Annotated in this window: 44 protein-coding genes and 1 tRNA gene (1 of these 45 running past the window's edge); 19 read left to right on the top strand and 26 right to left on the bottom strand. The window is 72.7% G+C overall.

Annotation, left to right across the window (positions count from 1 at the left end; genetic code table 11):
* From thrB to ACIRRS_RS31145, 6 genes are all read right to left on the bottom strand, one after another.
* Nucleotides 1-401, bottom strand: the start of a protein-coding gene (gene thrB, locus ACIRRS_RS31170; RefSeq protein ID WP_402977811.1) for a homoserine kinase. 538 nt of this gene lie to the left of the window's left edge; the window shows 401 of its 939 coding nt (coding positions 1-401); the start codon lies at nucleotides 399-401; its stop codon lies off the left edge, out of view.
* 364 nt (nucleotides 402-765) lie between these two features.
* A complete protein-coding gene (gene thrC / locus ACIRRS_RS31165) occupies nucleotides 766-1,863 on the bottom strand; it encodes a threonine synthase (RefSeq protein ID WP_402977808.1) in 1,098 nt (365 codons plus the stop codon).
* Between the two features lie 9 nt (nucleotides 1,864-1,872).
* Nucleotides 1,873-3,165 (bottom strand): homoserine dehydrogenase, encoded by a 1,293-nt coding sequence (locus tag ACIRRS_RS31160; protein ID WP_402977805.1) that lies wholly within the window; start codon nucleotides 3,163-3,165, stop codon nucleotides 1,873-1,875.
* Nucleotides 3,166-3,305: 140 nt separating this feature from the next.
* Complete coding sequence (gene lysA, locus ACIRRS_RS31155; RefSeq protein ID WP_402977803.1) at nucleotides 3,306-4,697, bottom strand: diaminopimelate decarboxylase; 1,392 nt, start codon at nucleotides 4,695-4,697, stop codon at nucleotides 3,306-3,308.
* Between the two features lie 92 nt (nucleotides 4,698-4,789).
* A complete protein-coding gene (gene argS, locus ACIRRS_RS31150) occupies nucleotides 4,790-6,451 on the bottom strand; it encodes an arginine--tRNA ligase (protein ID WP_402977800.1) in 1,662 nt (553 codons plus the stop codon).
* An 85-nt stretch (nucleotides 6,452-6,536) separates the two neighbouring features.
* Entirely contained in the window at nucleotides 6,537-6,956 is a 420-nt protein-coding gene (locus ACIRRS_RS31145; RefSeq protein WP_402977944.1) for a PleD family two-component system response regulator, read from the bottom strand.
* Between the two features lie 168 nt (nucleotides 6,957-7,124).
* Here ACIRRS_RS31145 and ACIRRS_RS31140 point away from each other — a divergent pair.
* Nucleotides 7,125-7,196 (top strand) — tRNA-Arg (locus ACIRRS_RS31140).
* Between the two features lie 122 nt (nucleotides 7,197-7,318).
* Here ACIRRS_RS31140 and ACIRRS_RS31135 read toward each other — a convergent pair.
* The 3 genes from ACIRRS_RS31135 to ACIRRS_RS31125 form a co-directional block, all read right to left on the bottom strand.
* Nucleotides 7,319-8,272 carry a trypsin-like serine peptidase gene (locus tag ACIRRS_RS31135; protein WP_402977798.1) on the bottom strand — a complete coding sequence of 318 codons (954 nt, stop codon included), beginning with the start codon at nucleotides 8,270-8,272 and terminating at the stop codon, nucleotides 7,319-7,321.
* Nucleotides 8,273-8,433: 161 nt separating this feature from the next.
* On the bottom strand, nucleotides 8,434-10,038 hold the full coding sequence (locus ACIRRS_RS31130) for an MFS transporter (protein WP_402977795.1): 1,605 nt from the start codon (nucleotides 10,036-10,038) through the stop codon (nucleotides 8,434-8,436).
* Nucleotides 10,039-10,220: 182 nt separating this feature from the next.
* Complete coding sequence (locus ACIRRS_RS31125) at nucleotides 10,221-11,933, bottom strand: DUF885 domain-containing protein (RefSeq protein WP_402977792.1); 1,713 nt, start codon at nucleotides 11,931-11,933, stop codon at nucleotides 10,221-10,223.
* Between the two features lie 153 nt (nucleotides 11,934-12,086).
* Between ACIRRS_RS31125 and ACIRRS_RS31120 the strand changes: the two genes are divergently transcribed.
* Nucleotides 12,087-12,860, top strand: a complete 774-nt coding sequence (locus ACIRRS_RS31120) for a TetR/AcrR family transcriptional regulator (RefSeq protein WP_402977789.1) — start codon at nucleotides 12,087-12,089, stop codon at nucleotides 12,858-12,860.
* Nucleotides 12,861-12,931: 71 nt separating this feature from the next.
* Here ACIRRS_RS31120 and ACIRRS_RS31115 read toward each other — a convergent pair whose 3' ends face one another.
* Nucleotides 12,932-13,783, bottom strand: a complete 852-nt coding sequence (locus ACIRRS_RS31115; RefSeq protein ID WP_402977787.1) for a fumarylacetoacetate hydrolase family protein — start codon at nucleotides 13,781-13,783, stop codon at nucleotides 12,932-12,934.
* Nucleotides 13,784-14,076: 293 nt separating this feature from the next.
* On the opposite strand from ACIRRS_RS31115, the gene ACIRRS_RS31110 reads away from it, so the two are divergent.
* The gene (locus ACIRRS_RS31110; RefSeq protein ID WP_402977784.1) at nucleotides 14,077-14,781 is read left to right on the top strand and encodes an MBL fold metallo-hydrolase; all 705 of its coding nucleotides are present in this window, start codon (nucleotides 14,077-14,079) and stop codon (nucleotides 14,779-14,781) included.
* Here ACIRRS_RS31110 and ACIRRS_RS31105 read toward each other — a convergent pair.
* From ACIRRS_RS31105 to ACIRRS_RS31080, 6 genes are all read right to left on the bottom strand, one after another.
* The gene (locus ACIRRS_RS31105; RefSeq protein WP_402977782.1) at nucleotides 14,731-15,942 is read right to left on the bottom strand and encodes a serine/threonine-protein kinase; all 1,212 of its coding nucleotides are present in this window, start codon (nucleotides 15,940-15,942) and stop codon (nucleotides 14,731-14,733) included. The two genes, ACIRRS_RS31110 and ACIRRS_RS31105, sit on opposite strands and share 51 nt — an antisense overlap.
* Nucleotides 15,943-16,038: 96 nt before the next feature.
* On the bottom strand, nucleotides 16,039-17,028 hold the full coding sequence (locus ACIRRS_RS31100) for an ABC transporter substrate-binding protein (RefSeq protein WP_402977779.1): 990 nt from the start codon (nucleotides 17,026-17,028) through the stop codon (nucleotides 16,039-16,041).
* Nucleotides 17,029-17,085: 57 nt separating this feature from the next.
* Nucleotides 17,086-17,838 (bottom strand): amino acid ABC transporter ATP-binding protein, encoded by a 753-nt coding sequence (locus tag ACIRRS_RS31095; RefSeq protein ID WP_402977941.1) that lies wholly within the window; start codon nucleotides 17,836-17,838, stop codon nucleotides 17,086-17,088.
* Nucleotides 17,839-17,873: 35 nt separating this feature from the next.
* Complete coding sequence (locus ACIRRS_RS31090; RefSeq protein ID WP_402977776.1) at nucleotides 17,874-18,917, bottom strand: amino acid ABC transporter permease; 1,044 nt, start codon at nucleotides 18,915-18,917, stop codon at nucleotides 17,874-17,876.
* 37 nt (nucleotides 18,918-18,954) lie between these two features.
* On the bottom strand, nucleotides 18,955-19,902 hold the full coding sequence (locus ACIRRS_RS31085) for an ABC transporter substrate-binding protein (RefSeq protein ID WP_402977773.1): 948 nt from the start codon (nucleotides 19,900-19,902) through the stop codon (nucleotides 18,955-18,957).
* Entirely contained in the window at nucleotides 19,899-20,459 is a 561-nt protein-coding gene (locus ACIRRS_RS31080; RefSeq protein ID WP_402977770.1) for a GNAT family N-acetyltransferase, read from the bottom strand. Before ACIRRS_RS31080 ends, ACIRRS_RS31085 begins: the two co-directional genes overlap by 4 nt.
* Nucleotides 20,460-21,114: 655 nt before the next feature.
* Here ACIRRS_RS31080 and ACIRRS_RS31075 point away from each other — a divergent pair.
* The gene (locus ACIRRS_RS31075; protein WP_402977767.1) at nucleotides 21,115-22,107 is read left to right on the top strand and encodes an amino acid ABC transporter permease; all 993 of its coding nucleotides are present in this window, start codon (nucleotides 21,115-21,117) and stop codon (nucleotides 22,105-22,107) included.
* The gene (locus ACIRRS_RS31070) at nucleotides 22,104-24,032 is read left to right on the top strand and encodes an FAD/NAD(P)-binding protein (protein WP_402977764.1); all 1,929 of its coding nucleotides are present in this window, start codon (nucleotides 22,104-22,106) and stop codon (nucleotides 24,030-24,032) included. The genes ACIRRS_RS31075 and ACIRRS_RS31070 overlap by 4 nt, the downstream gene beginning before the upstream one ends.
* 33 nt (nucleotides 24,033-24,065) lie before the next feature.
* Here the strand turns inward: ACIRRS_RS31070 and ACIRRS_RS31065 are convergent, their stop codons facing one another.
* Nucleotides 24,066-25,919 (bottom strand): protein kinase, encoded by a 1,854-nt coding sequence (locus ACIRRS_RS31065; protein ID WP_402977761.1) that lies wholly within the window; start codon nucleotides 25,917-25,919, stop codon nucleotides 24,066-24,068.
* Between the two features lie 147 nt (nucleotides 25,920-26,066).
* On the opposite strand from ACIRRS_RS31065, the gene ACIRRS_RS31060 reads away from it, so the two are divergent.
* Nucleotides 26,067-28,352, top strand: coding sequence for an FdhF/YdeP family oxidoreductase (locus ACIRRS_RS31060; RefSeq protein WP_402977758.1), 2,286 nt, complete (start codon nucleotides 26,067-26,069; stop codon nucleotides 28,350-28,352).
* A 76-nt stretch (nucleotides 28,353-28,428) separates the two neighbouring features.
* Here ACIRRS_RS31060 and ACIRRS_RS31055 read toward each other — a convergent pair whose 3' ends face one another.
* A complete protein-coding gene (locus ACIRRS_RS31055) occupies nucleotides 28,429-29,961 on the bottom strand; it encodes an NlpC/P60 family protein (protein ID WP_402977755.1) in 1,533 nt (510 codons plus the stop codon).
* A gap of 343 nt (nucleotides 29,962-30,304) precedes the next feature.
* Between ACIRRS_RS31055 and ACIRRS_RS31050 the strand changes: the two genes are divergently transcribed.
* Nucleotides 30,305-31,489 carry an anion permease gene (locus tag ACIRRS_RS31050; RefSeq protein ID WP_402977753.1) on the top strand — a complete coding sequence of 395 codons (1,185 nt, stop codon included), beginning with the start codon at nucleotides 30,305-30,307 and terminating at the stop codon, nucleotides 31,487-31,489.
* Between the two features lie 23 nt (nucleotides 31,490-31,512).
* Nucleotides 31,513-31,755: a hypothetical protein gene (locus ACIRRS_RS31045; RefSeq protein WP_402977750.1), complete on the top strand. Its 243-nt coding sequence runs from the start codon at nucleotides 31,513-31,515 to the stop codon at nucleotides 31,753-31,755.
* A 74-nt stretch (nucleotides 31,756-31,829) separates the two neighbouring features.
* Here ACIRRS_RS31045 and ACIRRS_RS31040 read toward each other — a convergent pair whose 3' ends face one another.
* Nucleotides 31,830-33,377, bottom strand: coding sequence for an MDR family MFS transporter (locus tag ACIRRS_RS31040; protein WP_402977747.1), 1,548 nt, complete (start codon nucleotides 33,375-33,377; stop codon nucleotides 31,830-31,832).
* 139 nt (nucleotides 33,378-33,516) lie between these two features.
* Complete coding sequence (locus tag ACIRRS_RS31035; protein WP_402977744.1) at nucleotides 33,517-33,966, bottom strand: MarR family winged helix-turn-helix transcriptional regulator; 450 nt, start codon at nucleotides 33,964-33,966, stop codon at nucleotides 33,517-33,519.
* Between the two features lie 136 nt (nucleotides 33,967-34,102).
* On the opposite strand from ACIRRS_RS31035, the gene ACIRRS_RS31030 reads away from it, so the two are divergent.
* Nucleotides 34,103-35,119, top strand: a complete 1,017-nt coding sequence (locus ACIRRS_RS31030; protein ID WP_402977741.1) for an ABC transporter permease — start codon at nucleotides 34,103-34,105, stop codon at nucleotides 35,117-35,119.
* Between the two features lie 101 nt (nucleotides 35,120-35,220).
* On the opposite strand, the gene ACIRRS_RS31025 is transcribed toward ACIRRS_RS31030, so the two are convergent.
* From ACIRRS_RS31025 to ACIRRS_RS31010, 4 genes are all read right to left on the bottom strand, one after another.
* The gene (locus ACIRRS_RS31025; RefSeq protein WP_402977738.1) at nucleotides 35,221-36,450 is read right to left on the bottom strand and encodes an ROK family protein; all 1,230 of its coding nucleotides are present in this window, start codon (nucleotides 36,448-36,450) and stop codon (nucleotides 35,221-35,223) included.
* Nucleotides 36,451-36,468: 18 nt separating this feature from the next.
* Nucleotides 36,469-36,999, bottom strand: a complete 531-nt coding sequence (locus tag ACIRRS_RS31020; RefSeq protein ID WP_402977736.1) for a GtrA family protein — start codon at nucleotides 36,997-36,999, stop codon at nucleotides 36,469-36,471.
* Nucleotides 37,000-37,066: 67 nt separating this feature from the next.
* Nucleotides 37,067-39,463: an endopeptidase La gene (gene lon, locus ACIRRS_RS31015; RefSeq protein ID WP_402977733.1), complete on the bottom strand. Its 2,397-nt coding sequence runs from the start codon at nucleotides 39,461-39,463 to the stop codon at nucleotides 37,067-37,069.
* Between the two features lie 159 nt (nucleotides 39,464-39,622).
* Entirely contained in the window at nucleotides 39,623-40,405 is a 783-nt protein-coding gene (locus ACIRRS_RS31010) for a rhomboid-like protein (RefSeq protein ID WP_402977730.1), read from the bottom strand.
* Nucleotides 40,406-40,973: 568 nt separating this feature from the next.
* Here ACIRRS_RS31010 and ACIRRS_RS31005 point away from each other — a divergent pair.
* From ACIRRS_RS31005 to ACIRRS_RS30975, 7 genes are all read left to right on the top strand, one after another.
* Nucleotides 40,974-41,711, top strand: coding sequence for a response regulator transcription factor (locus ACIRRS_RS31005; RefSeq protein WP_031076843.1), 738 nt, complete (start codon nucleotides 40,974-40,976; stop codon nucleotides 41,709-41,711).
* Between the two features lie 88 nt (nucleotides 41,712-41,799).
* Nucleotides 41,800-42,936 carry a sensor histidine kinase gene (locus tag ACIRRS_RS31000; RefSeq protein WP_402977727.1) on the top strand — a complete coding sequence of 379 codons (1,137 nt, stop codon included), beginning with the start codon at nucleotides 41,800-41,802 and terminating at the stop codon, nucleotides 42,934-42,936.
* A gap of 294 nt (nucleotides 42,937-43,230) precedes the next feature.
* A complete protein-coding gene (locus tag ACIRRS_RS30995; RefSeq protein WP_402977724.1) occupies nucleotides 43,231-46,977 on the top strand; it encodes a multifunctional oxoglutarate decarboxylase/oxoglutarate dehydrogenase thiamine pyrophosphate-binding subunit/dihydrolipoyllysine-residue succinyltransferase subunit in 3,747 nt (1,248 codons plus the stop codon).
* A gap of 232 nt (nucleotides 46,978-47,209) precedes the next feature.
* Complete coding sequence (locus ACIRRS_RS30990; RefSeq protein WP_402977721.1) at nucleotides 47,210-49,201, top strand: protein kinase; 1,992 nt, start codon at nucleotides 47,210-47,212, stop codon at nucleotides 49,199-49,201.
* A gap of 32 nt (nucleotides 49,202-49,233) precedes the next feature.
* Complete coding sequence (locus ACIRRS_RS30985) at nucleotides 49,234-49,413, top strand: DUF6104 family protein (RefSeq protein WP_402977718.1); 180 nt, start codon at nucleotides 49,234-49,236, stop codon at nucleotides 49,411-49,413.
* Nucleotides 49,414-49,593: 180 nt separating this feature from the next.
* Nucleotides 49,594-50,508, top strand: coding sequence for a DUF4097 family beta strand repeat-containing protein (locus ACIRRS_RS30980; protein WP_402977715.1), 915 nt, complete (start codon nucleotides 49,594-49,596; stop codon nucleotides 50,506-50,508).
* A gap of 1 nt (nucleotide 50,509) precedes the next feature.
* Nucleotides 50,510-51,577, top strand: coding sequence for a PadR family transcriptional regulator (locus ACIRRS_RS30975; protein ID WP_402977712.1), 1,068 nt, complete (start codon nucleotides 50,510-50,512; stop codon nucleotides 51,575-51,577).
* Nucleotides 51,578-51,645: 68 nt separating this feature from the next.
* Here ACIRRS_RS30975 and ACIRRS_RS30970 read toward each other — a convergent pair whose 3' ends face one another.
* Together ACIRRS_RS30970 and ACIRRS_RS30965 are read right to left on the bottom strand one after the other, a co-directional pair.
* Nucleotides 51,646-52,608, bottom strand: coding sequence for a zinc-binding dehydrogenase (locus ACIRRS_RS30970; protein WP_402977709.1), 963 nt, complete (start codon nucleotides 52,606-52,608; stop codon nucleotides 51,646-51,648).
* Between the two features lie 81 nt (nucleotides 52,609-52,689).
* Nucleotides 52,690-53,886 carry an NADP-dependent malic enzyme gene (locus tag ACIRRS_RS30965; protein WP_402977706.1) on the bottom strand — a complete coding sequence of 399 codons (1,197 nt, stop codon included), beginning with the start codon at nucleotides 53,884-53,886 and terminating at the stop codon, nucleotides 52,690-52,692.
* 908 nt (nucleotides 53,887-54,794) lie between these two features.
* Here ACIRRS_RS30965 and ACIRRS_RS30960 point away from each other — a divergent pair.
* Genes ACIRRS_RS30960 through ACIRRS_RS30950 form a run of 3 tightly spaced genes read left to right on the top strand, consistent with a single transcriptional unit; the run spans nucleotide 54,795 to nucleotide 57,544 of the window.
* The gene (locus tag ACIRRS_RS30960; RefSeq protein ID WP_402977703.1) at nucleotides 54,795-55,733 is read left to right on the top strand and encodes an ABC transporter substrate-binding protein; all 939 of its coding nucleotides are present in this window, start codon (nucleotides 54,795-54,797) and stop codon (nucleotides 55,731-55,733) included.
* A 36-nt stretch (nucleotides 55,734-55,769) separates the two neighbouring features.
* Complete coding sequence (locus ACIRRS_RS30955) at nucleotides 55,770-56,741, top strand: amino acid ABC transporter permease (protein ID WP_402977700.1); 972 nt, start codon at nucleotides 55,770-55,772, stop codon at nucleotides 56,739-56,741.
* Entirely contained in the window at nucleotides 56,738-57,544 is an 807-nt protein-coding gene (locus ACIRRS_RS30950; RefSeq protein WP_402977697.1) for an amino acid ABC transporter ATP-binding protein, read from the top strand. Before ACIRRS_RS30955 ends, ACIRRS_RS30950 begins: the two co-directional genes overlap by 4 nt.
* Nucleotides 57,545-57,671: the final 127 nt, after the last annotated feature.

Raw genomic sequence — 57,671 nt, 5'->3', positions numbered from 1 at the left:
GCGAGGGCCAGCAGCGCGTCGTCGTCCAGCGCGGACGGGCCGCCGATGGTCACGGCCCGGGCGGCGACGATCCCGGCGCAGATGGCGGCCGAGGAGGAGCCCAGGCCGCGGCCGTGCGGTATCCGGTTGGCGCAGACGACTTCGAGGCCGCGCGGCTGTCCGCCGAGGCGGTCGAAGGCGGCGCGCATCGAGCGGACCAGCAGGTGGCGCTCGTCGCGCGGCAGCGTCCCCGCGCCCTCGCCGGCGATGTCGACGGCGAGGCCGGAGTCGGCGACCCTGACGACCACGTCGTCGTACAGACCCAGTGCGAGCCCGAAGGCGTCGAAGCCCGGACCGAGGTTGGCGCTGGTCGCGGGAACCCTGACCCGGACGGCGGCGGCACGGAACGCGGGACCGGCCATGCGGTGGACTCTCCTGGGGAAATCGTGGCGGCGCGGAGCGCGTCGTCGGTGCGAGGGTGGGGAAGGTGCCGCGGGCCCCGTCGGGGGCGGGCGGTCTCGGTCGTCGGCACGGCCCCTACCAGGCCGAGCCCGGGGCAGGTGCCAAACGGCCGGAGCCAGACTATCGAAGAGAGGTTCCCCAGTGGTACACCCCGTGGGCCTTCGATCTGGTGTGTTGCCGCTTCTGGCCGGAATGCGTCCCGGACGCGCTCCGGAACCGGCGCCGTGATTGACACCAAAGTGTCATCGGCGAACGTCGACGGACCGACCCCCGAAAGGGTCGGCCCGTCGGTGCGTCAGGGCCCTTGCGGCGGGCCCGCGACGGTCAGTCCAGCAGGCCCAGGCGCTGCGCGGCGGCCTCCGGGTCGACCGGGACGACCTGCGGCTGCGGCGCGCCGGCCACCGCCCAGTCCGGGTCCTTGAGGCCGTTGCCGGTCACGGTGCACACGATCCGCTGGCCCGGGTCGACGAGACCGGCCTCCGCCTTGGCGAGCAGACCGGCCACCGAGGCGGCCGAGGCGGGCTCGACGAAGACGCCCTCCTGGGAGGCCAACAGGCGGTAGGCGGACAGGATCTGACGGTCCGTCACCTTGTCGATGAGGCCGCCCGACTCGTCCCGCGCGGCGAGCGCGAAGTCCCAGGAGGCCGGGTTGCCGATCCGGATCGCGGTGGCGATGGTCTGCGGCTTCAGGACCGGGGCGCCGTCCACGATCGGGGCGGAGCCGGAGGCCTGGAAGCCCCACATGCGCGGGGTGCGCGCGGCGAGGCCGTCGGTGGCGTATTCGCGGTAACCCTTCCAGTACGCGGTGATGTTGCCCGCGTTGCCGACCGGGAGGACGTGGATGTCGGGGGCGTCGCCGAGCATGTCGACGATCTCGAAGGCCGCCGTCTTCTGGCCCTCGATGCGCACCGGGTTCACCGAGTTGACCAGCGCCACCGGGTACTTCTCGGACAGCTCGCGGGCGAGCGTCAGGCAGTCGTCGAAGTTCCCGTCCACCTGCAGGATCTTCGCGCCGTGCACCAGCGCCTGGCCCATCTTGCCGAGGGCGATCTTGCCCTGCGGGACGAGCACCGCGCAGACCATCCCGGCGCGCACCGCGTACGCGGCGGCGGAGGCCGAGGTGTTGCCGGTGGAGGCGCAGATGACGGCCTGCGCGCCCTCCTCCTTGGCCTTGGAGATGGCCATCGTCATCCCGCGGTCCTTGAAGGAGCCGGTCGGGTTGGCGCCCTCGACCTTGAGGTAGACCTCGCAGCCCGTGCGCTCGGACAGCACCTGGGCGGGAACGAGCGGCGTGCCGCCCTCCAGCAGGGTGACCACCGGGGTGGTCGCGGAGACCGGCAGGCGGTCCCGGTACTCCTCGATCAGGCCGCGCCACTGGTGGGTGTGCGCGCCTCGGACGACGTTCTCGGCAACGGCGTTCATGGCTGTTCCTTATTCCCCTTCGACCCGCATGATGCTGGCCACGTCCCGCACGCTGTCCAGCGCGCGGAGCTTGTCGACCGTCGCCGACAGCGCGGCGTCGGTGGCGCGGTGGGTGACGACGACGAGCGAGGCGTCGCCGTCGCGGCCCTGCTGGCGCACGGTGTCGATGGAGACGCCGTGCTCGGCGAAGACGGACGCGACCTGGGCGAGCACGCCCGCCCGGTCGTCCACGTCCAGGCTGACGTGGTAGCGGGTGACGACCTCGCCCATCGGCTTGGCGGGCAACCGGGTGTACACCGAGTCACCGGGGCCGGTGGCGCCGGCCAGCTTGTTGCGGCAGACGGCGACGAGGTCGCCGAGCACCGCAGAGGCGGTCGGCGAGCCGCCCGCGCCGGGGCCGTAGAACATCAGCCGGCCGGCGGCCTCGGCCTCGACGAACACCGCGTTGTACGCCTCGCGGACGGAGGCCAGCGGGTGCGAGAGCGGGATCATCGCGGGGTGGACGCGCGCGGTGACGGACCCGCCGTCGGCCGCCCGCTCGCAGATCGCGAGCAGCTTGACGACGCAGCCCATCTCCTTGGCGGAGGCGATGTCGGCGGCGGTCACCTCGGTGATGCCCTCGCGGTAGACGTCCGCGGCGGTCACCTTGGTGTGGAAGCCGATGCCGGCCAGGATCGCGGCCTTGGCGGCGGCGTCGAAGCCCTCGACGTCGGCCGTCGGGTCGGCCTCGGCGTAGCCGAGCGCGGTGGCCTCCTCCAGCGCCTCCGAGTAGCCGGCGCCGCTGGTGTCCATCTTGTCGAGGATGAAGTTGGTGGTGCCGTTGACGATCCCCAGCACCCGGTTGACCTTGTCCCCCGCGAGGGACTCGCGCAGCGGGCGCAGCAGCGGGATCGCCCCGGCCACCGCGGCCTCGTAGTACAGGTCGACGCCCGCCTCGGCGGCGGCCGCGTGCAGCTCGGTGCCGTCCTGGGCGAGCAGCGCCTTGTTGGCGCTGACCACCGAGGCGCCCTGCTTGAAGGCGGACAGGATCAGCGATTTGGACGGCTCGATGCCGCCGACGACCTCGACGACCACGTCGATGTCACCGCGGTTGATCAGGGCCTCGGCGTCCGTGGTGATCAGGTGCTCGGGTACGCCGGGCCGGGCCCGCCCGGCCCGGCGTACCGCGATTCCGGCCAGTTCCACCGGGGCCCCGATGCGAGCGGCGAGGTCGTCGGCCGTCGTCGTCATGATGCGCGCCACCTCGGAGCCCACCACACCACAACCCAGCAACGCCACCTTCAGCGGGCGCGTACGCATCATCCGACTCCGCTCTGCATTCATCGTGCCTCGGCAATATTTCCGGCGGTTTTCAGCAGCCGCCGTGACCTGCGGTCCGTACCAGTCTCGGGGACTTTCCGCACGGATCTACGGTCGTTCCATGATCTGAGACGAGAATTTCGTCATCCGATATCGAGACGCAGGAGATCCTCCTCCGTCTCGCGCCTGACGATCACCCGGGCCGCACCGTCCTTGACGGCCAGGACGGGGGGCTTCAGGGCGTGGTTGTAGTTGCTCGCCATCGAACGGCAGTAGGCGCCGGTGGCGGGCACGGCGACGAGGTCGCCGGGGGCCAGGTCGGCCGGCAGGAAGGCGTCCTTGACGACGATGTCGCCGGACTCGCAGTGCTTGCCGACCACCCGGACCAGCATCGGCTCCGCGGCGCTGGTGCGCGACACCAGGGCCACGGAGTACTCCGCGTCGTACAGCGCCGTGCGGATGTTGTCGGACATGCCGCCGTCCACGCTGACGTAGGTGCGCAGGCCCTCCAGCGGCTTGACCGTGCCGACCTCGTACAGGGTGAACGCCGTCGGGCCGACGATCGCCCGGCCCGGCTCCACGCTCAGCCGGGGGGTGTCCAGGTTCGCGGCGGCGCACTCGCGGCGCACGATCTCGGCCAGCGCGGCCGCGATCTCGGCCGGCTCGCGCGGGTCGTCCTCGCTGGTGTACGCGATGCCGAGGCCGCCGCCGAGGTCGATCTCGGGCAGCTGGACGCCGTGCTCGTCGCGGATCTCGGCCAGCAGGCCGACGACGCGGCGGGCGGCCACCTCGAAGCCCGCCATGTCGAAGATCTGCGAGCCGATGTGGGAGTGGATGCCGAGCAGTTCGAGGCTCTCGTGGCCGAGCGTCCGGCGCACGGCCTCGGCCGCGGCGCCGCCGGTCAGCGAGAGGCCGAACTTCTGGTCCTCGTGCGCCGTGGCGATGAACTCGTGGGTGTGGGCCTCGACGCCGACGGTGACGCGGATCAGCGCCCGCTGGCGCACGCCCTGCTGGGCGGCGACCGCGGCCAGGCGCTCGATCTCCTGGTAGGAGTCGAGCACGATGTGGCCGACGCCGGACTTCACGGCGTGCTCCAGCTCGTCCACGGACTTGTTGTTGCCGTGCAGCGCGATGCGCTCCGGCGGCATCCCGGCGGCCAGGGCCACCGCCAGCTCGCCGGTGCTGCACACGTCGACGTTCAGGCCCTCCTCGTGCAGCCAGCGCACGACCGCCTTGGAGAGGAAGGCCTTGCCGGCGTAGTAGACGTCCGCGTCGGCGCCGAAGGCGTCGCGCCAGGCGCGGGCCCGGGAGCGGAAGTCCTCCTCGTCCATGACGTAGGCCGGCGTGCCGAACTCGGCCGCCAGGCGCTTCACGTCGATGCCGCCGACGGTGGCCACGCCCTCGGCGTCGCGGACGACCGTGCGCGACCAGACCTTCGGGTCCAGGGCGTTGAGGTCGGCCGGCGGGGCCTGGTAGTGGCCCTCGGGCAGGACGTCGCCGTGGCGGGGGCCTGCGGGGTGTGCGGAGCGACTCATCTTCTCGATTCCTTCGAGACTCATGGCGAGGGGCGGCCGCCGGTCCCCGTTGACCGGTCAGCCGCCCCCGCTGCGCGCTTGGGGGGTGCTGCTTACATCCGCTCGGGCGCCGTTACGCCCAGGAGCGTCAGACCGTTGGCCATCACCGTTCGCGTGGCCTCGACCAGCCAGAGCCGGGCCCGGTGCGTGTCGCCCAGTTCCTCGTCGCCCTTGGGCAGGAACATGCAGTTCTCGTACAGGCGGTGGTACTTGCCCGCGAGGTCCTCCAGGTACCGCGCGACCCGGTGCGGCTCGCGGAGCTCGCCGGCCGTCGCCAGGATGCGCGGGAACTCGCCGAGGGCGCCCAGGATGTCGGACTCCCACTCGGTGGCGAGCAGTTCGGGTTTGAAATCCTCGGCCGATCCCTTGTCCACGCCCAGCTCGGCGGCCTTGCGGGCCACGCCGCACATGCGGGTGTGCGCGTACTGGACGTAGTAGACCGGGTTCTCGTTGCTCTGGCTCGTGAGGACGTTGATGTCCAGCGTGATCGTCGAGTCCGTGGAGGAGCGCGCGAGGGTGTAGCGGGCGGCGTCCACACCGATCCAGTCGACCACGTCGTCGATGGTGATGATGTTGCCGGCCCGCTTCGACATGCGGACCTCTTCGCCGTCGCGGATCATCTTCACGAACTGGCCGATGCGGACCTCGATGTTGCGGTCCATGTCGTCGCCCGCGCAGGCCACGATCGCCTTGAGGCGGTTGACGTAGCCGTGGTGGTCGGCGCCCAGCATGTAGACCGCGACCTCGGCGCCTCGGTCCCGCTTGGAGAGGTAGTACGCGGCGTCGGCGGCGAAGTAGGTCTTGTCGCCGTCCGCCTTGACGAGGACGCGGTCCTTGTCGTCGCCGAAGTCGGTGGTGCGCAGGAAGACCGCGCCGTCCTGCTCGAAGACGTGGCCCTGCTCGCGCAGCCGGTCGATGGACTTCTCGACGGCGCCCGAGTCGTGCAGCGTCTTCTCGGAGAACCAGACGTCGAAGTGGGTGCCGAACTCCTCCATCGAGCGCTTGATCTCGGCGACCATGAGCGCCAGGCCCTCGGTGCGGAAAACCTCGAGCTGCTCGTCCTCGGGCAGGTCGAGCACGCCGGGGACGGCGTCGGTGATCGCCTTGGCGATGTCGACGATGTACTCGCCGACGTAGCCGTCCTCGGGCGCCTTGCGGCCGTTCGCGGCGGCCTGGAGGGAGGCGGCGAACTTGGAGATCTGCACGCCGGCGTCGTTGAGGTAGTACTCGGTGGTGACGTCGGCGCCGGAGGCGCGCAGGACGCGGGCCAGGGAGTCGCCGACGGCCGCCCAGCGGACGCCGCCGATGTGGATCGGGCCGGTCGGGTTGGCGGAGACGAACTCCAGGTTGATCTTCAGGCCCTTGAGGGCCTCGTTGCGGCCGTAGGCCTCGCCCGCCTCGACGACAGCGCGGGCGAGCGCGCCGGCGGTGGCGGTGTCCAGGGTGATGTTCATGAAGCCCGGACCGGCGATGTCGACCTTGGCGACGCCGGTGATCCCTCGCAGGCGGTCGGCCAGCACCTCGGCAACGGCTCGCGGGGGCTTGCCGGCCGCCTTGGCGAGCTGGAGGGCCACGTTCGTCGCGTAGTCGCCGTGGTCCCGGTTCTTGGGCCGCTCGACCGTCACGTGCTCGGGCACGGCGACGGCCAGTTCGCCCGCCTCGACGGCGGAGCTCACTGCGGCCTGGATTGCCTGGGAAAGGTCTGCGGGGGTCACGACGCCAAGCGTAGGCGAGACGGGGGGACCGCCCGCCACCCGGTTTGCCCGCTGAGACCGGCGCCACGCCGCAGGAGCGGGGGTGTCAGCCGCGATCGGTGCGCTCCGTTCGCTCAGGGCGAAACTGTTCGTGCTGCCCCGTGAGCCGCATGAGCCTGCGGACGAGGGCGACGAGGTCCGCCGGGTCGAAGGGCTTGCCGAGGTAGCCGTCGACGCCGACCGTCTCCCCCAGGTCGAGGTCCGCCGGGGTGCAGGCGCTGACGATCGCGATCGGCACGGCACTGGTGTCCGGGGTCGCGCGGAGCCGGGCCGCCGTCCGCAGGCCGTCCAGCCGGGGCATCACCACGTCGAGGGTCACCACGTCCGGCTTCACCCGGCGGATGACCTCCAGGCACTCGGCGCCGTCGGCTGCGGTCACGACCTCGAAGCCTTCGAGCTCCAGGTTGACCCTGATCAGCTGGCGGATCACCTCGCTGTCGTCCACCACGAGGACCCGCCCGGACACGACCGACACCTCACCGAGGGTATCGGCGGGCCCCCGGGCGCGTCCGGCCTTTGGGCACTTCCGCCGCCCCGCCCCCGCTCCCCGCGCCGGGAAACCCGTGCACGGACCACGGCCCGGGCCTGGTAGTGTTCTCCACGTCGGAAGCGCGAGCCTCCGGCAGGCCAACAGGCCCCCGTAGCTCAGGGGATAGAGCACCGCCCTCCGGAGGCGGGTGCGTAGGTTCGAATCCTACCGGGGGCACTTCGCAGGAAGTGCGGTCGAGGCTCAGGTCGGTGGAGTTGCTCCACGGTCTGGGCCTTCTTGGCGTTTCCGGGCTCTTTTTGACGTTCCCGGGCCTTTTCGGCGCTTCCGGCCCCGGCCGCCTAGGAGGCGCCCTCGACCTCGGAGTAGAGGGCCGCGATGGTGTGGTCGAAGTAGGCGCTGTACGAGGTGTCGTCGGTGTCGCCGCCCTGCTGGTAGCCGCCGATCGCGCCGATCACGTCTCCGGTGGCGGTGTTGATCCAGGGGCCGCCGCTGGTGCCGGCGGGGTAGGCCGGACACTGGACGGAGCGCTGGTAAGTGCCCTGCTGGTCGGTCGCGTTGGTGCAGAGGCTGGGCGTCTCGGAGCCGGCCGGGTAGCCGTAGAGGCGGACGGTGGCACCGAAAGGCTCGTCGGTGCCGAGCTTGTTGCCGCCGACGACGTCCTCGACCTTGCGGCCGTTGTTGGGGGCCGTCTCCAGGATCGCGAAGTCCTCGTCCACGTCGGCCTTCTGGGACCAGCCGGTGGTGGTGTGGACGGCGGTGACCTGCCAGGTGCCGTACGGGGCGGCGCCGTCGCGGTAGCCGGGGGCGAAGGTGACGCCGTCCGTGCCGCTCACGCAGTGGGCGGCGGTGAGCAGCAGGTTCCCGGTGGCGCTGTGCAGCACGCTGGCCGTGCAGAAGTGGTTGCCGGCCGCGACCGATCCGGTGAACAGGGCGCCCACGGTGGCGGATTCGGGGGCGTCGCCGGGGGCGGGGGCGGTGGTGCCGAGGCTGACGCTGCGCGGCGCCGGAGCCGCGGGCGCGGCGGTGGCGGGGGCGGGAGCGGGAGCGGCGGCGGTGGTCGGCGTGGCCGTGGCGCTGGGGGTCGCCACCGTGACGGGCGCAGCGGGGGCGGCGCTCTGGGTGGGCAGCGCGGCGGGCCGGGTGTTGCGGGCCTTCGCGGCGGCCGTCGCGTCCGTGAGGTTCAGTCCGTGGGTTCCGGCGACGACCCCGGCCACCACGACCGCCGAGAGGGCGGTGAACAGGGCCGGGGCGAGCAGACGACGGTGCGGCTTCCGGCGGCGGTGCTGACCCATGCCTGACTCCCCTGCCGTTGACGGATGGTGGTGTACCGATCAACGACTATGCCGTCTCAGCCTGGAAAGGTCGTTACCGGGGGCTTGGAGGTCGATGAGAAAAATGTCACCGACCTCCCGGTAAGCCTCTTCGCCCGTCGGCGAGTTCGCAGGTCAGAGCGCTATCCGCCGGTTCTCCTCCGGTCGGTGGGGGCGACGACGGCCGCCGCCTCCTCCTCGTTCAGCCGTGCGGCGACCTCCACGGGCTGCGCGGTCGCGGTCGTCGCGGCGGTCCGTACGGCCGGTGCGCTCGCGCCGCCGGGGACGGTGGTCGCCTCGCCGGGCGCCGGCCGGTGGTCGATCATCACGAACGCGACCAGCGCGGCCAGCAGCAGCACGCCCATCGCCACCCAGGTCGCGGTGACGTAGCCGTGCACCGCGCCCTGCGCCTTCACCAGCGGGCTCGCGCCGATCCGGGTCGACAGGTACGTCGCGGTGGCGCTGGCGGCGACGGTGTTCAGCAGCGCCGTGCCGACCGAACCGCCCACCTGCTGGGCCGAGTTGATGGTGGCCGAGGCGGCGCCGGCCTCGTTCGGGGCGACGCCGAGGGTGGCCAGGCTCATCGAGGGCATGAACACCATGCCCATGCCGAAGCCGAGCAGCAGCTCCGCGGGGAGCACCATCCCGGCCCACGGGCTGTCCACCTTCATCTGGGTCAGCCAGGCCATGCCTCCGGCGGCCAGCAGCAGTCCGGGGCCGATCAGGTTCCGGGACGGCACCCTGGTCATCAGCCGGGCCGCGAAGCCCGTCGAGCTGATCACGATGGCGGCCGTCATCGGCAGGAAGGACAGGCCGGAGACGACCGGCGAGAAGTGCTTGATGGCCTGGAGGTAGTACGTCAGGAACAGGAACAGGCCGAACATGCCGACCATGGCCAGGCCCACGGAGAGCGCGCCGCCGCCGCGGTTGCGGTCGGCCACGATGTGGATCGGCAGCAGCGGGTGCCGCGAGCGCTTCTCGACCAGGACGAACACCGCCAGCAGCGCGACGCCGCCGATCAGCGAGCCCAGCACCAGGGCGTCCACCCAGCCCCGGGTGACGGCCTCGGAGGTGCCGTAGACGATCGCCAGCAGGCCGGCGCTGCCGAGCAGCGCCCCCGGCAGGTCGAGTTTGATCCGGCGGCCCTTCTCGACGTGGTCGCGGTTGAGCACGGAGAAGGCGGCGAAGGCGGTCGCGACGGCGATCGGGGTGTTGACGAACAGGCACCAGCGCCAGTTCAGGTACTCGGTCAGCAGGCCGCCGGCGATGAAGCCGATGGCGGCGCCGCCGCCCGCGATGGCGCCGAAGATGCCGAAGGCCGTACTGCGTTCCTTCGGGTTGGTGAAGGTGGTGGAGAGCAGCCCCAGCGCGGAGGGGGCGAGCAGGGCGCCGAAGCCGCCCTGGAGGGCGCGGGCGCCGAAGAGCATGGCGGGGCTGGCCGCCGCGCCGCCGATGGCGGAGGCGAGGGCGAAGCCGAGCAGGCCGATGGTGAAGACGCGCTTGCGGCCGAAGAGGTCGCCCAGGCGTCCGCCGAGGAGCAGCAGGCCGCCGAAGGCGAGGGTGTAGGCCGTGATCACCCATTGCCGGTTGGCGTCGGAGATGCCGAGGTCCCGCTGGGCGGACGGCAGGGCGATGTTCACGATGGTGATGTCGAGGACGATCATGAGCTGGGCGATGGCGATGACCGCCAGTGCCCACCAGCGGCGGCTGTCCGCCTGCTCATGACCGGTGGCTGGTTGTGAAGACACTGGTCGAGCCTTCCGGAGTGGTTCGGAGAGGTCACGCAGTCGTCTTCCAGTCGAACTCCGCAGCGGGCCGATCGCAAGGAAAAACCTGGCCAAATCGCTCAGGATGGGACAAAAGGACCAGGCCCCTTGGGACTCCGGTCGGAGCCTCGGGGGCCTGGTCGGCGGTGCCTCGGTGAACGGGGTCAGAGCGCGGACAGCTCCGCGACCAGGTCGTCCAGGCCGAGCGAGCCCTGCGAGAGCGCCGCCATGTGCCAGGCCTTGAGGTCGAACTCCTCGCCGCGCGCCTCGTGCGCGGCCCTCGCCGCCGCCCGGCCGGTCAGCCAGGCGCGCTCGCCCAGCTTGTAGCCGATCGCCTGGCCCGGCAGGCCGAGGTAGCGGACCAGCTCGCTGTCCAGGAACTCGGCCGACAGGCCGCAGTAGAGGCCGAAGAACTCCCGGGCGTGCTCGGGGGTGACGGGCTCGCCCGGGCGGTACGGGGAGTCGGCGGGGAAGGACAGGCCGACGTGCATGCCGATGTCGACGATGACCCGCAGCGCGCGCATCATCTGGGCGTTGAGGTAGCCGAGGCGGTGGCCCGGGTCGGTGAGGTAGCCCAGCTCGTCCATCAGGCGCTCGGCGTACAGCGCCCAGCCCTCCATGTTGGCGCTGACGCCGCCGAGGCTCGACTGGTACGTCGAGAGCCGGTCGGAGACGTACACCCACTGCGCGAGCTGGAGGTGGTGGCCGGGGACGCCCTCGTGGTACCAGGTCGAGACGAGGTCCCAGACGGGGAAGCGGTCCCCGCCGAGCACCGGCAGCCAGGTGCGGCCGGGGCGGCTGAAGTCCAGCGACGGCGGGGTGTAGTACGGCGCGGCGGCGCTGCCGGCCGGGGCCAGGCGGGACTCGACGCGGGTGATGGGCTCGGCCAGGTCGAAGTGGGTGCCCTGGAGGTCCCGGACGGCCTGGTCCATCAGGCCCTGGAGGTACTCGCGGGCGGCCTCGGAGCCCTCGACGGCCGGGCCGTCCGTCTCCAGCCACTTCATGGCGGCCATCGGGCCCTGGCCGGGCAGGACCTTCTCGGCCTCGGTCTCCATCTGGGCGCGCAGGTCGTGGAACTCGCCCCAGGCCCAGGCGTAGGCCTCGTCGAGGTCCAGGTCGGAGCCCGTCCAGAAGCGGACGAAGCGGCCGTATCGCTCGCGGCCCACCGGGTCCGGGGTGCCGGCGACGGCCGGGCCGTACACCTCGCTCAGCCAGTCGCGCAGCCCGGCCAGCGCCTCGGCGGCGCCCACGGCGTGGGCGGCCAGCTCACCGCGCAGCGACTCGGGGGCCTCCTGGACGAAGGCGCCGAACCATCCGCCGGGGACGTCGCCCGAGAGCCACTCGCCGAACTGGCCGATGACGGTGGACACCTGGCGCGGGCCGGAGAGCAGGCCGCGCTCCACGCCCTCGGCGAGGGTCTGGCGGTACTGCTCCAGCGCCAGCGGGACGCGGGCCAGGCGGCGGCCGACGACCCCCCACTCGGCGTCGGTGCCGGTGGCCATCAGGGTGAAGGACTCCCGCAGGTCGTGCACCGGTGAGCCCAGGTTGCGCAGCGAGCGGTAGCTCTCCCCCGCGTCGTGGACGGCGAGTTCGGCGAGGAGGCGCTCGCGCAGCAGCCGGGCGCAGCGGCGCTCCGCGTCCGCGTCCTCGCCCTCGGCGGTGGCGCGCTCGGCCTCGTCCAGGCGGGCCAGGGTGCGGCGGGCCAGGTCGGCGAGGGCCTCGGCGCCGGCCGGGGAGAGGTCGGGCAGCGCGTCGCTCTCGGGGTTGAGGCCGAGGTAGACCGCGATCAGCGGGTTGAGCTCGGCCAGTTCGCGAACGTACTCGTCGGCGAGGCGGCGCGGGGTGGTGCCGTCGGTGGTGATCAGTTCTTCAGCCATCCGGACATCATCGCGTGGCACCGGGCGATTGCAAGACCTCGGCGATCACGATCGGTGAGCGTTCCCGCAGGCCCGCCGCGCACGGACGTCCGTTCGGAAACAACCCTGTGGAGACAGGACCGGATCGGCCCGTTGCCCATTACGCTGACCGGCATGGAAGCCCGCCCCACCACGGCAGACGGCCCGATCCCCGCCCCGACCACCCCGCCCGCCCCGACCGCGTCCGAGCCGCGACCGCGACGCTCCGGCTACCGGCGGCTGCCGGTGCAGCAGCGGCGCGAACAGCTGATCGCCGTCGCCCTGGAGCTGTTCGCCTCCAGGGCGCCCGAGGAGGTGAGCCTCGACGACGTGGCAGAGGCGGCCGGCGCCTCCCGCCCGCTGGTCTACCGCTACTTCGCGGGCGGCAAGCAGCAGTTGTACGAGGCGGCGCTGCGCTCCGCGGCGGACGAGCTGACCAGCCGCTTCGCGGTGCCGGTGGCCGGCACGCCCTCCCAGCAGCTGGCGGCGGTGCTGGACGGCTACTTCGCGTTCGTCGCCGAGCACGACGCGGGCTACTCGGCGCTGCTGCGCGGCGGTTCGGTGGTGGAGACGGCCCGCACCACGGCGATCGTCGACGACGTCCGGCGCGCGGCGCTACGGCGCACGCTGCGGCACCTGGGCGTGCGGGAGGCCGGTCCGCGCCTCACGCTGCTGGTGCGCTCCTGGATCGCGGTGGTCGAGGGGGCCTCGCTGACCTGGCTGGACGAGGGGCGCGCGCTGCCGGTGGCGGAGCTGCGCGACTGGCTGGTGGACCAGTTCACGGCGATGGCGGCGGCGACGGCGCTGCACGACCCGCAGACGGCGGACGTGCTGACGCTGCTGCTCACCCTGGAGGGCCCGGACGCGCCGCGCGCGGCGAGGCTGCGCGAGGTGCTGTCCGTACGGTGACGCTGCCCCGCTCCCGGCTCCCGGCTCCCGGCTCCCGACCCCCGTGCCAAGGGTCGGGGCCGCTCAGGGCGTCACGCCTTGCCGAGCACCTGGCGCTGGCGGCCGAGGCCGTCGACCTCGATCTCGACGACGTCCCCCGGGGCGAGGAACGGCGTGCCCGGGCGGCCCAGGGTCACGCCGGCCGGGGTGCCGGTGATGATCACGTCGCCCGGGTCCAGCACCGTGAACCGGCTGACGTAGCGGACGAGTTCGAGCACCGGGAAGATCATCTCCGAGGTGCTGCCGTGCTGGCGCTGCTCGCCGTTGACCCACAGCCGCAGGGTCAGCGCCTGCGGGTCGGGCACCTCGTCGGCGGTGACCAGCCAGGGGCCGAGCGGGGTGAAGGTCTCCGCCGACTTGCCCTTGTCCCACTGGCCGCCGCGCTCGAACTGGAAGGCCCGCTCGGTGACGTCGTTGGCGATCGTGTACCCGGCGATCACCCCGGCCGCCTCGGCGTGCGACTCCAGGTACCGGCCGGTGCGGCCGATCACGATCGCCAACTCGGCCTCGTAGTCCGTCTTCTCGCCGCCGCGCGGCACCAGCACCTCGTCGTACGGGCCGACCACGGTGTTGGACGGCTTGAGGAAGACCACCGGCTCGGACGGGATCGCCGCCCCCGCCTCCGCCGCGTGGTCGCGGTAGTTGAGCCCGATGCCGACCACCTTGCCCGGGCGGGCCACCGGAGCGCCCACCCGCAGGCCGTCCAGGTCGACCACCGGCAGGGCGCCGGAGGCCGCCTCCCGGGCCAGGGCGGCGGTGTCGAGCCCGGAGAGGAACTCCCCGTCGAGGTCGCGGGTCCGCCCCGAGAGGTCGTACGCGGTGCCGTCCTGGCCCAGCAGGACCGGGCGCTCGGCACCCCTCGGTCCGACGCGCAGGAGCTTCATCGATCCGTCACCAGCCTTTCGTCGCAGCTCACCGGGGCGGCGAGGGCACCGCTCCGGAGTCCGGTGACGAGGTATATCAACGGCCCGGGCGCCGGGCCAGGGCGTCCCGATGGGCGAAATCCTCCCAACCCGGCGGGGCGCGGCCCGGGTCGGATCGGGCGCCCGCACGATTGACCGCGCCCGCCCCGCGCCCGCCCCGCGCCCGTACCCGCTCCCGCCCCCGGCTCCCGCGGGGCTGCGCCGTGGGCGAACGGGCGGGCGCGGCCGGGCCCGAGGGCCCAGGATTCCGAGCCATGGAGATCATCCGGGTACGCGACGAGTTGCACATGATCATGCTGGAGTTCGGCGCCGCCTACCTGTGGCGCGACCCCCACGGCCTCACCCTGGTCGACACCGGCATCGCCGGATCGGCCCAGGACGTCGAACGGGCCGTGCGCGAGATCGGGCTCGACCCGGCCGCGCTGCGGCGCATCGTCCTCACCCACCACCACGAGGACCACACCGGATCGGCCGCCGAACTCGCCCGCCGCTGGTGCGCCGAGGTGGTCGCGCACCGCCTGGACGCCCCGGTGATCCGCCGCGAGCAGCCGCCCGTCCCGCCCGTGCTGAGCCCGTTCGAGCAGGAGCTGTGGGACGGGCTGCCGCCGATACCGCCCGCCGAGCCCTGCCCCGTGCACCGGGAGGTCGGCGAGGGCGACGTGCTGGACATCGGCGGCGGCGCGGTGGTGCTGCACGTGCCCGGGCACACCGAGGGGAGCATCGCGCTGCACCTGCCGGGCCCGGGCGTGCTGTTCACCGGGGACATCGCGAGCAACGTCGGCGGGACCACCCGGCCGGGGGTGTTCCACACCGATCCGGCGCTGGCCCTGGAGTCCTTCCACCGGCTGGCGGCGCTGCCGGTGGAGACGGCCGTGTTCGGGCACGGAGACCCGATCGCCGAGGGCGCCTCAGCGGCCCTGCGCGCCGCCTCCGAGCAGGCCCGCCAGGTCCGTCCCTAGCGCCTCTCCCCCGCCCTCGCGCTCCGCCACCGCCTGCCAGTGCCGCAGGTCGCGCTCGACGTCGGCGCGGGCGGCGGGCTCGGCGGCGAGGCCGGGCAGCAGCTCGCGCAGCAGCGCCACCGCCGCGCCCGGGCGGCCGTCGCGGGCCAGCCACAGGGCCAGGTCGTGGCAGGTGCGCAGGGTGCGCGGGTCGGCGGGGCCGCAGATCCGGGCGAGGTCGGGCAGCAGCGCGGTGAGCATCTCGACGGCCTTGCCGTGGGCGCCCTCCTCGCCGTGGCGCCAGGCCTGGTCGGCGCGGCGGCGCAGCTGCTCGGGGCTGGGGTCGTCCGGGCTCAGCATCCCGGGCCGGATCCCGCGCAGCCGGGCGCGGACCTCGGCGGCGGTGGCGGGCCGGTCGTCCGGGTCCTTGGCGAGCAGTTCGGCGACGAGGTCGGCGAGGGCCGGGTCGAGGCTGCGCAGCCGGGGCGGGATCTCGGTGGCGTGCTTGGTCATGTACCCCATCGGGGTGTCGGCGCGGAGCGGGCGGCGGCCGGCGCACACCTCGTACAGCATGACGCCGAGCGCGTAGAGGTCGGCGCGGCCGTCGACGACGCCGTCGCCCCAGCACTCGGGGGCCAGGTAGGGCACGGTGCCGACGACGACACCGGCGGAGGTGAGGCCGGCGCCGGACTGGCTGAGCAGCCGGGCGATGCCGAAGTCCACCACCTTGGCGCGCTGGTCCGCGCCGATCATGACGTTCTCGGGCTTGATGTCGCGGTGGACGACGCCCTTGCGGTGCGCCGCGTCCAGCGCCTTGCAGACGTGGCCCATCCACTTGAGCGCGAGCGCGTGCTCGGGCCGCTCCTCCTTGAGGACGGCGGACAGCGCCCGGCCCTGGACGAGTTCCATCACCAGGTAGTGGATCTCGCCCTCGCCGTCGAGGATCCGGCCGTAGTCGTGCACGGTGACGATGTGCCGGTCGTTCAGCCCGCCGGCCGCCTTGGCCTCGCGGACGAACCGCTGCACGGAATCCTGGTCGGTGGCGTGCTCGGCGCGCAGCAGCTTCACCGCGACCTCGCGGTCGAGCACGGTGTCGACCGCCTTCCAGACGACGCCGAAGCCGCCCTTGCCCAGCTGTTCCGCCAGCCGGTACCGGCCGTCGAGCAGGTCCCCCTGCCGCATGTACGCCCCCAACCCGCCCGTCCCCGCCCGGCGTTCGCCGGAGTCGGGCCACCATAGCGGCGGTCGGGGACGAACGGGTGAACGGGTCTCGCGATCTTACGGGTTCACCTTGGGAAGGCCGGGCGGGTTGATCTCGGAGGTGGGCACGGCCTCGTTGTCCAGGCCCCAGCGCTTGAGCACCTGGCCGTAGGCGCCGTTCTTGATCACCTCGTTGAGTGCCTGGTTGAGGGCCTGGTTGAGCCCGTTGTCCTTCTTGGTGGTGGTCGCGATCTTGCCCTGGACGTCGGCGCCGCCGCCGGAGTACGTCCCGACGATCTCGCTCTCGCCGGTCTGCGCGACGTGGAAGGCGAGGTTGGGGTTGGGGCCGACGTAGGCGTCGATGCGGCCGGAGGAGAGCGCGAGGTAGAACTCGGTGCCCTGGAAGTACTTGATGTCGATCGGCTTGCGGCCGGCCTTGGTGTTCTCCTCGCTCCAGGCGATCAGCAGCTTCTCCTGGTTGGTGCCGGAGCTGACGCCGACGGACTTTCCGGCCAGGTCGGCGGCGCCGGTGACCTTGAGGCCGCTGCCCTTCTTGGCCTCGAAGCCGAGGATGTCCAGCCGGTAGGTGGAGAAGTCGTACTTCTCCTTGCGGGCCTCGGTGACGGTGATGTTGGAGATGCCGACGTCGTACTTGCCGCTGTCCAGGCCGACGAAGATGTTCTCCCAGGACACCGGGGTGAACTCGACCTTGAGGCCGAGCACGTTGCCGATCAGCGTGGCGAGGTCGGGCTCCACGCCGATGATCGTCTTGTCGTCGTTGGCGTAGAAGTCCAGCGGCGGCGTCGTGCCGAGGGAGTCGACGACCGTCAGCGTGCCTCTCTTCCTGATCTCCTCCGGAACCAGCGCAGCGATCGCGTCCACTTTGGGCGTGGTCACCCGGTTCTGGTTCGGCGAGAGGTTCACCGTGACGCCGTTGGGCGCGACGGAGCCCTTGGCGGGGGCGAGGTCCGCCGAGGCGCCCGTGGCCCCGCTGCCGCAGGCGGCCAGGGTGAGGGCGGCGACGGATGCGGCGGCGGCGGTCACGAGGGCGCGACGGGGTACGGACACGGCGGAACTCCTGCTCGGTGAAAGGGGGTTGATCGGGTCGTACGGGAAGAAGGGGAGTCAGAGGACCTTGGCCAGGAAGGCCCGGGTGCGCTCCTGCTGCGGGCGGTCCAGCACCTCGGCGGGCGGGCCCTGCTCGACGACCGCGCCGCCGTCCATGAACACCACGGTGTCGGCCACCTCGCGGGCGAAGCCGATCTCGTGGGTGACGACGATCATCGTGGTGCCGCTGCGCGCGAGGTCCTTGATCACGTCGAGGACCTCGCCGACCAGCTCCGGGTCGAGCGCGGAGGTCGGCTCGTCGAACAGCAGCACCTTGGGCTCCAGGGCCAGCGCCCGGGCGATCGCCACCCGCTGCTGCTGGCCGCCGGAGAGCTGCCGGGGGTAGGCGGAGGCCTTGTCGGCCAGCCCGACCCGCTCCAGCAGGGCCAGCGCCGCGCCCCTGGCCTCGGCCCTGGGCCGGCGCAGCGCGGCGACGGGCGCCTCGACGATGTTCTCCAGCACCGTGAGGTGCGGGAACAGGTTGAAGTTCTGGAACACGAAGCCGATGCCGGTGCGCTGGCGCAGCACCTCGCGCTCCTTGAGCTCGTGCAGCCGGTCGCCGACGCGGCGGTAGCCGATCAGCTCGCCGTCGATGGCGACGTAGCCCCGGTCGAGCTTCTCCAGGTGGTTGATGGCGCGCAGCAGGGTCGACTTGCCGGAGCCGGACGGGCCCAGCACCACCGTCACCGAGCCGGCCGGGACGTCGAGGTCGACGCCGCGCAGCACCTCCAGGTCGCCGTAGCTCTTGTGCAGCCCGCGCACCCGCACCATCGGGGGCGCCGCGGCCTCGGCCTTGGTCAGCGTGGTCACGGTCGTCCTCCATCGGTGCGGGCCGTACGGGCGGTGCGGGCGGTGTCGGGCAGGCTCCGGGCGAAGGCGCGCAGGCGCTGCCAGGGGGTGGGCGGCGGGGTGCGCTCGGAGCCCCGGGCGAAGTACCGCTCGACGTAGTACTGGCCGACGGACAGCACGGTGGTCAGCACCACGTACCAGACGGTGGCGACCATCAGCAGCGGCACCACCCGGCCCGTGCGGCCGTACACCACCTGCGCCTGGTAGAAGAGTTCGCCGATCGCCATCACGTAGACCACCGAGGTGCCCTTGAGCAGCGAGATCACCTCGTTGGCGGCGGCCGGCAGGATGCCGCGCATGGCCTGCGGCAGCACGATCCGCCAGGCCTGGCGCCCGCGCGGGATGCCGAGGGCGGCGGCCGCCTCGCGCTGGCCGGGGTCCACGCCGAGGACGCCGCCGCGGATGATCTCGGCGGCGAACGCGGCCTGGTGCAGGCCGAGCCCGAGCACGGCGGCGCCCAGGGCGCTGAGCACGTCCACGGTCCTGAAGTCGCCGAAGGTCGGGCCGAAGGGGATGCCGAAGCCGAAGCTCTTGTACAGGTAGGAGAGGTTGAACCAGAACACCAGCTGCACGATCAGCGGGATCGAGCGGAACACCCAGACGTACGCCCAGGCGATGGTCTGCAGGATCACGCTGCGGGACAGCCGCAGGGCGGCCACCCCGGCGCCGAGGACGAAGCCCAACAGGGTTCCGTAAGCAGTGAGTTCGAGGGTGCGGCCGACGGAGGTGACGATCACGTCGGCGGTGAAGTAGGAGCGGAAGGTCGGCCAGTCCCAGCCGGGGTTGGTGGCCAGGCCGTGGCCGAACTGGAGCAGCAGCACGATCGCGAGGGCCCCGGCGGCCCAGCGCCAGGGGTGGCGGGCGGGGACGGTCCTGAGTCCCTCCAGCTCCTCCAGTTCCTCCGGCGAGTCGAGCCTGTGGACGGCCGGGGCGCTGCGGCTCCGGCCGCGGGCGGGTCTGGGGCGGGCGGCGGAGGCGGCGGTGTCGGTGGTGACGGTCATCGGGGCTCCTTCGGGGCTCCTTCAACGGCCTGGCGGATCACGGGTGTTCGGGCGGGCTGATCTGCGACTCCTTGATGGCGGAGTCCGTGACGCCCCACTTCTTGAGGATCCGGTCGTACGTCCCGTCCTTGATCAGCTGGTTGACCGCCGCCTGGAAGGCCGGGGTGAGCTTGGAGCCCTTCGCGAAGGCGAAGCCGACGTCCAGCCGGTGGAACTCGCTGAGGAACCGGACCCCGGCGGCCTCGCTCGCGGCCTGGTAGCGCAGGCCGTTGATGGTGGACATCTGGACGTCCACCCTGCCCTGCTGGACGGCGGTGAGCAGCGCGCCGTTCTCGCTGAACGCCCGGACGTCGTACGGCTTCTTGCCCGCGTCCGCGCAGACGCCCTTCTTGCTGTTGAGGGTGCTCTCGAAGGTGGTGCCGGCGCCGGTGCCGATGGTCAGGCCGCACAGCTGCACCAGGTCGGTGACCGGTTGGAGCGCGGTGTCGCCCTTCTTGACCGCGAAGCCCTGGCCGTCGTCGATGTAGGTGACGAAGTCGATGGTCTTGAGCCGGGCCGTGGTGACCCCGAAGTTGCCGGTGCCGACGTCGTACTTGCCGCTGCCCAGAGCCGGGAGGATGGTCTCGAAGGCGGCCTCCTCGCGCTGCACCGTCAGGCCGAGGACCTTGGCGACGGCGTCCGAGAAGTCGATGTCGATGCCGGCGGCCTTCTTGGTGGCCGGGTCCGGGTAGTAGGCCCCGGGCGGGGCGCCGAAGGCGGAGCCGAACTTCACCGTGCCGGCCTTGCGGACCTCCTCGGGCAGCAGGCCGGCGGCGGCCTCCGACTTCGCGACCCCGGAGACGACGTCCTCGGTGGCGGTGACGGCGGGCGCGCTCGCCCCGGTGGCGCCCACGATCTTCGGGTCCGAGCCGCAGCCGGTGAGGCCCAGGACGGGCAGCGCGGCGAAGGCGAGGACGGGCAGGCGGCGGGCGGTGGTGCGCTTCACGGACGGCCTTTCGGGGCGGGAACCGCCGGGGCCAGCTGCTTCTCGAAGGGCAGCGGGCCGATGGTCAGCGGATCGGCGGTGACGTCGAACAGCGGGGTGTAGCCGGTGGCCAGATAGAGGCCGCGGGCCTCGGGCTGGAGGGGCCCGGTGGTGAGGTAGATCCGGTCGTAGCCGGCGGCGAGGGCGGTGCGCTCCAGCTCGGCCAGCACCCGGCGGGCGAGGCCCCGGCGGCGGTGCGCCGAGTGCGTCCACATGCGCTTCACCTCGGCGGTGCGGTCGTCGTAGCGCTTGTACGCGCCTCCGGCGACGGGCTCGCCGTCCTCCAGCAGGAGCAGCAGCACCCCGCCGTGGGCCTCGGTGAACAGCTCCGCCGGGTAGCGGGTCATCTCCTCGCCGCCCTGGGGCCCGTAGCGGCTCACGTACTCCTCGGCGAGCTCGCGCAGCAGCGGCTCGACCAGCGGGTCCTCCACGGCGGCCCGGCGGAACTCCGGGGCGCGCGGCTCCTCCTGCGGGCCCTCGCCGGGGGCGGCGGCGCGGCCGAGGACTTCGACGGGCATGACGGGACCTTTCGGGGCGGGGTGGAGCCGCCGGCCGCGGGTGGGCAGGCCGGAGGGGGCCGCGGCGGGGCGGCCGGTGGCGCCGGGCAGGCGGGAGCGTGCTCGCGGGTGGGCGGGGACGTGACGAGGACCGGTACGGGACGGGGCGGACTGCCGGAGCGCAGCGCGAAGTCTCGGACGGGGGAGAAGAACTGACGATGCGTCAGTCGAAAGAGGCGGCGGCCGGACGACACCGGCCCGCGACGGGGAAGACCGAGGGAGGCTCCCCGGGGAAGATCAGGCCGGACGGGCGGCCCGCCGCCGGGTCAGCCGCGACACGCCGCGGACCACACCCGACCGAAGTCGATGTGGTCGCGGGTGACCAGGGGCTGCGCGGCGTTCATGGCCACAAGTGAACAGTCGTCCGAGTGCCCCGTCAACCGTCCATCATTGCCGCACTGTTGCGATCTCCTGTCACTTCCGAGACGCCCGCCCACCGGCCCTCCGGGACCCCTCGCCACCCTTGACAGCCGCGAGACGCACATGCGTACGATCGACGCGGAGTGCAGCACCACCGTGCCCGGCCGCGTTGAGGGACGCCGGCCCGGCGCAGGCCCGTACGTGACGACCGCCCGTACCCACGCCCCGCCCGCACTCCCCGCCTGGAGCCGAAGCCATGGCCACCCCGCCGGACGTCCTGCCCGTGCAGCCCGTACTCGACAAGCCCTCCCCCGTCCACGACGATCCCGCACGCGACGATCCCGCACACGACGAGAACGCCGAGGCCCGCATCGTCGCCCGCCGCAAGCCCGGCCAGTGGGCCGCCGCTGCCGTCGCGCTGCTGCTCGCCGTGATGGCGGTCGGCTCGCTGGTCCGCAACGACGCCTTCCAGTGGAGCGTCGTCGCCGAGTGGTTCACCGCCCGGTCCGTCCTCAACGGCCTCACCCTGACCCTGTGGCTGACCTTCGTCACCCTCGCCCTGGGCTTCGTCCTCGGCACCGTCCTCGCCACCATGCGGCTGTCCGACAACCCCGTGCTGCGCACGCTGAGCTGGGGCTACATCTGGATCTTCCGCTCCACCCCGCCGCTGGTGCAGCTGCTGTTCTTCTTCAACATCGGCGCGCTCTACCCGACCCTCGGCCTGGGCATCCCCTTCGGGCCCGAATTCGTCACCGTGAAGACCGTCAACCTGATCGGGCCCACCCTGACCGCCGTCATCGGCCTGACCCTGCTGGAGACGGCCTACGCGGCCAAGGTGATCCGCGGCGGCATCCTCTCCGTGGACCGGGGCCAGCTGGAGGCGGCCGCCGCGCTCGGGCTCGGCCGGTGGCGGGTGCTGCGGCGGATCGTGGTGCCGCAGGCGATGCGCTCGATCGTGCCGACGGCCGGGAACATGCTGATCGGCGCGCTCAAGGGCACCAGCATCGTCAGCGTGCTGGCCGTCTCCGACCTGCTCTACTCGGTGCAGCTGGTCTACCTGCAGTCCTACCGGGTCATCCCGATGCTGATGGTCGCCACCATCTGGTACCTGGTGGTCACCACCGTGCTGTCCGTCGGCCAGTACTACGTGGAGCGGCACTTCGCCAAGGGCGCCACCCGCGACGGCCTCCCGCCCACTCCGCTGCAGCGCGCCCGCGCCGCCTTCCGTCGGGCGGCGGTCAAGGCATGAGCGTCCTCGTGATCGTGGGCGCCGGGCCGCGCGGCACCGGGCTGCTGGAGCGGATCGCCGCCAACGCCGCCGAACTCCTGCCCTCCGAGCGACCGTTGGAGATCCACCTCGTCGACCCGTACCCGCCCGGCGCCGGCCGGATCTGGCGCGCCGACCAGTCCCCGCTGCTGCGGATGAACTCGATGGCCGAGGACGTCACCATGTTCACCGACGAGCGCTCCACCATCGAGGGCCCCGTCCGCCCCGGCCCCTCCCTCGCCGAATGGGCCCGCGCCCAGCGGGAGTTCGCCCCCTACCGGGAGGTCGCCGACCCGGCCGTACGGGCCGAGCTGCACGCCCTCGCACCCACCGACTTCCCCACCCGCCGCGCCCAGAGCGCCTACCTGGACTGGACGTTCCGCCGCGCCGTCGCCGACCTGCCCCCGCACATCACCGTGACCCTCCACCGCACCCGGGCCCACCGGATCGACGGACCGGCCGACGGCCCCCAGCGCGTCCTCCTCGACGACGGCACCACGCTCACCGCCGACCACGTCGCCCTCACCCTCGGCCACCTCGACTCCGCGCCGCACCCGCGCCACGCGGCCGACGCCGAGTTCGCCGCCCGGCACGGCCGCTTCCACCTCCCGCCCGCCTACTCCGCCGACGTGGCACGGGAGTTGGCGGCCCTCACCCCCGGCGAGCAGGTGGTGGTGCGCGGCCTGGGCCTGGCCGCCGTCGACCTGATCTCCCTGCTCACCGAGGGCCGTGGCGGCCGCTTCGAGCCCGTCGGCGAGGGCCCGGCCCTGCGCTACCTGCCCTCGGGCCGCGAACCGGTGCTGCACCTCGGCTCCCGGCGCGGCGTGCCGTACCACTCCAAGACCGGCTACCGCCTCCAGGGCCCGCCCGCCCCGCTCCCCCGCTACTTCGACGCGGCCGCCGTGGACGGCGCCCTCGCGGGCGATGGCCCGCTCGAACTGCGGCGCGACTTCTGGCCGTTGATGGCCCAGGAGATCGCCTTCGGGCACTACCACGAGCTGTTCCACGCCCACCCGGAGCGCACCGCCCTGCCCTGGACGGAGTTCCTCGCCCGCTTCGACGCCCACGGCTGGTACACCCCCGAGCGCGCCGCCCTGGAGGCCGAGGCCGTCCCCGACCCGGCCGACCGGATCGACTTCGAGCGCCTCGACCACCCGCTGGCCGGCCTCGAACTCGCCACCGACGAGCAGCTCCAGGCCCACCTGCGCGCGTACGTCACCGAGGACGCCGACCGCCGCGCCGACCCCGCCCACAGCGCCGACCTCGGCGCCTTCCTCGCCCTGCTGTCGATCTTCGGCCAGCTCCCCCGGGTGCTGGCGAGCGGCCGGCTCACCGCCCGCTCGATCGCCGAGGAGGCCGACGAGTGGTTCTTCGGCTACTTCAGCTTCCTCGCCTCCGGCCCGCCCGGCTTCCGGCTGCGCCAGCTGCTCGCGCTCTCCGAGGCCGGGGTGGTGGGGTTCCTCGGCGCGAACGTCCGCATCCACCGGGACGAGGCCACCGGCACCTGGCGGGCCTCCGGCACCACCGTGCCGGGCCACGCCGTCACCGCCACCGCGCTGATCGAGGCGTACCTGCCCAAACACGCGCTGAGCCGCACCGGGGACCCGCTGCTGCGCGAACTCCACCGCGCCGGACGGGTGGTGGAGGAGGTAGTCGCCGACGAGGAGTACACCCACCGCTCCGGGCTGGTCACCATCACCCCCGAGGACGGCCGCCTGCGCGACCCCTCCCTCGGCGGCGAACCGCACCCGCGCCGCACCGCCCTCGGCCCGCACACCAGCCTGCGCTCGGCCGCCGCCTTCGCCCGGCCCCGGACGAACTCCCCGGGCTTCCGCCAGAACGACGCCGCCGCCCGGGCCCTGCTGCGGGCCCTGGCGGCGCTCCCGGCGGCGGTGCTGGCCGCATGAGCGGCGCGAGCAGTGCGAGCAGTGCCCGGTGGCCTACGGGCCGAAGATCTCCTCCACCAGGTCCTCGTCCGAGACGTGGTCCGGCGCGTCGAACACCACACCGGCGACGCCCTTGAGCCCGATCCCGCGCTCCAGCGCCTGCACCGCCAGCGCCGCGTCCCGGTCGTTGACGAAGCTCCACACCCGCAGGCGGCGCACCAGCAGCAGCGCCTCCCCCCGGCTCATCTTCGGCGGCCGGTTGCGGCGCTTGGTGCCGCTGACGGCCAGCCGCTGCTGGAAGGACATCAGGTCCTGCCAGGCCTGGACGGTGCTGGGGTGGCGCTCGCCGAGCGTCTGCGTGAGGTCCGGCAGCAGCGCCCGCAGCCCGGCGACGGCCCCGTTGAGGTCGCCCCGGTTGGCCTGGCGCACGGCGATGTCGTGCCGGGTCTTGAGCACCCGCTCGTCCTGCGGGCCGCCGGCCACGTGCAGGTCGGGCAGCAGCTCGGACAGCAGCCGGATCGCGGTGACCTCGGCGCCGCCCTCCCCGACGCACCAGGCCAGGTGGTAGCGGGCGCTGACGGTGTCGGGGTCGGCCGGGCCGAAGGCCGTCCGCATGTCCTCCACGACGGTGAGCAGCAGCCGGATCGCGCCGTCGAGGTCCCCCGCCCGGCTGAGGTACCAGGAGAAGTCCCGCCAGGTGCACAGGGTGTCCCGGTCGGCGGCCCCGAGCGCGGCCACGCACTCCTGCGCGATCGCCTGGAGCTGGATCGCCGACTCGCCCGCCGTCGCGGCCCGGTACGCGGCCGAGCGCCGCTCGTGCAGCGAGGCCCGTACGGCGTCGGAGGCCGCGACGGCGACCACGGGCGGCGTGGTCAGCGGGGACAGCACCTGCGAGGGCGTGGGCACCCCAGGAGCGCCGGGCACCCCGGGCACCCCCGGCGGCTGCGCCGGGGCGGGCGGCGGCGCGGCGGGCATCGGCGGCGCCTGAACCACCGGCGCGGCCTGAACCACCGGCGGAGCCTGAACGACCGCCGCGCCCGGCTCCTCCCGTACGGTCGCCGCCGCCCCCTCACCGCGCCGCTCGGCCAGCTCCGCCAGCCGCCGCTCGACGGTCCGGGCGTCCTCCGGCCGCTGCTCCGGGTCCTTGGCCAGCAGGTCGGTGACCAGCGCGGCCACCTGCGGCGGCAGCCCGAACTGCGCCGGGTCCAGCACCGGCGGCGGCTCGTTGAGGTGCTGGTACATCAGCACCGGCGTGGAGTCCCCGCCGAACGGCCGTGCCCCGGTGAAGAGTTCGACGAGCACGCAGCCGAGCGCGTACAGGTCCGCCCGCCCGTCCACCCGCCCGCCGGTCCACCGCTCGGGCGCCATGTACGCGGGGCTGCCGACGATCGTCCCGGTGGTGGTCAGCCCGCCCATGCCCGTGTCGAGCTGTGCGATGCCGAAGTCCAGCACCTTGAGCCGGCCCGAGTCGGTGATCATGATGTTGTCCGGCTTGATGTCCCGGTGCACCATCCCGGCGTCGTGCGCCGCCGCCAGCGCCCCGCAGATCTGCCGCCCCCAGCGCAGGCTCTGCGCGGGCCCGGGCACCCCCTCGCGCAGCACCTGCGTCAGGGTGCGCCCGATCAGCATCTCCATGACCAGGAAGGTCACCTGCTCGCCACCGACCTCGCTCTGCCCGAGGTCGTGCACGGTGACGATGTGCGGGTGCGACAGGTTGCCCGCCGCACACGCCTCCCGGACGAACCGCAGCGCGGCCTTCGCCTGGTCGCCGCCGTGGTGCCCGATGACCTTGACGGCCACCGGCCGCTGCATCCGGGTGTCCTGCGCCTTCCACACCACCCCGAAGCCGCCCTGTCCGAGCTTCTCCAGCAGCTCGTACCGACCGTCGAGGACGTCTCCGACCCGCACGTGCCCCTCCCCCTTCCGCTCGTGACGAGCAGACTCTACCGAGGTCGGGCGCCTCCCCTCCCCCTGCCTCCACGTGGGTGGAAGGATGGACACCGGGCCCCGCGACGGTGCGGCGGCCCGAGCAGGCACAGCCCGAGGAGCGCAGTCATGGCCAAGCAGGCCCCGCAGAGCGACCCGGCGCAGGACGCCCCCGAGGTCTCCGCGCCCCAGCACGCGGCCGCCGGCCTGCCCGCCGTCGGCCACAGCCTGCGGATGGCCACCGAGCAGATGGGCGCCGTACGCACCCTCGCGACGCTCAGCAAGGTCAACCAGCACAAGGGCTTCGACTGCCCCGGCTGCGCCTGGCCGGAGCCGGACAAGCCGCACCTCGCCGAGTTCTGCGAGAACGGCGCCAAGGCCGTCGCCGAGGAGGCCACCGAACGCCGGGTGCGCGCCGACTTCTTCGCCGCCCACCCGATCGCCGACCTCGCCGGACGCTCCGGCTACTGGCTCGGCCAGCAGGGCCGCCTCACCGAGCCGATGCTGCTCGACGAGGGCGCGACCCACTACACGCCGATCTCCTGGGACGACGCCTTCGCGCTGATCGCCGAGGAGCTGCGCGCCCTCGACACCCCGGACGGCGCCGCCTTCTACACCTCCGGGCGCACCAGCAACGAGGCCGCCTTCGCCTACCAGCTGTTCGCCCGCCGGCTCGGCACCAACAACCTGCCGGACTGCTCCAACATGTGCCACGAGTCCTCCGGTTCGGCGCTCACCGAGACCATCGGCATCGGCAAGGGCAGCGTCTCCCTCAAGGACCTCTACCAGGCCGACCTGATCATCGTGGCCGGCCAGAACCCCGGCACCAACCACCCCCGGATGCTCTCCGCCCTGGAGCGCGCCAAGCGGGCCGGCGCCACGATCGTGAGCGTCAACCCGCTGCCGGAGGCGGGCCTGGAGCGCTTCAAGAACCCGCAGCACGCGCGCGGCCTGGTCGGCCACGGCACCAAGCTGACCGACCTGTTCCTCCAGATCCGCCTCGGCGGGGACCTGGCGCTCTTCCGCGCCCTCAACCGGATCGTGCTGGAGGCGGACGGCGTGGACCGCGCCTTCGTCGCCGAACACTGCCACGGCTACGAGGAGTTCGAGGCCCAGGCCCTCGCGACCGACCGCGAGGAGGTCCTCGCCGCCACCGGCCTGCCCTGGGAGCAGATCGAGGAGCTGGGCCGGATGGTCCTGGCCTCCCAGAAGGTCGTCGTCTGCTGGGCGATGGGCCTCACCCAGCACAAGCACGCCGTCCCGACCATCCGCGAGGTGGTCAACTTCCTGCTGCTGCGCGGCAACATCGGCCGCCCGGGCGCCGGCGTCTGCCCGGTGCGCGGCCACAGCAACGTCCAGGGCGACCGGACGATGGGAATCTTCGAGCGGCCCTCCGCCGCCTTCCTGGACGCGCTGGGCGCGGAGTTCGGCTTCGAGCCGCCGCGCGAGCACGGCCTCGACTCGGTGGACACCATCCGCGCCATGCGCGACGGCCGGGTGAAGGTGTTCTTCGCGATGGGCGGCAACTTCGTCGCCGCGACGCCGGACACCGAGGTCACCGAGGCCGCGATGCGCCGCTGCCGGCTGACCGTCCACGTCTCCACCAAGCTCAACCGCTCGCACGTGGTCACCGGCGCCCGCGCCCTCGTCCTGCCCACCCTCGGCCGCACCGACCGGGACGTGACCCCCGCCGGCGCCCAGTTCGTCACCGTCGAGGACTCGATGGGCCAGGTCCACTCCTCGCGCGGCGGCCTGCGCCCGCCCGCGCCCGGGCTGCTCTCCGAGACGGCGATCGTCTGCCGCCTGGCCCGGGCCGCCCTCGGGCCGCAGGACGACGTGCCCTGGGAGGAGTTCGCCGCCGACTACGACACCCTGCGCGAGCGGATCGCCCGCGTGGTGCCCGGATTCGACGGCTTCAACGACAAGGTCCGCCGCCCCGGCGGCTTCACCCTCCCGCACGGCCCGCGCGACACCCGTACCTTCCCGACCGCCACCGGCAAGGCCAACTTCACGGTCAACCCGCTGACCGCCCCCGAGGTCCCGCCGGGCCGCCTGCTGCTCCAGACCCTGCGCTCCCACGACCAGTACAACACCACGGTCTACGGCCTCGACGACCGCTACCGGGGCATCAAGGGCGGCCGCCGCGTCGTCCTGGTCAACCCGGCGGACGCGGCCGAACTCGGCCTGGTCGAGGGCGGGTTCGTGGACCTGGTGAGCGAGTGGCGGGACGGCGTCGAGCGGCGCGCCCCGCACTTCCGGGTCGTCCACTACCCCGTGGCGCGGGGCGGCGCGGCGGCGTACTACCCGGAGACCAACGTGCTCGTCCCGCTGGACTCCACGGCCGACATCAGCAACACCCCGACCTCCAAGGCCGTCGTCGTCCGCTTCGCCCCGGACTCCGGCCCGACGGCCTGACAGCCTGACAGCCCGGTCAGAACGCGAAGGGGCCGCCCGGCGATCGCCGGGCGGCCCCTTCCGCTTGCCTACCGGTTCAGTTCCCCAGCGGCAGCGTCGCCGTCGGGCTGCCCGGGGCGGAGGCCGAGGCGCTGCCCGTCGACGCCGCCGTCCCGGTGGAGCTCGGCGAGCCCGTCCCGCCCGGTGCCGGGGTGGCCGGGGTGGTGCCGGTGCCCGAGGGCGTGCCCGGGGTCGCGGTGCCGGTCGGCGTCGGGGTGCCCGGCGTCGTCTCGGTGGGCGTCGGGGTCGGGGTCGGCGTGCCCGGCTCGGACGGCGTGCCGCTGGGCGTCCCCGGCGCGGGGGTGACCGGCGCGGTCGGGGTCGTCCCCGGGGTGGCGGGCGGCGTCTGCGGCACGGGGCTGGGCGCTATCGGCGTGACGCTGTCCCAGCCGGCCGGCAGGTCCGGCACCTTCCAGGAGCCGCCGGCGTCGTCGGCCGCACCGTCGGGGTCGGGCCGCACGGCGCCGAGGATGGCCATCGAGCCGATCGGCGAGACCTTGATGTACGCACCGGGCCGGGGCGCCTGCACGATGAGCCCGCCGCCGATGTACATCCCGACGTGCGAGGCGTCCTTGAAGTAGACGACGAGGTCGCCGGCCCGCAGCTGGTTGAGCGGCACGTGCGGGAGCTGCGCCCACTGCTCCTGGCTGGTGCGCGGGATCGCCCGGCCGGCGTGCAGCCAGGCCTGCGAGGTGAGGCCCGAGCAGTCGTACGAGTCCGGGCCGGTGCCGCCCCACAGGTACGGCTTGCCCAGCTGGGCCAGGGCGAAGGCGACGGCCCCGCGCCCCTGGACGGAGGGGGTGCGCTCGCCCTTGCCCAGGGCGCCGGAGGCGAGGAAGGCGAGCTGGGCCTCGTCGGCCCGGGCCTTCTCCAACTGCTCCAGCTCCGTGCGCTGGGCGCCGGTGAGGGAGGAGACCATCTGCTCGACGGCGGCGAGGTCGGTGGCGGCCTTGGTCTTGGCCGCCTCCTGCTGGGCGACGAGCGTCTGGGAGGTCTTCAGCGCCTCCTCGCTCTGCTTCTTGAGGCCGTCCAGCGCGTCGCGGTCGCCCTTGAGCTTGTCGAGGAACTCGGACTGCGAGCGGCTGGCGGCGCTGAGCAGTTCGGCGATGGTGACGGCGTCGTACGGGTCCTTGGAGAGCAGCAGCTCCGCGTAGGCGGAGGTGGCGCCGTTGCGGTACTGGGCGGCGGCCAGCTGCGAGGCGATGTCGGTGCCGGCGTCGACCTGCTTCTCCTGGCGGTCGAGCTTGCCCCGGAGGTCGGTGAGCGCGGTCTGCTGCTCGGCGACCTTGGCGACCGAGCCGTTGTACTGCTCGGTGGCGGCCTCGGCGCCCTGGTAGAGCTCGTGCAGCCGGTCGAGCATCGGGCCGAGGGTGGCCTTGGTGGCGGCGAGCGGGTCCTGCCCGGGGGCGACGGTCACCCCGGTGGTGCCCGGGTCCGGGCTGGCCCAGGCCGCGCCGGCGGCCAGGGGGAGTGTGAGTGCGGCGGCCGCGAGGGCGGCTCCGCAGCGCAAGGCCGCCCGCACCCAGGGCCGTACGCCCGCCGTCTCCGTGCGCTGTGCAGCCCCGCCCATGGTTGGTCCTCCCCGCCCCGAACCTCTGCCTGCCCCCGTGTGTTCGCCGGGTTGCGGCAGATCCTCCCATGGGTTACCGGTCGGAAACAGAGCACGCCCCGACCAGGGGGTTAATTCTCCGTGCGAACTGTGAGACAACTCTCAACAAACCCGATCGAAAGCGGACGTTCCCCTTCAGTGGCGGGCTCGACACGCCGTACTTCACTCCTACGAAAGCTTCAGGCCATCGCCGCGCCACCATCAGAACCACGATTCCCGCTTCAGTTCACCTTCCGTTCACCAACTCGACCTACGGTCGCGACGACACCAACGTCCGTGCGACAACTACGACGATTGTTTGGGTATGGAACACATCTCGTTCCTGGTAGCCGTTGTGATCATCACGGCGCTCGCCTTCGACTTCACCAACGGGTTCCACGACACCGCCAACGCGATGGCCACCTCCATCGCGACGGGAGCCCTCCGGCCGAAGGTCGCGGTCACCATCGCGGCCGTGCTCAACTTCGCGGGCGCGTTCCTGTCCGTGAAGGTCGCCACCACCATCTCCGGCGGCATCGTCAACGAGAAGAGCGGCGTCCATCCCGAGATCATCTTCGCCGCGCTGGCGGGCGCCATCCTCTGGAACCTGCTGACCTGGCTGCGCGGCCTGCCGTCCAGCTCCTCGCACGCCCTGTACGGCGGCCTGATCGGCGCCACCGTCGTCGGCGTCGGCATGAACGGCGTCAACTTCGACACCGTCGTCTCCAAGATCCTGATCCCCGCGGTCGCCTCCCCGTTCGTCGCCGGCCTCGCCTCCTGGGGCGCCACCAAGCTGGCGTACGCGATCACCCGCCGCAGCGACGAGGGCACCGTCACCAAGGGCTTCAAGACCGGCCAGGTCTTCTCCTCCTCGCTGATCTCCCTCGCGCACGGCACCAACGACGCCCAGAAGACGATGGGCATCATCACCCTCACCCTCGTCTCGGTCGGCGCCCTGCCGCACGGCGCCCTGCCCCCCACCTGGGTGATCGTCTCGGCCGGCGCCGCGATCGCGCTCGGCACCTACATGGGCGGCTGGCGGATCATCCGCTCGATGGGCAAGGGCCTCGCGGACATCAAGGCCCCGCAGGGCTTCGCCTCCGAGTCGGCCGCCGCGACCGTCATCCTGACCTCCTCGCACATGGGCTTCGGCCTCTCCACCACCCAGGTCTGCTCCGGCGGCATCATGGGCGCCGGCCTCGGCGGCCCCAAGGGCGAGCTGCGCTGGAGCCTGGTGCGCCGCATGGTCTACACCTGGGCGCTGACCCTCCCGGCCGCCGCCCTCGTCTCCGGCGGCGCGGCGCTGCTGGCCCGTCAGGGCACCTGGGGCATCGTCGTGGTCGGCGTGGTGCTGGTCGCCGGCTCCGGCGCGATGTGGCTGATCTCCCGCCGCCAGCCCGTCGGCGCGGACAACGTCAACGACGCGGACGAGGTGACCCCGGTCGAGCTCGCTCCCACCACCGGCCCCGCGAACACCCCGTCCCCCACCTCGACCACCGTCGCGGCCTGAAGAAACGCTAGGACGCCCTCACCATGCACATCAAGTGGACCGCCCTGGCCCAGACCGCCGGCTTCAGCTTCGGCATCACCGTCGCCGTCGTCGCCGTCTTCGCCCTCGGCATCCTGGCGCTGTCGCGCCGCGAGGCCACGCTGAGCGCCCGCGAGGGCGCCTCCGGCAACGGCGGCAAGCCCGCCCTGCTGGCCGGCGCGTACGCCTGCTTCGGCCTCTGCGCCGCCGCCGTGGTCTACGGCCTGGTGCTGATCGCCGCGCCGTAGTTCCGGAGTTCCGGGTACGACGAACGGGCCGGGAGTGCGCTCAGCACTCCCGGCCCGTTCGTCGTGTTCCGCCGTCAGCTCTGGCTGGTCTTCAGCACCGTCTCCCGGATGAACAGCACGGTGACGAAGGACAGCAGGGCGAACGGAGCCGCGCACAGGAACACCGTGCCGACGCCGTGCCCGAAGGCGTCCGTCACCAGCGGGACGATCGGGGCGGGCAGCTTCGCGAGGTCCGGGATGCCGCCGCCGGAGGCCGCGTGCCCGGCCGGGATGTGCGCCGCGGCCATGTTCTCCGCGAGGTAGTGGCCGACCTTGTTGGTCATCACCGCGCCGAGCGCGGAGACGCCCATCGCGCCGCCCATGGTGCGGAAGAAGGTGACCACGGAGCTGGCCGCGCCGAGCTCGTGCCGGGGCACGGTGTTCTGCACCGCGAGCACCAGGTTCTGGCTGGTCAGGCCGAGGCCGATGCCGGTGATCGCCATGTAGAGCGAGAGCAGCGCGTAGTCGGTGTCGGCCCGGGCGGTGCCCAGCAGGGCGAAGCCGATCGCGAGCATCGCGGTGCCCGTGACGAGGTACGCCTTCCACTTGCCGTACTTGGTGATCAGCCGCCCGGCCACGGCGGAGGAGGCCGCCAGGCCGATGATCATCGGCAGGGTCATCAGACCGGCCGTCGTCGGGGACTTGTCCCGGGCGAGCTGGAAGTACTGGCTGAGGAAGGTCGTGGCGCCGTACATCCCGACGCCGACCAGCACGCTGGCGATCGCCGCCAGCGTGACGGTGCGGTGCTTGAACAGGGACGGCGGGATGATCGGCTCGGCCGCGCGGTGCTCGATCACGACGGCCAGCGCGCCCAGCAGCAGGCCGCCGCCGACCATCGCCGCGCTCTGCCAGGACACCCAGTCGTAGTTCTTGCCGGCCAGGGTGATCCAGATCATCAGCAGGCTGACGGCCGCGGTGATGGTCACCGCGCCCAGGTAGTCGATCTTCACCGGGCGCTTGACCACGGGCAGCTTGAGGGTGCGCTGCACCACCAGGATCGCGGCCAGCGCGAACGGGATGCCGACGTAGAAGCACCAGCGCCAGCCCAGCCAGTTGGTGTCCACGATGACGCCACCGATCAGCGGGCCGCCGATGGTGGCGAGGGCGAAGACCGCGCCGAAGTAGCCGCTGTAGCGCCCGCGTTCGCGCGGCGGGACCATCGCGGCCAGGCAGATCTGGCCGAGCGCGACGACACCGCCGGCGCCGATGCCCTGGAGGGCGCGGCAGGCGATCAGCTCGGCGGTGTTCTGCGAGAGCCCGGCCAGGGCGGAGGTCGCTATGTAGATCAGCAGGGCGATCTGGAGCAGCAGCTTCTTGCTGGCCAGGTCGGAGAGCTTGCCCCAGATCGGGGTCGAGGCGGTCAGCGTCAGCAGGGCCGCCGTGATCACCCAGGTGTAGGCGGACTGGCCGCCGTGGAGGTCCGTGAGGATGTGCGGCAGGGCGTTGGAGACGACGGTCGAGGAGAGCACGGCCACGAACAGGCCGAGCAGCAGGCCGGAGAGCGCCTCCATCACCTGCCGGTGGGTCATCGGTTGGTCGACGGCGGCGGCTGCGCCGGTCTCGGCCCGGGTGGTCACGGTCATCTGAGTCCTCTGATTTCGTTGCCTTAGGCAACCATACGACCGGATGGTTGAGTAAGGCAACTTTCTTCAAGGGCAAGTAAAGCCCGGCCGGAACCCGTCGGTGCGGGTCCGACCGGGCTCCGGTCGACCACCTGGGACGTCAGTGGGACGTGGGCTCGCCGATCACGTCGTTGAAGCGCCCCAGCAGCTCCGCGAACCGGGCCACGTCCTCCGGCGGCCAGTCGCACATCAGCTCGCGCACCCGCTCCATCCGGCAACCCCTGGCCGCCGCGAAGCGCCGCCGCCCGTCCTCCGTCAGCGAGACCAGCACGGCCCGGCGGTCCAGCGGGTCCGCCTCCCGGCGGACGAGGCCCAGTTCCTCCAGGGCCCGGATCTGACGGCTCACGGTGGCCTTGCCGACGGCGAAGTGCGCCCCGACGTCCGTCACCCGCACCCGCCCGGCCTCCTCGATGTAGCCGAGCATGCTGTACGCCGCCCCCTCCAGCTCGGGGTGCACCCGGCGTGAGAGTTCCGCCACTCTGGCCCGGCCCCGCCGGAACATCAGCGCGACCTCCCGTTCCACCGCCATCAGGGCTTCTTCGTCGCTCACGGCGCCAGTATCGCGCAGCGGCCCGCCCGCTCCCCCGGCGCGTGAGGTGCGACAACCGAACTAGTTCATGGTATTAAGTATCCGTTTTCCGCCGATACGCAAGGAGATGCGAATGGCTGCCCCGGGGCAGGGATTCATGACCGAACTGAAGAGCGCGGTCACCCCGCGCGCGGCGCTCCTGGTGCTCGGGGTGCTGCTGTTGCAGCTCGGCTTCATCACCTCGTACGTCGGGGCGCTGCACCACCCGGCCCCGCACAAGCTGTCCATCGCGGTGGTCGCACCCGAGCAGGTCTCCCCCAAGCTGGTCGAGGCCCTCAACTCGGCGCCGAACGACGCCGTCAAGGCCGTCACCGCGCCCGACGCGGAGACCGCCACCCAGCAGATCAAGGACCAGAAGGTCTACGCGGCGCTGGTCTTCAACCCGACCGCCAAGGAGGACACCCTCCTCGTAGGCGGCGCCCGCGGCCCGTCCGCCGCCAAGGCCGCGGAGACGATCACCACCGCGCTGGACGCCAAGCAGGGCCGCACCGTCGTCGTCCACGACGTCGTGCCGCTCGCCAAGGGCGACACCAACGGCCTCTCGTCGTTCTACCTGGTCATCGGCTGGTGCGTCGGCGGCTACCTGGTCGCCTCCATCCTGGGCATCAGCGCCGGCTCCAAGCCCGCCAACGTCAACCGCCTGCTGATCCGCCTCGGCGCGCTCGCCGTCTACTCGGTCGTCGCCGGCCTCGGCGGCACGATCATCGCCGGGCCGATCCTGGACGCCCTGCCCGGCTCGATCCTCGCCCTGACGGCGATCGGCGCCCTGGTGGTGTTCACGGTCGGGGCCTTCACCATGGCGCTGCAGTGCCTGTTCGACATCATCGGCATCGGCGTCGCCGTCCTGATCTTCGTCGTCCTCGGCAACCCCAGCGCCGGCGGCGTCTACCCCGACCCGATGATGCCCCCGTTCTGGCGCGCCATCGGCTCGATCATCCCCAACGGCGCGGGCACCAGCGTCACCAAGTCGATCGCCTACTTCGACGCGACCAACATCGCCGTGCCGATCCTGGTCCTCGTCGTCTGGGCCCTCGTCGGCATCGGCGTCGCCCTCCTCGCCGTCCTCCGCGGCCCCCGCTCCGGCGGCCGCGAACTCGCCCCCGCCACCGCCTGACCCACCCCCCACCCCCTGAGCCCCCGGCCCCCCACGGCCGGGGGCTCAGCCCATTCCCGCCCCGGCTCAACGACGTTCCGCTCCGGGGCGGTTCGCGAGGCTCAGGGTGCCCCCGGGGCGGCCAGGGGGCCCGGGTCGGCGATGATGCCGCGGACGACGGCGACGGCCGCGCCGAGGAGGGGGCCCCGGCGGCCGAGGCGGGAGACGGTGAGGCGGTCGTCCGACCAGGGGCGGACCGTGACGCGGGCCGCCAGTTCCGCGCGCATCGCCGGGAGCAGCCAGGGGGCCGGGCGGGTGTAGCCGCCGCCGAGGACGACCTCCGCCGGGTCGAGCAGGTTCACGGCCCCGGCGGCCGCGATGCCGAGGGCCCGCCCCGCCCCCGCGAGGGCCTCGCGGGCGGCCGGGTCCCCCGCCGCGGCGCGGTCGGCGACCAGCGCCGCCCAGTCGCCCCGGGCACCGGCGAGGTGCGCCGCCCGCAGGACCGCCGCCCCGCCCGCGTACTGCTCCAGGCAGCCCCGCGCGCCGCAGGCGCAGTGCGGGCCGTCCGGGTGCACGGGTACGTGCCCCAGCTCGCCCGCGTAGCCGCGCGCTCCGCGCAGCAGCCGCCCGCCGAGCACGATCGCCGCGCCGACCCCGGCTTCCGCGGAGATGTACAGGAAGTCCTCCCGCCCCTCCCCGAGCCACCGCTCGGCGAGCCCGCCGAGGTTGGCCTCGTTCTCGATCCGGATCGGCAGCGCCGCGAGCCCCGCCCCGCCGTCCCCCGCCCGCAACGCGGCCCGCAGCCCCGACGCCAGCGGCACGTCCGCCCACCCCAGGTTGGCCGCCCGCTGCAGCACCCCGCCCGCGCCGACGAGTCCGGGCACCGCCAGCGTCAGCCCCGCCGGTGCGAGGCCCGCCTCGGCGACGGCGGCGCGCAGCAGCACCACCAGGTCCGCCAGGACGGCCTCCGGCTCGCGGCCCTCGTTGGACCGCTCCACCCGCCGCCGGGCCCGTACCTGCCCGCGCAGGTCGACCACGCAGGCCCCCAGGTGCCGCACCCCGATCTCCGCGCCGAGCCCGCCGGGCCCGTACGGGTTGAGCCCGAGCGCCGTGCCGGGCCGCCCGACCTTGCCGCTGGGCGCGGCCGGCCCCTCCTCGACGACGAGCCCGGCGGCGAGGAGCTGCTCGGCGAGGGAGGAGACGGCGGCCCGGGTGAGCCCCGTCCCGTTCGCGACCTCCGCGCGCGAGCGCGGGGCCCGGGCGATGACGCCGAGGACGAGGGCGAGGTTGGCCCTGCGCATGCCCTGCTGGCTGGCGGGCCCGGCCCCGAGGCCTTCCGGTTCCCCGCGCATGCTGCTCACCTCACGGCCTCATCGGGCATCCCGTGACATTCCGGGTGCAGCGTAACCGGCATCCTCCACCGGCGACGGCCCGGTGAAGACCCACCGCTGGACGGCCCAGAAGCGGAACAGCATGGCCACGAACGTCCCGACGACCATCCCGCTGAGGAAGTCGGCGACCTCCTGCGCGAGCGGCCCGATGTACGGCTCGCGCAGGTCGAGCAGGTACCGCGAGGCGATCAGCGGCAGGTCGTTGACGGCGATGGCCACCGCGCTGACCAGGGCGAACAGCAGCGGCTCGCGCCGCCGCCCGCAGGTGCGGAAGGCCCAGCGCCGGTTGAGCACGTACGAGACGACGGTGCCGATGACGGTGGCGACGGTCAGTGCGACGACCGGTTTGTGCTCCAGCACGGTGAACTTCAGCTCGAAGTCGATCACCACGGTGAGCGTGAAGCAGAACCCGCCGACGATCAGGAACTTCACCAGCCGCCGGTGCCGGACGAGGAAGGGGCGCAACGGCTGCGGCACCCTCGCCAGGGCTCGCTGCGTGGGGGACGGCACCCGAGCAGTGTCACACGCCCGGGTGCCGTCCGCCCTCCAACGCCGCTGGTCAGGCGGCTCAGGCGGCTCAGGCGGCGGCCACGAGCACCGCCGCCGGCTCCAGCGCCAGCTCCAGCACCTCCCGCACGTCCGCCACGGGGTGGACGGTGAGCCGCTCCAGCACCTCGGCCGGGACGTCGTCCAGGTCGGCCTCGTTGCGCTTGGGGATGATCACCGTGGTGACCCCGGCCCGGTCGGCGGCGAGCAGCTTCTGCTTGACCCCGCCGATGGGCAGCACCCGCCCGGTCAGCGACACCTCGCCCGTCATCGCCACGTCCGTGCGCACCTTGCGCCCGGAGAGCAGCGACGCGAGCGCCGTGGTCATGGTGATGCCGGCGCTGGGCCCGTCCTTGGGGACGGCCCCGGCGGGGACGTGCAGGTGGACGCCCCGGTCGCGCAGGGAGGTGACGGGCAGTTCCAGCTCGGCGCCGCGCGAGCGCAGGTAGGAGAGGGCGATGTGCGCGGACTCCTTCATGACGTCGCCCAACTGCCCGGTGAGGGTGAGCCCGGTGCCGCCGGTCTCGGCGTCGGCGAGCGAGGCCTCGATGTAGAGGACGTCGCCCCCGGCGCCGGTGACGGCGAGCCCGGTGGCCACGCCGGGGACGGCCGTGCGCCGCTCGGCGGGCTCCTGGGCGGCCTCGGGCACGTGGTGCGGCCGGCCGATGAGGGCGCGCAGGTCCTCCGGGCCGACGGCGGCGGGCAGCTCGCGCTCGCCGAGTTCCGTCTGCGCGGCGATCTTGCGCAGCACCCGGGCGATGGAGCGCTCCAGGGTGCGCACGCCCGCCTCCCGGGTGTACTCCCCGGCGAGCCTGCGCAGCGCCTCCTCGTCGACGCTGACCTGGCCGTCGCCGAGGCCGGCCTTCTCCAGCTGGCGCGGGAGCAGGTGGTCGCGGGCGATGACGACCTTCTCGTCCTCGGTGTAGCCGTCGAGCCGGACGAGCTCCATGCGGTCGAGCAGCGGCTCGGGGATGGACTCCAGCACGTTGGCGGTGGCGAGGAAGACGACGTCGGAGAGGTCGAGCTCGACCTCCAGGTAGTGGTCGCGGAAGGTGTGGTTCTGCGCCGGGTCGAGCACTTCGAGCAGGGCGGCGGCCGGGTCGCCCCGGTAGTCGGAGCCGACCTTGTCGATCTCGTCGAGCAGGACGACGGGGTTCATCGAGCCCGCCTCCTTGATCGCCCGCACGAGCCGCCCGGGCAGCGCGCCGACGTAGGTGCGCCGGTGGCCGCGGATCTCGGCCTCGTCCCGGACGCCGCCGAGGGCGACGCGGACGAACGTGCGGCCCATGGCGCGGGCCACGGACTCGCCGAGCGAGGTCTTGCCGACGCCGGGCGGGCCGACGAGGGCGAGGACGGCTCCGCCGCGACGGCCGCCGATCAGCCCGAGCCCCTGGTCGGCGCGGCGCTTGCGCACGGCCAGGTACTCGACGATGCGCTCCTTCACGTCCGTCAACCCGGCGTGGTCGGCGTCCAGCACGGCGCGGGCGCCGGCGATGTCGTACGCGTCCTCGGTGCGCTCGTTCCAGGGCAGTTCGAGGACGGTGTCGAGCCAGGTGCGGATCCAGGAGCCTTCGGGCGACTGGTCGGACGAGCGCTCCAGCTTGTCGACCTCCTTGAGCGCGGCCTCCCGGACCTTCTCGGGCAGGTCGGCGGCCTCGACGCGGGCGCGGTAGTCGCCCTCCTCGTCGGCCGGGTCCCCGTTGAGTTCGGCGAGTTCCTTGCGGACGGCCTCCAGCTGGCGGCGGAGCAGGAACTCCTTCTGCTGCTTGGCGACGCCCTCCTCGACGTCCTTGCGGATGGTGTCGTTGACCTCCTCCTCGGCGAGGTGGTCGCGCAGGAGGGTGAGCGCGTACTCCAGCCGGGCGACCTGGTCGGCCTCCAGCAGCACCTTGAGCTTCTGCTCGGCGGTGACGAAGGGCGCGTAGCCGATGTTGTCGGCGAGTTCGCCGACGCCCTCGATCTGGGCGACCCGGTCGACGATCTGCCAGGCGCCGCGCCCGCGCAGCCACTGGGTGGACAGCGCCTTGTACTCCTTGACCAGCTCGGCGGCCCGGCCGGCGACGGGGGTGCCGACGGAGGACTCCTCGAACGGCGTGGTCTCCACCCACAGGGCGGCGCCGGGCCCGGTGGTGCCGACGCCGATGCGCACCCGGCGCACGGCGCGCACCAGGGCGGCCGGCTCCCCGTCGGCGAGGCGGCCGACCTGCTCGACGGTGGCGAGGGTGCCGGCGGCCGCGTACGAGCCGTCGACCCGGGGGACGAGCAGGACCTGGGGCTTGCCGGGGCCGGCGGCCGCGGCGCGGGCGGCCTCGACGGCGGCGCGCACCTCGGTGTCCTTGAGGTCGAGCGGGACGACCATGCCCGGGAGCACGACCTCGTCGTCGAGGGGCAGCACGGGCAGGGTGAGCGGTGTGGACGTCGATGCCATGATCTCTCCCCGGTCAGTGAACTTGAGTCGACCTGACTAAGGCTTGACGGCCCCCGGATGTTCCCACCGCCTTGTTCGCTGTGAGCGAACACCTGAACCGACTGAACCGGCCCCTGACGACCGTTCGGTTGGGCCTGTCAAAAACGGAGCCCGGCAGGCTCAGCGCGCCGCCGACAACCCTCCGCGCGCCCGCGCGCCGTGGACGGCGCGCGCCGCCGCCCGGCGCGGACCCGCGGTCGGGCCCCGCCGGCCCCGCCGCAGCCACCGCCACAGCGCCACCCCGGCGAGCAGCGCCGCCGGGTGCCCGACCGCGGTGACCAGGTCCCGGTCCTGCGCGATCTGCTGGGCGATCATCACGGAGGCCCCGCCGAGCGCCAGCAGCCGCTCCCGCACGGGCATCAGCCCGGCCACCGCGCCCAGGCAGGCGAGCACGCCGTAGCTGACCCCGATGTCCAGCCGGTCCATCGCGTCGGTGCCCATCCGCCCGGTGGCGACGGCGCCCATCACCACGCCCTGGGAGAGCAGCGTGGCCCCGACGTGCCCGACCGCGAACACGGCCGCCGCCCTCGCCGGGCCGACCCGGCGCTCCAGCGGTGCGAGGGTGAGGGCGAACCCCCACAGGTAGGGCACCCACACCTCCCCCGCGACCCAGAAGCCGCTCAGCACCAGAGCGCGCACAGGATGGTGCAGGAGGTTGTGCCCGTCCGAACTGGACGCCTCCTGGAGGCGCTGCACGAGTTCCGGGTCGGCGAGATTCGCGAAGGTGGTCGTGGTGGCGACGACGGCGAGGTATCCGAGCGTGAACGGATTGCGCCGGGGCGTCGGCACGCGTTCCAGCAACCAGTCGAGGACGTTGGTGCGCAGCCCGTACCGGAACATTCCGTAGGGCACTCCCGTCGTCGCCGGGCCGTACTCCCCGGTATCCCGCCGCAGTCCCGCCATGACGCCTCCGCTCCACGTCCGCAGCCACCGCTTTTGCCCGCCCCGCGCCCAACGTACCGGCGGACGCCGGGGATTCCACCCGGCGGGAGCGTCGTCACGGCGACGTTACGTCGAGGTTCTGAGAGGCACCTGAGAATGGCCCGTGAAGACTGTCCCGGAGTCAGTGAGTCCGATTACCGGAAATTGGTCTGGACCTAGTTCCGGAGAACCCCCCGGCATCCGCTCTGACCGGCGACTTGGCTTCGACTCCATCGCATACGCACCGTTACGCGCCGGAAATTCCCCGGGTAAGGTATCGGCCCGTGCCCACCCCTTCGGTGGGCCTACGGGCGGCCCGGAAGGCCGGCCCACGGGCCGGAAACGTCCGGTCCACCTGCCGGGAAGCATGCGCTGTCCGTACGCTGCGAAGTGCGCGGGAGCAGCGGGCGGCCGACCACCGCCCGCCTCGTTCCCGATCGCGCGACGGGGCGGCGGGACCCGGCACAGTCCACGACGGAACAAGACTACGAGCGGAGCCCGCCATCCCCACAGGTGGCCGGCCCGCAGCCCTGGGGGCGGTGGCGTGACCGTGACAGAGATTCAGCAGGACAACCACAACACCGGCGGCACGGTGAACAGCCAGCGCAGAGTGCTGGTGGTGGAGGACGAGCCCACGATCGCGGAGTCGATCGCGGCCCGGCTGGGCGCGGAGGGCTTCAAGGTCGCCGTGGCCCACGACGGCCCCGGCGCCGTCGACGGCTTCCACACCTGGCAGCCGGACCTGGTCGTCCTCGACATCATGCTGCCCGGCTTCGACGGCCTGGAGGTGTGCCGCCGCATCCAGGCCCAGCGGCCGGTGCCGGTACTGATGCTGACGGCCCGCGACGACGAGACGGACCTCCTGGTCGGCCTCGGCGTCGGCGCCGACGACTACATGACCAAGCCGTTCTCGATGCGCGAACTCGCGGCCCGGGTCAACGTCCTGCTGCGCCGCGTCGAGCGCGCCCAGCAGGCGGCCCGCACGCCCGCGCTCGGCAGCCTGCGCTTCGGCGAGCTGGAGATCGACCACGTGCAGCGCCGGGTCCGCCTCGCCTCCGGCGACGTCCACCTGACGCCCACCGAGTTCGACCTGCTCGCCTGCCTGGCCGCCCAGCCGCGCGCCGTGCTCACCCGCGAGCAACTGCTGGCCGAGGTCTGGGACTGGACGGACGCCTCCGGCACCCGCACGGTCGACAGCCACGTCAAGGCGCTGCGCCGCAAGATCGGCGCCAGCTGGATCCGCACCGTGCACGGCGTCGGCTACGCACTGGAGGCCCCGCTGTCCTGACGGCGCGCCTCGGGCGACGGGCCTCCGGGGGGCCCGTGTCCCGAACCACCGCCCACCTGGACGCACGCGGGGACCGCTCGGGGGACCGATGACCTTTCCACAGCAACGCGACGGGGACGCCGAGGGCGCGCGCCCGCAGACGCTGGCGTCCCGCGCCGCCCGCCGGGTCTGGGCCGACATCCGGCCGCTGGACCCGGTCCGCTCGATCAAGGGCAAGCTCGCCCTGCTGGTGATCGTCTCCGTCTTCCTGGCCACCGGGATGGTGGTCGTCGCGATACGGTCCGAGACCCAGATCCGGATCATCATGGTCTTCTCCATGATCGCCTCGCTGCTGTTCATGCAGTTCCTCGCGCACGGGCTGACCTCCCCACTGCGCGAGATGAAGGACGCGGCCCGCGCCATGGCCTCCGGCGACTACAGCCGCCGGGTCGAGGTGAGCTCCCGCGACGAGATCGGCGAGCTGGCCGTCACCTTCAACGCGATGGCCGCCGACCTCCAGGCCGCCGACCAGCACCGGCGCGAGCTGGTCGCCAACGTCTCCCACGAGCTGCGCACGCCCATCGCCGCGCTGCGCGCCGTCCTGGAGAACGTGGTGGACGGCGTCGTCCAGCCGAACCCGGCGACCCTGGGGGCGGCACTGGAGCAGACCGAGCGGCTCGGCCGGCTGGTCACCCACCTGCTGGACCTCTCCAAGATCGACGACGGCGTGGTCGACCTGGACGCCCGCCCCTTCGAGGTGCGCGAGTTCCTGGACGGCGTGCTGCGCGGCGTCACCGTGGACGGCGCGACGGCCGGCGGGGCCTTCTCCCGGCGCGGCGACGTCCGCCTCGCCCTGGAGGTCAGCCCGAGCGGCCTGACGGGCGTGGCGGACCCGGAGCGCCTCCACCAGGTGGTCGCCAACCTGGTCGACAACGCCTGCAAGCACTCCCCGCCCGGCGGCACCGTCACCGTGCGCGCCCGCCCGGACGGCGAGGAGGGCGGCCTGCTGCTGGAGGTCGAGGACGAGGGCCCCGGCATCCCGCCCGCCGACCGCAACCGGGTCTTCGAGCGGTTCAGCCGCAGCGGCACCGCGACGGCCGCCGGCCCGGGCGCGGACGGCGGCACCGGGCTGGGCCTGGCGATCGCCCGCTGGGCGGTGGACCTGCACGGCGGGCGGATCGCCGTCGCCGAGTCCCCGCGCGGCTGCCGGATCGAGGTCCGGCTTCCGGGACAGCGCCAAGCGTGACCGGTTCATCACACGGGTTATTTGTCACAGAACCGACACAGTGATCCAGGAAGATCACCTACGGTTCAATGCAGAGATATGTCCGGATTCGCCATAGTTTGACCACTGACCGGCATCGGTCAGTTCCCCTCAGATACGGCTTCCTAACGCACTTTTTCAGCCAAAGTGCAGGTCAGGACTGTGATCTGGGCGACGCCTGGGGCCCGGGGACTGCGCGATCACTGGTCAGGGGCGTAGCCTTAATCCCCGCTGTCCAAACATCCCAAAAGGAAGCGGAAGAGGGCGGTTGCCGCCGTGTCGCCACAGTCCCAAGAAACCCCCAACAGCTCGGCAAGCTCCACTGGCTTCGGCCCCAATGAGTGGCTCGTCGACGAGATCTACCAGCAGTACCTCCAGGACCCGAACTCGGTCGACCGAGCCTGGTGGGACTTTTTCGCCGACTACAAGCCCGGTACCGAGGTGACCCCAGTGACCCAGGCCGCGACCCCGGTCGGCACCACGCCGACCCCCGCCGCCGCCCCCGCGCCCGCCGCTGCTGCTCCGGCCGCACCCGCCCCCGCCGCGCCGGCCGCCCCGGCTCCGGCGCCGGCCCCGGCCGCACCGCTCGCCGCAGCCCCCGCCGCGCCCCCGGCCCCCAAGGCCGCCGCCGCTCCGGCCGCTCCCGCCGCCGCCCAGGACGGCCCCGAGCTCGTCCCGCTGCGCGGCCCGGCGAAGGCCGTCGCGACGAACATGGACGCCTCGCTGGAGGTGCCGACCGCGACCTCGGTCCGCGCCGTCCCGGCGAAGCTGTTGATCGACAACCGCATCGTCATCAACAACCACCTGCAGCGCGCCCGCGGCGGCAAGGTCTCCTTCACCCACCTGATCGGTTACGCCCTGGTCCAGGCCATCAAGGCCTCCCCGGGCATGAACCACAGCTACAAGGTGGAGAACGGCAAGGCCTTCCTGGTCAAGCCGGAGCACGTCAACCTCGGCCTGGCCATCGACCTGGTCAAGCCGAACGGCGACCGCCAGCTGGTCGTCGCGGCCATCAAGAAGGCCGAGACGCTCGACTTCTTCGGCTTCTGGCAGGCCTACGAGGACATCGTCCGCCGGGCCCGTGCCAACAAGCTGACCATGGACGACTTCACCGGCGTCACGGTCTCGCTGACCAACCCCGGCGGCATCGGCACCGTGCACTCCGTGCCGCGCCTGATGCAGAACCAGGGCACCATCGTCGGCGTCGGCGCCATGGAGTACCCGGCCGAGTTCCAGGGCTCCGCCCCCGAGACGCTCTCGCGCCTGGGCGTCTCCAAGATCATGACGCTGACCTCGACCTACGACCACCGCGTCATCCAGGGCGCGGCCTCGGGCGAGTTCCTGCGCGAGATCCACCGCCTGCTGCTCGGCGAGAACGGCTTCTACGACGAGATCTTCGAGTCGCTGCGGATCCCGTACGAGCCGGTCCGCTGGGCCACCGACGTCGCCACCACCCACGACGACGAGGTCAACAAGACCGCCCGCGTCATGGAGCTCATCCACTCCTACCGGGTCCGCGGCCACCTCATGGCCGACACCGACCCGCTGGAGTACAAGCAGCGCAAGCACCCCGACCTGGACGTCACCACCCACGGCCTCACCCTGTGGGACCTGGAGCGCGAGTTCGCGGTCGGCGGCTTCGGCGGCCAGAAGATGATGAAGCTCCGCGACATCCTCGGCCTGCTGCGCAACACGTACTGCCGCACCGTCGGCATCGAGTACATGCACATCCAGGACCCGAAGCAGCGCAAGTGGCTGCAGGAGCGCCTGGAGAAGCCGTACTCGAAGCCCGAGCGCGAGGAGCAGCTGCGGATCCTCCGCCGCCTGAACTCCGCCGAGGCCTTCGAGACCTTCCTGCAGACCAAGTACGTCGGGCAGAAGCGGTTCTCCCTGGAGGGCGGCGAGTCCCTCATCCCGCTGCTGGACGCCACGATCGACGCCGCCGCCGAGCACCGCCTCGACGAGGCCGTCATCGGCATGGCCCACCGCGGCCGCCTGAACGTGCTCGCCAACATCGTCGGCAAGCCGTACGGCAAGATCTTCGGCGAGTTCGAGGGCAACCTCGACCCGAAGTCGATGCACGGCTCCGGCGACGTCAAGTACCACCTGGGCGCCGCGGGCACCTTCACCGGCCTGGACGGCGAGACCATCAAGGTCTCGCTCGCCGCGAACCCCTCCCACCTGGAGACGGTCGACCCGGTCGTCGAGGGCATCGTCCGCGCCAAGCAGGACGTGCTCGACCAGGGCGGTACCACCTTCCCGGTGCTCCCGATCCAGGTCCACGGCGACGCGGCCTTCGCCGGCCAGGGCGTCGTCGCGGAGACCCTGAACATGTCGCAGCTGCGGGGCTACCGCACCGGCGGCACGATCCACCTCGTGGTCAACAACCAGGTCGGCTTCACCGCCGCCCCGGCGTCCTCGCGCTCGTCGATGTACTGCACCGACGTGGCCCGCATGATCGAGGCGCCGATCTTCCACGTGAACGGCGACGACCCGGAGGCCGTGGTCCGCGTCGCGCGGCTCGCCTTCGAGTTCCGGCAGGAGTTCCACAAGGACGTCGTCATCGACCTCATCTGCTACCGCCGCCGCGGTCACAACGAGGCCGACAACCCGTCGTTCACCCAGCCGCTGATGTACGACCTGATCGACAAGAAGCGCTCGGTGCGCAAGCTGTACACCGAGGGCCTGATCGGTCGCGGCGACATCACCATGGAAGAGGCGGAGCAGGCGCTCCAGGACTTCCAGGGCCAGCTGGAGAAGGTCTTCGCCGAGGTCCGCGACGCCGCCCAGGCTCCGGCCGACGCCGCCGCCGCCCGCCCGGTCGCGAACTTCCCGGTCGCCATCCAGACCGGCATCTCCCAGGAGATGGTCAAGCGGATCGCCGCCTCGCAGGTCAACCACCCGGACTGGCTGACCGTCCACCCGCGCCTGCTGCCGCAGCTGCAGCGCCGCGCCGCCTCGGTCGAGGACAACACCATCGACTGGGCGACGGGCGAGGCCCTCGCCATCGGCTCGCTGCTCATGGAGGGCCACCCGGTCCGCCTGGCCGGCCAGGACAGCCGCCGCGGCACCTTCGGCCAGCGGCACGCCGTCCTGATCGACCGCAAGACCGGCGAGGACTACACCCCGCTGCAGTACCTCACCGAGGACCAGGCCCGCTTCACCGTCTACGACAGCCTGCTGTCGGAGTACGCGGCCATGGGCTTCGAGTACGGCTACTCGCTGACCCGCCCGAACGCGCTGGTCATGTGGGAGGCGCAGTTCGGCGACTTCGTCAACGGCGCGCAGACCATCGTGGACGAGTACATCGCCTCCGCCGAGCAGAAGTGGGGCCAGCACTCCGGCGTCACCCTGCTCCTGCCGCACGGCTACGAGGGCCAGGGCCCGGACCACTCCTCCGCCCGCCCGGAGCGCTTCCTCCAGCTGTGCGCGCAGGACAACATGACGGTCGCCATGCCGACCCTGCCGTCGAACTACTTCCACCTGCTGCGCTGGCAGGCGCACAACCCGCACCACAAGCCGCTCATCGTCTTCACCCCGAAGTCGATGCTGCGCCTGAAGGCCGCGGCGAGTGCGGCGGAGGAGTTCCTGTCGGGCTCGTTCCGCCCGGTCATCGGCGACAACACCGTCGACCCGGCGCAGGTCCGCAAGGTCGTCATCACCTCCGGCAAGTTCTACTACGACCTGGCCGCGGCCCGGTCGGAGCGCGGCGTCACCGACACCGCGATCGTGCGCATGGAGCGGCTCTACCCGCTGCCGGTGGCCGAGCTCCAGGAGGAGCTGGCCCGCTACGGCGACAACGTCCAGTTCATCTGGGCGCAGGAGGAGCCGGCCAACCAGGGCGCCTGGCCGTTCATCGCGATGAACCTGGTCGACCACCTCCAGGTCGTCATCGGCCGCAGCGGCGGCGACGCCCGTCTGCGCCGCGTCGCCCGTACGGCCTCCTCGGCCCCCGCGGTCGGCTCGGCCAAGCGCCACGGCGCCGAGCAGGCGGCCCTCGTGGACGAGGTGTTCTCGCTCTGACGACGGCCCCCGCGCCGACGTCCTGACGCCCGACGGCCCCCGCCCTCCCCACCAGGGAGGACGGGGGCCGTCGGCGTACGCAGTTCACGGTTGTGCAACCGATGCGAATCCCCGGTGCACGCCCTCCTGACAGGTCGATAGGTTATGCCTCGCCATGGCGACCGTCCGGCGCCCGTCTTCGCGCCCGCGGCCCGGCCGTACGACCTCACAGCACTCAGGGGGACCTCACCACATGACCGCCGACACTCCCCGGGACGCCGGCCAGCTCCCGCCGGTCTTCCAACCGCTCCTGCCCGACGACCCCAGGGAGGTCGGCGGCTACCGGCTGTTCGCCCGGCTCGGCGCCGGCGGCATGGGCCGCGTCTACCTCTCGTACACCCCCGGCGGCCGCCCCGTCGCGCTCAAGGTGGTGCGCCCCGAGTTCGCCGAGGACGGCGAGTTCCGCCGCCGCTTCGCACAGGAGGTCAGCAGCGCCCAGCGCATCCACGGGCTGTACACGGCGCAGGTCATCGACTCCGGCGGCCTGGACTCGGACGCCCCCTGGCTGGTCACCGCGTACGTCCCCGGTCCGTCGCTGCAGCAGGTGGTGCGCGAGCACGGCGCCCTGCCGGTGCGCACCGTGCTGCTGCTCATGGGCGGCATAGCCGAGGCGCTCCAGGCCATCCACAGCGTGGAGGTCGTGCACCGCGACCTCAAGCCGGCCAACGTGCTGGTCGCCGGGGACGGCCCCCGGGTCATCGACTTCGGCATCGCCCGCGCCGCCGACGCCACCGCCCTGACCGGCACCGGGTACCGCATCGGCTCCCCCTCCTTCATGGCCCCCGAGCAGGCCCAGGGCCGGGCCGTCACCCCGGCCACCGACGTGTTCGCCCTCGGCGCCCTGGCCGCGTACGTGGCCGGCGGCACCGCGCCCTTCGGCGACGGCCCCGACACCGCGGTGCTCTACCGGGTGGTGCACGAGGAGGCCGACCTCACCGGCGTCCCGGAGGACCTGCGGGAGCTGGTCCAGCGCTGCCTGGCGAAGTCCCCGGAGGACCGGCCGACGCCCGCCGAGATCATCGGCGTCGCCCGCAACCACCCGGAGGTCGGCGGGCAGCTGCGCTTCGGCGAGGACTGGCTGCCGCGCCAGGTCAACACCGAGATCACCCGCCGCTCGAACCTCCCGAAGACTCCCCCCACCCCGGTGCTGATCGCGCCCGCCGCTCCTCCCGCCGCACCGACGACGCCCCCGGCCCCCGCCACTCCCCCGCCGCCTGCCGCCGCGCCCGTCCAGCACGCGACGCACCCGGTGACCGTCACCGCCCCGCAGCAGCCCGCCACCCCGCCGCCCGGCTTCACCCCGCCGCCGGTCGGCTCGTACGGGCCTCCGCAGCCCGCCACCGAGGCGCCCACCGCCCCGGTGCCGCCCGCCCACCCGACCCTCCAGCTCGCCGCCCAGCCGGCGGTGGCCGCCGACACCCCGCCGCCCGCGCCGGTGGTGACCGCCGTCGCCCCGGCAACCGAGCCGAAGCGCAAGGGCGGGGTGTCCTGGAAGGTGCTGCTCACCGTCGCCCTGGTGATGGCGATCGGCGGCACCGCGGGCGGCGTCGCCCTGATGAAGAAGCTCGACGACGGCAAGAAGAGCGACACCGGCAGCTCCGCCCAGGCCCCGGCGGCCGGGACGGCCAACCCGCCGGCGGCCGCCGCGGGCGACCCGTCGGCCGGCTCCGGCGCCGTCTCCAACGCGCCGGTGACCGCCTCGCCCTCGAAGACCCCCAGGAGCACCGTCTCGGCCCCCGCCCGGCCGACCGGCTACACCGCCGCGCTCACCAAGGTCTCCCTCGCCGTCCCCGCGGCGAACGACGCGAGCGACGCCTACCGGATCGACCTGGACTCCGGCAAGGTCGTCCCCCGCCAGACCAAGCTGAAGTGGGGCTTCGGCGTCGGCAAGAAGGACTGCTGCGGCGGCAAGGCCGACACCTTCTACGGCTTCGGCGACGACGCCTCCGACTTCGCGCTGATCACCGACCCCACGGTCACCCCCGAGCAGTGCGCCACCGCCATCGACTCCCGGCCCGACACCGACCTGAGCTTCAACCGCGTCACGGCGGGCCGGCTGCTCTGCATCCGCGACCGGGTCACCCGCAACATCGCGGTCGCGGCCATCGACGCCGTCGACACCACCGGCGGCGGGACCTCGGTCACGGTCAGCACCTGGCGGGCGAACGACCAGCCCGTATCCTGACCAGGTCAATCCCCACCGGACCGGAGCGAACCGTGTACTTCACCGACCGCGGCATCGAGGAACTCGCGAACCGGCGCGGCGACGAGGAGGTCACCTTCGAGTGGCTGGCCGAGCGCCTGCGCGAGTTCGTCGACCTCAACCCGGACTTCGAGGTCCCCGTCGAGCGGCTGGCCACCTGGCTGGCGCGCCTCGACGACGAGGACGACGAGTGACCTGAGGCACCCCGACGAGGGCCCCCGGAGGCAGCCGCCTCCGGGGGCCCTCGCGTTCTCCCGTAGGGGTCGCGTCCGGGCTCGTCTCCGGGGCGGAACCGCTTGCTTTTCCCGGCACGCGATATATCGTCTTTACAAGAGAACGCGATACATCGCGATCCGCGACGGGAGGCGGCAGAGATGAACCAGTGGACGGTCGAGGGACCCGAGAGGATCACCGTCGACGAGGCGGTCCGGGCGCTCCACGTGCGCGTCATCGACGGCACGGTCAACGTGGTCGCCGCCGAGGGCCCCGCCCGCCTGGAGGTCACGGAGCTGCGCGGCGAGCCGCTGCACGTGACGCTGGTGGACGGCGTCCTGACCGTGACGTACAAGGACATCAACAGCTGGAACGACTTCGGCAACGTCCTCAAGTCGATGGACTCGGTGAAGACCTGGTTCTCCGCCCTGCGCAACAAGCGGGTCGTCGGCGTCACCGTCACCGTCCCTGCCGGCACCGAGGTCAAGGTCGGCACCGTCTCCGCCGGCACCACCGTCTCCGGCTTCGCCGAGCACGTCTCGGTGCAGAGCCTCAGCGGCGACGCCACCCTGGTCGGCCTGTCCGGGCGGACGGACGCCAACACCGTCAGCGGCGACGTGGACGCCCAGTCCGTGGCCGGCCGGCTCAAGGTCAACACCGCCTCCGGCCGGCTGACCGTGGTGGCCGGCACCGCCGACCGCGTCCAGGTGAACTCGGTGACCGGCGCCGTCACCCTGGACCTCGACGTCGCGGCCGAGACGGACGTGAAGGTCAACACCGTCAGCGGCGCCGTCGCCGTCCGCATCCCCTCCCTGGCCGACGCCAAGGTCGAGGCGGGCTCCACCAGCGGCGACATCACCAGCACCTTCGAGCAGCTCAAGGTCGCCGGCAGCTGGGGCGCCAAGCGCCTGTCGGGCCAGCTCGGCGAGGGCCGCGGCAGCCTCAACGTCACCACCGTCTCCGGCGCCGTCACGGTGCTGCGCCGCCCCGAGACCGAGGACGAGGCCCCCGTGGTCCGCGAGCTCACCGCCCCGGCCGACAAGCCGGCCGGCCCCGACTTCACCAAGGAGGCCTGAGATGACCCCCGTGTTCGGCCACGGCCGGCTCCGGCTCTACCTGCTCAAGCTCCTCGACGAGTCCCCCCGCCACGGCTACGAGGTGATCCGGCTGCTGGAGGAGCGCTTCCAGGGCCTGTACGCCCCCTCCGCCGGGACGGTCTACCCGCGCCTGGCCAAGCTGGAGCAGGAGGGCCTCGTCAGCCACAGCACCGAGGGCGGCCGCAAGGTCTACCGGCTCACCGACGCCGGCCGGGCCGAACTCGAGGCCCGGAAGGTCGAGTTGGACGAGCTGGAGCGGGAGATCCACGACTCGGTGGCGCAGCTGGCCGGGGCGATCCGCGAGGACGTCAGGGACAGCGCCAAGAACCTGCGCGAGGAGCTGTGGAAGGCCGCCGGCCAGGCGCCGCGGCCCGACCGTGCCGAGGGCGGGGACCCTTGGGCGGGCCCGTGGGGGGACAACGAGTCCTGGCAGCGCGCCAAGGAGGAGTTCACCCAGTTCAAGCGGCAGGCCAAGGAGCAGGCCAAGCGGGCCCGCGAGCAGGAGAAGGCGGCCAAGGCCAAGGCGAAGGCCGCCGAGGAGGAGGCCCGTCGGCTGCGCGAGGAGGCCAAGGCCTCGCGCACGGCGGCGCAGCAGGAGGCGCTGCGGATCAAGCGCCGGGTCGAGCAGCAGGTGCGCGAGCACGCCGCCAAGGGCGACTGGCCGACGGGGCTGGCCGAGGGCCTGTCCGAACTGACCAAGGGCCTGGCCGGGTTGGCCGACGCGGCCCGCTGGGGCCACCCGGCGGGCGAGGCCTCCCCGCCCTCTCCCCCGTCCCCGCCGTCGCCGCCCTCCGCCCCGGCCGAGCGGATCACCGTGACCAGGGTCGACCTGGACAAGGAGGAGCCGGCCGCACCCGCCGACCTGCCGGCCTGGGCGCACACCGACCCCGACGGGGACCCGGCCCGCGAGCTGGAGCGGCTGCTCGACCGCTTCCGCGACCAGGTCCGCGACGCGGCCCGCGACGGCGGCGTGAGCGAGGAGCAACTCGCGGACGCCCGGACGGTGTTGGGCACCGCAGGCGAGCGACTGCGGCGTCTGCTGGGCTGACGCACCGGGTGGTCCGGTGCCTCCGGGGGGAGGCACCGGACCACTGGCGTGTTCAGGGGCTCAGTGACTCAGGGGTTCAGCACGATCTTCCCGAAGAGGTCCCCGGCGGCGAGCCGGGCGAAGCCCTCCCGGGCCTCGGCCAGCGGCAGGACACTGTCGATCACCGGCCGCACCCCGGAGTTGGCGCACAGGGCGAGCAGCCCGGCCAGCTCCTCCTTGGTGCCCATCGTGGAGCCGACCACCCTGAGCTCCAGGAAGAAGATCCGGTTCAGCTCGACGGCGCTCGGGTTGGCCCCCGAGGTCGCCCCGGAGATGACGATCGTGCCGCCCGGGCGCAGCGACTTCACCGAGTGCGACCAGGTCGCGGCGCCGACGGTCTCCATCACCGCGTCCACCCGCTCGGGCAGCCGGGCGCCGCTCTCGAACACCGCGTCCGCGCCCAGCTCCAGGGCCCGCTCCCGCTTGGCGCCGTCCCGTCCGGTGACCCAGACCCGCAGCCCGGCGGCCTTGCCGAGGACGACCAGCGCGGTCGACACCCCGCCGCCGGCGCCCTGCACCAGCACGGTGTCCCCGGGCCGGACCCCGGCGTTGGTGAACAGCATCCGGTAGGCCGTCAGCCAGGCGGTGGGCAGGCAGGCGGCCTGCTCGAAGCTGAGCCCGGCGGGCTTGGGCAGCAGGTTCCAGGTCGGCACGGCCACCTTCTGCGCGAAGGTGCCCTGGTAGCGCTCGGTCAGGATCGAGCGCGGCTCGGCCGGGCCCACCCCGTGGCCGCTCTGGCCGATCACGGAGTGGAGGACGACCTCGTTGCCGTCCTCGTCGACCCCGGCGGCGTCGCAGCCGAGGATCATCGGCAGCCGCCCGGCGGGCAGGCCGACCCCGCGCAGCGACCAGAGGTCGTGGTGGTTGAGGCTGGCGGCCCGGACGGTGACCACGCTCCAGCCCGGACGGGCCTGCGGCTCGGGCAGGTCCCCGAGTTCCAGGGCGCTGAGGGGGTCGTCGGGGTCGATGCGTGCGGCGTAGGCGGCGAACATGCCTCCGGACGTTAGCCCGGCACGGCCGAGGCCGGGAAGCACGCGACGGTGTGACGCGTGTCCCGGCCTCACCGGACGGGCTCAGACCCGGGCCACGCCCTCGGCCCGGGCGGCCTCGGCGACGGCCTTGGTGACCGCCGGGGCGACCCGCTCGTCGAACGGGGAGGGGATGACCTTCTGCGGGGTCAGCTCGTCGGCGACCACGCCCGCCAGCGCCTTGGCGGCGGCCAGCTTCATGCCCTCGGTGATCCGGGAGGCCCGGACCTGGAGGGCGCCCGCGAAGATGCCGGGGAAGGCCAGCACGTTGTTGATCTGGTTCGGGAAGTCGCTGCGCCCGGTGGCGACGACCGCCGCGTACTTGTGCGCGACCTCGGGGTGGATCTCCGGGGTGGGGTTGGCCATCGCGAAGATGAACGCGCCCTCGGCCATGGTCGCCACGGCCTCCTCCGGGACGGTGCCGCCGGAGACGCCGATGAAGACGTCCGCGCCCGCCATCGCCTCGACCAGGCTGCCCTTGAGGCCGGTGCGGTTGGTCAGCCCGGCGATCTCGGCCTTGACGTCCGTGAGGTCGCCGCGGCCCTCGTACACGACGCCCTTGCGGTCGCACACCGCGACGTCGCCGATCCCGGCGGCCACCAGCATCTTGGCGATGGCGATGCCGGCCGCGCCGGCGCCGGAGATGACGGCCCGCAGCGAGCCGACCTCGCGGCCGGTGACCTTGGCCGCGTTCCACAGGGCGGCGGTGGTGACGATCGCGGTGCCGTGCTGGTCGTCGTGGAAGACCGGGATGTCCACGGCCTCCTGGAGCCGGCGCTCGATCTCGAAGCAGCGCGGGGCGGAGATGTCCTCCAGGTTGACGCCGCCGAAGGAGGGCGCCAGCCGCACCACGGTCTCGACGATCTCGTCGACCCCGGTGCAGGCGAGCGCGATCGGCACGGCGTCGACGCCGCCGAACTGCTTGAACAGGATCGCCTTGCCCTCCATCACCGGCAGCGAGGCCTCGGGGCCGATGTCGCCCAGGCCGAGCACGGCGGTGCCGTCGGTGACCACCGCGACGACGTTCGACTTCCAGGTGTAGTCGTCGACCAGCTCGGGCTGCTCGGCGATGGCGGTGCAGACCCGTGCGACACCGGGGGTGTAGGCGAGGGACAGGTCGTCCGCGTCGCGCACCGGGACGGTCGACCGGATCTCCATCTTGCCGCCGCGGTGGAGCGCGAAAACGGCGTCGACCGGATCGTCGGTGTCCTGGGTGCTGCTGTGGATGATCTCCGCTGCCACGATGACCTCTTCGTCATTGATCTGGCGAGGTGCGCGGCCGACGGACTGGTCGACCCGTCCGGGAAACCGGAAACCGGGTACGCCGAAGCGGACCCGGGGGCGGGGTCGGGGCGCAGCCGCCGGGCGGCGCCCTCGGATGAGGGTTATGGGGTCTGTTGGTCTGATGAGTGCTTCCGGGGCCGAGCGTAAGTCGGACGGAGGCATCGCACCTATGCCTTTTCGTCCTCGTCGCGCACTGTTCATCGCCGTGCCGTCGCGTCACTGGGGCCCGGCTTGAACACGAGCCGGGGCTCCGGCGGCGGCAACGGCGAGGAGGCACGCTTACCCGCGGGAGTGAACGCGGTCCAGGGAGCCGGTGCCATGGATACGGAGCCTCGTGATGGACTTCCGTTCCCGGGCACCCCGAGCCTGTCGGGGCTCGTCGGTCCGGTTCGAGCGTCCGGGGGTCACCCGGGTACCGAATTCTGGCACACCCTCCCGCGGCACCGGGCGGCGGGCCTCCGGGCCGGGCCACGGATGATCCGCATACTTATACGGAGGGTGACAGGGCCACGGTATTGGTCCGAATAGCGGACACTGTGCGCCCTCGTTATCCGATTTTGATCTGAATGAGGGCCACCTGACCGTCGTCTGATGGCAGGATTCCCCCCATCTCGGATCGAGCCGACCACTGGTCGAGGCGGTTCAGGTCAACGTCCACCTCGGCGGAGGGTGGCGGACGCAGTACCCCGCACGCCCCTGCGCGCCCCCGCGTCCAGGCACTGCATCACCAGGCCCCGCACGTACGACGACGTACAGACGTACAGCCGAATACACCACCCGTACGGCGCCGTACGGCCTGCTGCCCCGGTGCGCCGCTCCCGCGGCGCGCTCCGCCCGACCTCTCTCCCCAGGAGGAGATCCCCCTCATGACCGCCCGTACCCAGCGCACCCGGCTCCTCGCGGCCGGTGCGGTCGCCGCCTGCGTCTCCCTCGTCCTGACCGGCTGCGGCAGCAGCAAGTCCTCCTCCGGCTCCTCCGCCGGCGCCGGCACCAACCCGAGCGCCACCGTCGGCGCCGTGACGGCCGACCCGAAGCTGGCCGACCTCGTCCCGGCCGACGTGAAGTCGGCGGGCAAGCTCGTGGTCGCGGCCGACGCCTCGTACGCGCCCAACGAGTTCAAGGACGAGAAGGGCAACATCGTCGGCATGGACGTCGACCTGGCCGACGCCATCGCCAAGAAGCTGGGCCTGACGGCCGACGTCCAGAACGCGGACTTCACCTCGATCATCCCGGGCATCTCGGCGAAGAAGTACCAGGTGGGCATGAGCTCCTTCACCGACACCAAGGAGCGCGAGGCGACCGTCGACATGGTCACCTACTTCACCGCGGGCAGCGCCATCGCGGTCAAGAAGGGCAACCCCGACAAGATCGACCCCAAGGACCTCTGCGGCAAGAAGGTCGCCGTCCAGACCGGCACCACCCAGGCCGACGAGATCAAGGACACCCGCAACCCGGACTGCGTCAAGGCCGGCAAGCCCACCATCCCCAACGACGGTGACAAGTTCCCGCTCCAGACGGACGTCACCCAGTCCCTGTTCGCCGGCCGCGACCAGGCGATGATGGCCGACTCGCCCGTCATCGACTACGCGCTCAAGCAGACCAACGGCCAGCTGGAGAAGATCGGCGACACCTACGACAGCGCGCCCTACGGCGTGGTCCTGGACAAGAACTCGCCGCTCTCCAAGGCCGTCCAGGGCGCCGTCCAGTCGCTGATCGACGACGGCACCTACAAGCAGATCCTCAACAAGTGGGGCGTCTCGGCCGGCGCGATCGACAAGTCCGAGATCAACGCCGCCAAGAGCTGATCCTCCGCTCCACCACACCCCCCGAGGCCACCCACTGTGAATCCTTCAGACCAGGGGCTGGCGAAGCCGGGACGGCCCGATCCCATCAAGGCCGTCCCGGTCCGCCACCCCGGACGCTGGGCCGGAGCCCTCGTCGTCCTCGTCCTCGCGGCGATGCTGCTCCACGCCCTGATCTACAACCCCGCGTTCAAGTGGGACGTCGTCCGCGACACGATGCAGGACGACACGATCCTCTCCGGCATCGGCACGACCCTCGAACTCACCCTGTTCGCCATGCTCATGGGCGTGGTCGGCGGCGTGCTCCTGGCGATCATGCGCCTCTCGCCGAACCCGCTGCTGTCGGGGACGGCCTGGTTCTACATCTGGGTGTTCCGAGGCACGCCCGTGCTGGTCCAGCTGGTGTTCTGGAACACCCTGGGCTCGCTCTGGCAGGACCTCTCGATCGGCATCCCGTTCGGGCCGTCGTTCTGGTCCGAGAACACCAACACCCTCATCCCGACCTTCACCGCGGCGCTGCTCGGCCTCGGCCTCAACGAGGCCGCGTACATGGCGGAGATCGTGCGAGGCGGCATCCAGTCCGTCGACGAGGGCCAGAGCGAGGCCGCGCACGCGCTGGGCATGAGCCGGGCGGCCACGCTGCGCCGGATCGTGCTGCCGCAGGCGATGCGGGTGATCATCCCGCCGACCGGCAACGAGACCATCTCGATGCTGAAGACCACCTCGCTGGTCCAGGTCATCTCGCTGACCGAGCTGTTCACGGCCGGCCACGACATCTACTCGCGCACCTTCCAGACGATCCCGGTCCTGGTCGCGGTCAGCATCTACTACCTGATCATGACCTCGATCCTCACCGTGGGGCAGTACTACATCGAGCGGCACTACGCTCGTGGTGCGAACCGAACGCTGCCGCCGACGCCGTTGCAACGGCTGCGCCGACTGTTCGCCGGAAAGCCAGCCCCGAAGGAGCACGACGTCGTCCCGGGGCTCGAGGGAGGTGGTCACGCATGACCGATCTGACCAAGACCCCCGCCGACTCCGCACCGGCCGCCGCCGAGCCGATGGTCCGGGCCGAGGGCGTTCACAAGTCGTACGGCCTGGTCGAGGTGCTCAAGGGCATCGACCTGGAGGTCAAGCAGAGCGAGGTGTTCTGCCTGGTCGGGCCGTCCGGCTCCGGCAAGTCGACCTTCCTGCGGTGCATCAACCACCTGGAGAAGATAAACGGCGGGCGCCTGTGGGTCGACGGCGAGCTCGTCGGCTACCGGCAGAAGGGCGACCGGCTCCACGAGCTGCGCGACAAGGAGGTCGCCCTCAAGCGGCGGGACATCGGCATGGTGTTCCAGCGCTTCAACCTGTTCCCCCACATGACGGCCGTCGAGAACGTCATGGAGGCCCCGGTCCAGGTCAAGAAGGAGGGCAAGGGCGAGGCCCGGGAGCGGGCGATGGCCCTGCTGGAGCGGGTCGGCCTCGCCGACAAGGCCGGCAACTACCCCTCCCAGCTCTCCGGCGGCCAGCAGCAGCGCGTGGCCATCGCCCGGGCGCTGGCCATGAAGCCCAAGCTGATGCTCTTCGACGAGCCCACCTCGGCGCTCGACCCGGAGCTGGTCGGCGAGGTGCTGGACGTCATGCGCGGGCTGGCCGAGGAGGGGATGACGATGATCGTCGTCACCCACGAGATGGGCTTCGCCCGCGAGGTCGGCGACGCGCTGGTCTTCATGGACGGCGGCGTGGTCGTCGAGTCCGGCAACCCCCGCGAGGTGCTCAGCAACCCTCAGCACGAGCGGACCAGGGCGTTCCTCTCCAAGGTGCTCTGAACGGCGCTCCGCGTACGGACGGGCGGGGGGGGGCGCGGCCGCCCCCCCCGGTTTGGGACGGGGGGCCTGCCGGGGTGCGGGTCCCCCCCGCCACCGGGGGTGAGATCCCCCCCCCCCGGGGGGGGGC

This window comes from Kitasatospora sp. NPDC101183, from assembly GCF_044767945.1.
Classification (GTDB): Bacteria; Actinomycetota; Actinomycetes; order Streptomycetales; family Streptomycetaceae; genus Kitasatospora.
The sequence above is the reverse complement of the archived record's forward strand: the minus strand, read 5'-3'. Positions and strand labels throughout refer to the sequence as shown.

Excerpts from the sequence above, each read along its gene's own strand:
- ACIRRS_RS31000 (WP_402977727.1), top strand. The coding sequence starts at position 41,800 with ATGACCTTTCCACAGCAACGCGACGGGGACGCCGAGGGCGCGCGCCCG.
- ACIRRS_RS31030 (WP_402977741.1), top strand. The coding sequence starts at position 34,103 with ATGACCGAACTGAAGAGCGCGGTCACCCCGCGCGCGGCGCTCCTGGTG.
- lon (WP_402977733.1), bottom strand. The coding sequence starts at position 39,463 with ATGGCATCGACGTCCACACCGCTCACCCTGCCCGTGCTGCCCCTCGAC.
- ACIRRS_RS31060 (WP_402977758.1), top strand. The coding sequence starts at position 26,067 with ATGGCCAAGCAGGCCCCGCAGAGCGACCCGGCGCAGGACGCCCCCGAG.
- ACIRRS_RS31055 (WP_402977755.1), bottom strand. The coding sequence starts at position 29,961 with ATGGGCGGGGCTGCACAGCGCACGGAGACGGCGGGCGTACGGCCCTGG.
- ACIRRS_RS30990 (WP_402977721.1), top strand. The coding sequence starts at position 47,210 with ATGACCGCCGACACTCCCCGGGACGCCGGCCAGCTCCCGCCGGTCTTC.
- ACIRRS_RS31095 (WP_402977941.1), bottom strand. The coding sequence starts at position 17,838 with ATGGTGCGGGTGCGCGGGCTGCACAAGAGCTACGGCGACCTGGAGGTG.
- ACIRRS_RS31075 (WP_402977767.1), top strand. The coding sequence starts at position 21,115 with ATGGCCACCCCGCCGGACGTCCTGCCCGTGCAGCCCGTACTCGACAAG.
- ACIRRS_RS30960 (WP_402977703.1), top strand. The coding sequence starts at position 54,795 with ATGACCGCCCGTACCCAGCGCACCCGGCTCCTCGCGGCCGGTGCGGTC.
- ACIRRS_RS31045 (WP_402977750.1), top strand. The coding sequence starts at position 31,513 with ATGCACATCAAGTGGACCGCCCTGGCCCAGACCGCCGGCTTCAGCTTC.
- ACIRRS_RS31090 (WP_402977776.1), bottom strand. The coding sequence starts at position 18,917 with ATGACCGTCACCACCGACACCGCCGCCTCCGCCGCCCGCCCCAGACCC.
- ACIRRS_RS31125 (WP_402977792.1), bottom strand. The coding sequence starts at position 11,933 with ATGGCTGAAGAACTGATCACCACCGACGGCACCACCCCGCGCCGCCTC.
- lysA (WP_402977803.1), bottom strand. The coding sequence starts at position 4,697 with ATGAGTCGCTCCGCACACCCCGCAGGCCCCCGCCACGGCGACGTCCTG.
- ACIRRS_RS30975 (WP_402977712.1), top strand. The coding sequence starts at position 50,510 with ATGACCCCCGTGTTCGGCCACGGCCGGCTCCGGCTCTACCTGCTCAAG.
- ACIRRS_RS31120 (WP_402977789.1), top strand. The coding sequence starts at position 12,087 with ATGGAAGCCCGCCCCACCACGGCAGACGGCCCGATCCCCGCCCCGACC.
- ACIRRS_RS31115 (WP_402977787.1), bottom strand. The coding sequence starts at position 13,783 with ATGAAGCTCCTGCGCGTCGGACCGAGGGGTGCCGAGCGCCCGGTCCTG.
- ACIRRS_RS30980 (WP_402977715.1), top strand. The coding sequence starts at position 49,594 with ATGAACCAGTGGACGGTCGAGGGACCCGAGAGGATCACCGTCGACGAG.
- ACIRRS_RS31010 (WP_402977730.1), bottom strand. The coding sequence starts at position 40,405 with ATGGCGGGACTGCGGCGGGATACCGGGGAGTACGGCCCGGCGACGACG.
- ACIRRS_RS31160 (WP_402977805.1), bottom strand. The coding sequence starts at position 3,165 with ATGATGCGTACGCGCCCGCTGAAGGTGGCGTTGCTGGGTTGTGGTGTG.
- ACIRRS_RS31110 (WP_402977784.1), top strand. The coding sequence starts at position 14,077 with ATGGAGATCATCCGGGTACGCGACGAGTTGCACATGATCATGCTGGAG.
- ACIRRS_RS30970 (WP_402977709.1), bottom strand. The coding sequence starts at position 52,608 with ATGTTCGCCGCCTACGCCGCACGCATCGACCCCGACGACCCCCTCAGC.
- ACIRRS_RS31135 (WP_402977798.1), bottom strand. The coding sequence starts at position 8,272 with ATGGGTCAGCACCGCCGCCGGAAGCCGCACCGTCGTCTGCTCGCCCCG.
- ACIRRS_RS31105 (WP_402977782.1), bottom strand. The coding sequence starts at position 15,942 with ATGCGGCAGGGGGACCTGCTCGACGGCCGGTACCGGCTGGCGGAACAG.
- ACIRRS_RS31070 (WP_402977764.1), top strand. The coding sequence starts at position 22,104 with ATGAGCGTCCTCGTGATCGTGGGCGCCGGGCCGCGCGGCACCGGGCTG.
- ACIRRS_RS31040 (WP_402977747.1), bottom strand. The coding sequence starts at position 33,377 with ATGACCGTGACCACCCGGGCCGAGACCGGCGCAGCCGCCGCCGTCGAC.
- ACIRRS_RS30950 (WP_402977697.1), top strand. The coding sequence starts at position 56,738 with ATGACCGATCTGACCAAGACCCCCGCCGACTCCGCACCGGCCGCCGCC.
- thrC (WP_402977808.1), bottom strand. The coding sequence starts at position 1,863 with ATGAACGCCGTTGCCGAGAACGTCGTCCGAGGCGCGCACACCCACCAG.
- ACIRRS_RS31025 (WP_402977738.1), bottom strand. The coding sequence starts at position 36,450 with ATGCGCGGGGAACCGGAAGGCCTCGGGGCCGGGCCCGCCAGCCAGCAG.
- ACIRRS_RS31080 (WP_402977770.1), bottom strand. The coding sequence starts at position 20,459 with ATGCCCGTCGAAGTCCTCGGCCGCGCCGCCGCCCCCGGCGAGGGCCCG.
- ACIRRS_RS31050 (WP_402977753.1), top strand. The coding sequence starts at position 30,305 with ATGGAACACATCTCGTTCCTGGTAGCCGTTGTGATCATCACGGCGCTC.